The organism is Streptomyces sp. NPDC007346, from assembly GCF_040703535.1.
Taxonomy (GTDB): Bacteria; Actinomycetota; Actinomycetes; order Streptomycetales; family Streptomycetaceae; genus Streptomyces.
On record NZ_JBEYKR010000044.1, the window covers coordinates 1 to 46,189 of the forward strand.

37 protein-coding genes and 1 pseudogene are annotated in these 46,189 nt (G+C 71.2%); 14 read left to right on the plus strand and 24 right to left on the minus strand.

Annotated elements, in window-relative coordinates:
• Window positions 1–82 (plus strand): annotated as a pseudogene (locus AB0917_RS14220) (FAD-binding protein); the annotation flags it as partial.
• Between the two features lie 176 nt (window positions 83–258).
• Here AB0917_RS14220 and topA read toward each other — a convergent pair.
• From topA to AB0917_RS14255, 7 genes are all read right to left on the minus strand, one after another.
• Window positions 259–3,174, minus strand: a complete 2,916-nt coding sequence (gene topA / locus AB0917_RS14225) for a type I DNA topoisomerase (protein ID WP_366819803.1) — start codon at window positions 3,172–3,174, stop codon at window positions 259–261.
• A gap of 281 nt (window positions 3,175–3,455) precedes the next feature.
• Complete coding sequence (locus AB0917_RS14230; RefSeq protein WP_366819831.1) at window positions 3,456–3,653, minus strand: hypothetical protein; 198 nt, start codon at window positions 3,651–3,653, stop codon at window positions 3,456–3,458.
• A gap of 790 nt (window positions 3,654–4,443) precedes the next feature.
• A complete protein-coding gene (locus AB0917_RS14235) occupies window positions 4,444–5,988 on the minus strand; it encodes a class I SAM-dependent methyltransferase (protein WP_366819804.1) in 1,545 nt (514 codons plus the stop codon).
• Window positions 5,989–6,239: 251 nt separating this feature from the next.
• Window positions 6,240–6,884 (minus strand): small secreted protein, encoded by a 645-nt coding sequence (locus tag AB0917_RS14240; RefSeq protein ID WP_366819805.1) that lies wholly within the window; start codon window positions 6,882–6,884, stop codon window positions 6,240–6,242.
• 329 nt (window positions 6,885–7,213) lie between these two features.
• The gene (locus AB0917_RS14245) at window positions 7,214–9,670 is read right to left on the minus strand and encodes a sodium-translocating pyrophosphatase (protein WP_366819806.1); all 2,457 of its coding nucleotides are present in this window, start codon (window positions 9,668–9,670) and stop codon (window positions 7,214–7,216) included.
• A gap of 513 nt (window positions 9,671–10,183) precedes the next feature.
• Window positions 10,184–10,636 carry an ATP-binding protein gene (locus AB0917_RS14250; RefSeq protein ID WP_366819807.1) on the minus strand — a complete coding sequence of 151 codons (453 nt, stop codon included), beginning with the start codon at window positions 10,634–10,636 and terminating at the stop codon, window positions 10,184–10,186.
• A 199-nt stretch (window positions 10,637–10,835) separates the two neighbouring features.
• Window positions 10,836–11,189 (minus strand): STAS domain-containing protein, encoded by a 354-nt coding sequence (locus AB0917_RS14255; protein WP_003967428.1) that lies wholly within the window; start codon window positions 11,187–11,189, stop codon window positions 10,836–10,838.
• 79 nt (window positions 11,190–11,268) lie between these two features.
• Between AB0917_RS14255 and AB0917_RS14260 the strand changes: the two genes are divergently transcribed.
• A complete protein-coding gene (locus AB0917_RS14260; RefSeq protein ID WP_366819808.1) occupies window positions 11,269–13,797 on the plus strand; it encodes a DEAD/DEAH box helicase in 2,529 nt (842 codons plus the stop codon).
• Here the strand turns inward: AB0917_RS14260 and AB0917_RS14265 are convergent.
• The 7 genes from AB0917_RS14265 to ssd all read right to left on the minus strand — a co-directional run bounded on the left by AB0917_RS14265 (window position 13,700) and on the right by ssd (window position 19,088).
• Window positions 13,700–14,200: an Rv3654c family TadE-like protein gene (locus tag AB0917_RS14265; RefSeq protein ID WP_366819809.1), complete on the minus strand. Its 501-nt coding sequence runs from the start codon at window positions 14,198–14,200 to the stop codon at window positions 13,700–13,702. The genes AB0917_RS14260 and AB0917_RS14265 overlap by 98 nt on opposite strands.
• Window positions 14,197–14,640 (minus strand): TadE family type IV pilus minor pilin, encoded by a 444-nt coding sequence (locus tag AB0917_RS14270; RefSeq protein ID WP_366819810.1) that lies wholly within the window; start codon window positions 14,638–14,640, stop codon window positions 14,197–14,199. Before AB0917_RS14270 ends, AB0917_RS14265 begins: the two co-directional genes overlap by 4 nt.
• Entirely contained in the window at window positions 14,627–14,830 is a 204-nt protein-coding gene (locus AB0917_RS14275) for a DUF4244 domain-containing protein (RefSeq protein ID WP_366819832.1), read from the minus strand. The genes AB0917_RS14270 and AB0917_RS14275 overlap by 14 nt, the downstream gene beginning before the upstream one ends.
• A 145-nt stretch (window positions 14,831–14,975) precedes the next feature.
• Window positions 14,976–15,896, minus strand: coding sequence for a type II secretion system F family protein (locus AB0917_RS14280; RefSeq protein WP_366819811.1), 921 nt, complete (start codon window positions 15,894–15,896; stop codon window positions 14,976–14,978).
• Complete coding sequence (locus tag AB0917_RS14285) at window positions 15,893–16,732, minus strand: type II secretion system F family protein (protein WP_366819833.1); 840 nt, start codon at window positions 16,730–16,732, stop codon at window positions 15,893–15,895. The genes AB0917_RS14280 and AB0917_RS14285 overlap by 4 nt, the downstream gene beginning before the upstream one ends.
• 71 nt (window positions 16,733–16,803) lie before the next feature.
• Window positions 16,804–17,952, minus strand: coding sequence for a TadA family conjugal transfer-associated ATPase (locus tag AB0917_RS14290; protein ID WP_366819812.1), 1,149 nt, complete (start codon window positions 17,950–17,952; stop codon window positions 16,804–16,806).
• Window positions 17,949–19,088 (minus strand): septum site-determining protein Ssd, encoded by a 1,140-nt coding sequence (gene ssd / locus AB0917_RS14295; protein ID WP_366819813.1) that lies wholly within the window; start codon window positions 19,086–19,088, stop codon window positions 17,949–17,951. Before ssd ends, AB0917_RS14290 begins: the two co-directional genes overlap by 4 nt.
• 513 nt (window positions 19,089–19,601) lie before the next feature.
• Here ssd and AB0917_RS14300 point away from each other — a divergent pair.
• Complete coding sequence (locus AB0917_RS14300; RefSeq protein ID WP_366819814.1) at window positions 19,602–20,447, plus strand: HAD-IB family hydrolase; 846 nt, start codon at window positions 19,602–19,604, stop codon at window positions 20,445–20,447.
• Window positions 20,448–21,059: 612 nt separating this feature from the next.
• Here the strand turns inward: AB0917_RS14300 and AB0917_RS14305 are convergent.
• A complete protein-coding gene (locus tag AB0917_RS14305) occupies window positions 21,060–21,884 on the minus strand; it encodes an oxidoreductase (RefSeq protein WP_366819815.1) in 825 nt (274 codons plus the stop codon).
• A 102-nt stretch (window positions 21,885–21,986) separates the two neighbouring features.
• On the opposite strand from AB0917_RS14305, the gene AB0917_RS14310 reads away from it, so the two are divergent.
• The gene (locus tag AB0917_RS14310; RefSeq protein ID WP_366819816.1) at window positions 21,987–22,982 is read left to right on the plus strand and encodes an ATP-binding protein; all 996 of its coding nucleotides are present in this window, start codon (window positions 21,987–21,989) and stop codon (window positions 22,980–22,982) included.
• A 162-nt stretch (window positions 22,983–23,144) separates the two neighbouring features.
• On the opposite strand, the gene AB0917_RS14315 is transcribed toward AB0917_RS14310, so the two are convergent.
• On the minus strand, window positions 23,145–24,479 hold the full coding sequence (locus AB0917_RS14315; RefSeq protein WP_366819817.1) for a hypothetical protein: 1,335 nt from the start codon (window positions 24,477–24,479) through the stop codon (window positions 23,145–23,147).
• A gap of 286 nt (window positions 24,480–24,765) precedes the next feature.
• On the opposite strand from AB0917_RS14315, the gene AB0917_RS14320 reads away from it, so the two are divergent.
• The 6 genes from AB0917_RS14320 to AB0917_RS14345 all read left to right on the plus strand — a co-directional run bounded on the left by AB0917_RS14320 (window position 24,766) and on the right by AB0917_RS14345 (window position 33,061).
• Entirely contained in the window at window positions 24,766–27,264 is a 2,499-nt protein-coding gene (locus AB0917_RS14320) for a SulP family inorganic anion transporter (RefSeq protein ID WP_366819818.1), read from the plus strand.
• 239 nt (window positions 27,265–27,503) lie between these two features.
• The gene (gene acs, locus AB0917_RS14325; RefSeq protein WP_366819819.1) at window positions 27,504–29,501 is read left to right on the plus strand and encodes an acetate--CoA ligase; all 1,998 of its coding nucleotides are present in this window, start codon (window positions 27,504–27,506) and stop codon (window positions 29,499–29,501) included.
• Between the two features lie 277 nt (window positions 29,502–29,778).
• The gene (gene nhaA, locus AB0917_RS14330) at window positions 29,779–31,197 is read left to right on the plus strand and encodes a Na+/H+ antiporter NhaA (RefSeq protein ID WP_366819820.1); all 1,419 of its coding nucleotides are present in this window, start codon (window positions 29,779–29,781) and stop codon (window positions 31,195–31,197) included.
• Between the two features lie 40 nt (window positions 31,198–31,237).
• A complete protein-coding gene (locus tag AB0917_RS14335; RefSeq protein ID WP_366819821.1) occupies window positions 31,238–31,771 on the plus strand; it encodes a phage holin family protein in 534 nt (177 codons plus the stop codon).
• Window positions 31,768–32,742 carry an alpha/beta hydrolase gene (locus AB0917_RS14340; protein ID WP_366819822.1) on the plus strand — a complete coding sequence of 325 codons (975 nt, stop codon included), beginning with the start codon at window positions 31,768–31,770 and terminating at the stop codon, window positions 32,740–32,742. Before AB0917_RS14335 ends, AB0917_RS14340 begins: the two co-directional genes overlap by 4 nt.
• A 115-nt stretch (window positions 32,743–32,857) precedes the next feature.
• Window positions 32,858–33,061, plus strand: coding sequence for a hypothetical protein (locus AB0917_RS14345; protein ID WP_078907905.1), 204 nt, complete (start codon window positions 32,858–32,860; stop codon window positions 33,059–33,061).
• A 95-nt stretch (window positions 33,062–33,156) separates the two neighbouring features.
• Here the strand turns inward: AB0917_RS14345 and AB0917_RS14350 are convergent, their stop codons facing one another.
• The 3 genes from AB0917_RS14350 to nth all read right to left on the minus strand — a co-directional run bounded on the left by AB0917_RS14350 (window position 33,157) and on the right by nth (window position 36,241).
• Window positions 33,157–34,362, minus strand: a complete 1,206-nt coding sequence (locus AB0917_RS14350) for a MarP family serine protease (protein WP_366819823.1) — start codon at window positions 34,360–34,362, stop codon at window positions 33,157–33,159.
• Window positions 34,363–34,453: 91 nt separating this feature from the next.
• Window positions 34,454–35,116 carry a CoA pyrophosphatase gene (locus AB0917_RS14355; protein ID WP_366819835.1) on the minus strand — a complete coding sequence of 221 codons (663 nt, stop codon included), beginning with the start codon at window positions 35,114–35,116 and terminating at the stop codon, window positions 34,454–34,456.
• 351 nt (window positions 35,117–35,467) lie between these two features.
• A complete protein-coding gene (gene nth / locus AB0917_RS14360) occupies window positions 35,468–36,241 on the minus strand; it encodes an endonuclease III (protein ID WP_366819836.1) in 774 nt (257 codons plus the stop codon).
• 489 nt (window positions 36,242–36,730) lie between these two features.
• Between nth and AB0917_RS14365 the strand changes: the two genes are divergently transcribed.
• Window positions 36,731–37,405: a Crp/Fnr family transcriptional regulator gene (locus AB0917_RS14365; protein ID WP_003967450.1), complete on the plus strand. Its 675-nt coding sequence runs from the start codon at window positions 36,731–36,733 to the stop codon at window positions 37,403–37,405.
• Between the two features lie 171 nt (window positions 37,406–37,576).
• Here AB0917_RS14365 and AB0917_RS14370 read toward each other — a convergent pair whose 3' ends face one another.
• The 4 genes from AB0917_RS14370 to AB0917_RS14385 form a co-directional block, all read right to left on the minus strand.
• A complete protein-coding gene (locus tag AB0917_RS14370) occupies window positions 37,577–38,407 on the minus strand; it encodes an MBL fold metallo-hydrolase (RefSeq protein ID WP_366819824.1) in 831 nt (276 codons plus the stop codon).
• Complete coding sequence (locus AB0917_RS14375) at window positions 38,404–39,408, minus strand: NUDIX hydrolase (protein ID WP_366819825.1); 1,005 nt, start codon at window positions 39,406–39,408, stop codon at window positions 38,404–38,406. The genes AB0917_RS14370 and AB0917_RS14375 overlap by 4 nt, the downstream gene beginning before the upstream one ends.
• Window positions 39,409–39,573: 165 nt before the next feature.
• On the minus strand, window positions 39,574–40,044 hold the full coding sequence (locus AB0917_RS14380) for a RidA family protein (protein WP_366819826.1): 471 nt from the start codon (window positions 40,042–40,044) through the stop codon (window positions 39,574–39,576).
• Window positions 40,044–40,202, minus strand: coding sequence for a DUF4177 domain-containing protein (locus AB0917_RS14385; RefSeq protein ID WP_017947820.1), 159 nt, complete (start codon window positions 40,200–40,202; stop codon window positions 40,044–40,046). The genes AB0917_RS14380 and AB0917_RS14385 overlap by 1 nt, the downstream gene beginning before the upstream one ends.
• 72 nt (window positions 40,203–40,274) lie before the next feature.
• On the opposite strand from AB0917_RS14385, the gene AB0917_RS14390 reads away from it, so the two are divergent.
• Together AB0917_RS14390 and AB0917_RS14395 are read left to right on the plus strand one after the other, a co-directional pair.
• A complete protein-coding gene (locus tag AB0917_RS14390; protein ID WP_366819827.1) occupies window positions 40,275–41,249 on the plus strand; it encodes an ArsA-related P-loop ATPase in 975 nt (324 codons plus the stop codon).
• Complete coding sequence (locus AB0917_RS14395; protein ID WP_366819828.1) at window positions 41,246–42,817, plus strand: ArsA family ATPase; 1,572 nt, start codon at window positions 41,246–41,248, stop codon at window positions 42,815–42,817. Before AB0917_RS14390 ends, AB0917_RS14395 begins: the two co-directional genes overlap by 4 nt.
• Before the next feature lie 45 nt (window positions 42,818–42,862).
• On the opposite strand, the gene AB0917_RS14400 is transcribed toward AB0917_RS14395, so the two are convergent.
• Complete coding sequence (locus tag AB0917_RS14400; protein WP_176727463.1) at window positions 42,863–43,213, minus strand: WhiB family transcriptional regulator; 351 nt, start codon at window positions 43,211–43,213, stop codon at window positions 42,863–42,865.
• 651 nt (window positions 43,214–43,864) lie between these two features.
• On the opposite strand from AB0917_RS14400, the gene AB0917_RS14405 reads away from it, so the two are divergent.
• Window positions 43,865–46,120: a transglycosylase domain-containing protein gene (locus AB0917_RS14405; RefSeq protein WP_366819829.1), complete on the plus strand. Its 2,256-nt coding sequence runs from the start codon at window positions 43,865–43,867 to the stop codon at window positions 46,118–46,120.
• The last annotated feature ends 69 nt before the right edge of the window (window positions 46,121–46,189 follow it).

Below are 46,189 nucleotides of genomic sequence, written 5' to 3' on the forward strand. Positions count from 1 at the left end.
CGACGCAGGCTTCGTGCCCAACGACATGCAGGTCGGCCAGACCGGCAAGATCGTTGCGCCGCAGCTGTACATCGCCGTCGGTACCCGGCGCCTGGATCGGGTGCCGGGCCGCAACAGTGCGTGTCGCGAGGCGGTCAGTCTCCGAGGAGGCTCGGTCGCGAGGCGGTCGGTGCCACTCCTCCGATCCTCCGGAGAAGCTCGCTCGTCAAGCGGTCGCTGCCACTCCTCCGAGGTAGCTCGACCGTCAAGCGGCCGGTGTCACTCCTCCGAGGACGATGCGGAAGCAGAAGAAGAGGAGGCGGAGGCAGAGGCGGTCTTCTTCGCCGTCGCCGTCTTCTTCGCGGCCGTCTTGGTGGCCGTCGCCTTCTTAGCGGTCGTCGTCTTCTTCGCCGCGGTCTTCTTGGCCGCCGTGGTCTTGGTGGCCGTCGTCTTCTTCGCGGCCGTCTTCTTGGCCGTCGCCTTCTTCGCCGGGGCCTTCTTCGCCGTCTTCTTCTTGGCGGGTCCCTTGGCACGCTTCTCGGCGAGCAGCTCGTAGCCGCGCTCCGGTGTGATGTCCTCGACGCTGTCGTCGGTCCGCAGCGTCGCGTTGGTCTCGCCGTCGGTGACGTACGCGCCGAAGCGGCCGTCCTTCACCACGACCGGCGCACCGCTGACCGGGTCGGTGCCCAGCTCCTTCAGCGGCGGCTTGGCCGCGGCCCGGCCGCGCTGCTTGGGCTGGGCGTAGATCGCGAGGGCCTCTTCGAGGGTGATGTCGAAGAGCTGCTCCTCGGAGGTCAGCGACCGGGAGTCGGTGCCCTTCTTCAGGTACGGGCCGTAGCGGCCGTTCTGCGCGGTGATCTCGACACCCTCGGCGTCCTCACCGACGACGCGCGGCAGCGACATCAGCTTGAGGGCGTCGGCGAGCGTCACCGTGTCCAGGGACATGGACTTGAAGAGGGAGGCGGTCCGCGGCTTCACCGCGTTCTTGCCGGTCTTCGGCGTCCCCTCGGGCAGCACCTCGGTGACGTACGGGCCGTAACGCCCGTCCTTGGCGATGATCTGGTTGCCGGTCACCGGGTCGGCGCCCAGCTCGAAGTCGCCGCTGGGCTTGGCCAGCAGCTCCTCGGCGAGCTCGACGGTCAGCTCGTCGGGCGCCAGGTCCTCGGGCACGTCGGCGCGCTGGTGGCCCTCGGCGTCCTTCTCGCCCCGCTCGATGTACGGGCCGTAGCGGCCGACGCGGAGCTTGATGTCGTTGCCGACCGGGAAGGAGGAGATCTCCCGGGCATCGATCGCGCCGAGGTCGGTGACCAGTTCCTTCAGGCCGCCGAGGTGGTCGCCGTCGCCGTTGCCCGCGTCGGAGGCCGCACCGGCACCGGAGGTGTCGTCGCCGGGGCGCGCGCCGAAGTAGAAGCGCTTGAGCCACGGCACGGACTGGGCCTCGCCCCGCGCGATGCGGTCGAGGTCGTCCTCCATGCGGGCGGTGAAGTCGTAGTCGACGAGCCGGCCGAAGTGCTTCTCCAGCAGGTTGACCACGGCGAAGGAGAGGAAGGACGGGACGAGTGCCGTGCCCTTCTTGAAGACGTAGCCGCGGTCCAGGATGGTCCCGATGATCGACGCGTACGTCGACGGGCGACCGATCTCGCGCTCTTCGAGCTCCTTGACCAGCGAGGCCTCGGTGTAGCGGGCCGGAGGCTTGGTGGCGTGCCCGTCGACCGTGATCTCGTCGGCGCTCAGCGCGTCGCCCTCGGCGACCTGCGGCAGCCGCCGCTCACGGTCGTCCAGCTCCGCGTTCGGGTCGTCGGCGCCTTCGACGTACGCCTTCATGAAGCCGTGGAAGGTGATCGTCTTGCCGGAGGCGGAGAACTCGGCGTCCCGGCCGTCGCTCGCCCGGCCGCCGATCTTGACGGTGACGGAGTTGCCGGTCGCGTCCTTCATCTGGGAGGCGACGGTCCGCTTCCAGATCAGCTCGTAGAGCCGGAACTGGTCACCGGTGAGCCCGGTCTCGGCGGGGGTGCGGAAGCGGTCGCCGGAGGGGCGGATCGCCTCGTGGGCCTCCTGCGCGTTCTTGACCTTCCCGGCGTACGTACGCGGCTTCTCGGGGAGGTAGTTCGCCCCGTACAACTGCGTGACCTGGGCTCGGGCCGCGGAGACCGCGGTGCCCGAGAGGGTCGTGGAGTCGGTACGCATATAGGTGATGAAGCCGTTCTCGTACAGCTTCTGCGCCACCTGCATGGTCGCCTTCGCCCCGAAGCCCAGCTTGCGGCTCGCCTCCTGCTGGAGGGTCGTCGTACGGAAGGGGGCGTACGGGGAGCGACGGTACGGCTTCGACTCGACGGACCGGACCGCGAAGGAGGAGTCGGCGAGCGCGGCGGCCAGGGCGCGGGCGTTCGCCTCGTCCAGGTGCAGGGTCTGGGCGGAGCCGGCCTTGAGCTGCCCGTCGGGGCCGAAGTCGCGGCCCTGGGCGATGCGGCGGCCGTCGACCGCGCTGAGGCGGGCTGTCAGGGTCGAGGGGTCGGAGGCGTCACCGGTGCGGCCGGTGGCGAACTTTCCGGTCAGGTCCCAGTACTCGGCGGAGCGGAAGGCGATGCGCTCGCGCTCCCGCTCGACGACGAGACGGGTGGCGACGGACTGGACGCGGCCCGCCGAGAGCTTCGGCATGACCTTCTTCCACAGGACCGGCGAGACCTCGTAGCCGTAGAGGCGGTCGAGGATACGACGGGTCTCCTGGGCGTCGACCATGCGCTGGTTGAGCTCGCGCGGGTTGGCGACGGCGGCCCGGATCGCGTCCTTGGTGATCTCGTGGAAGACCATCCGGTGGACCGGGACCTTGGGCTTGAGGACTTCCCGCAGGTGCCACGCGATGGCTTCGCCCTCGCGGTCCTCATCGGTGGCGAGGAAGAGTTCGTCGGACTCGGCCAGCAGCTGCTTGAGCTTCCTGACCTGGGCCTTCTTGTCGGCGTTGACGACGTAGATGGGCTGGAAGTCGTGTTCGACGTCCACCCCGAGGCGGCGTACCTCGCCGGTGTACTCGTCCGGGACCTCGGCCGCGCCGTTCGGGAGGTCGCGGATGTGCCCCACGCTCGCCTCGACGACGTATCCGGGGCCGAGATAGCCCTTGATCGTCTTCGCCTTGGCAGGCGACTCGACGATGACGAGTCGGCGGCCGCCCTGTGCGGTCTCGCTGGTCGGGGACAACTTCGCTCTTCTCTCCGGTCGACACTCAGTGGGCATCCGGGCAGCGTCCAAACGCTTCCCGCGGTGCTGTCGCTGCGGAGTGTGACGGTACAACCCGCCCCCGTGTCAAACGGCAAAAGCCCGCAACGGCCACTCGAACGGTAACCCGACTTCCGCCATTCCTGCCGCCCGGACCGTCGGGTCCACGCCGTGCGAAGCCTGGGCCTGCGGCTTTTCCGGGGTGGTCGCGGGGGCCGCCCGGCGACCCCTCGACCCGGGCGCGGCCCCGGCGGGGGCGGGGATCAGACGAGCGTGAAGCACCACACGCCGAGGGCCAGGAAAACTACGCCGAAAAGTGTCGTGAGTGCGGTGGAGGCGACGGGGCTCACACCGTGCAGCACCGGCGCGCGGTGCAGAGCGCGCGCCCCGGTCCAGATGAGGAGGGCGGCGCCGAACAGCGCGAAGGCCGCACCGGCGAAGACTGCTGCGACGCTCTCCATGTCGTACCCCTCGACCCTGTCGTACCGCTCGGTCATGGGGAGGCTGCCACCCCGGGGCATCGTGGACGCGAACCCCGGGTGAACAGCACGCACCCACCGGGAGTACCGGCGCCGTCACACGACGTCAGGGGCCGCTTGGCTGCGGCTGCCCCTCCCGAAACGGCGAAGGTCGCTACGAGGAGGGTTGCTACGGCGAGGGGCCACGGCGTGGCGTGCCACAGCGAGGCGTGCCACGGCGAGGCGTGCCACGGCGAGGGGCGCGTACTCGGCACCGGCCGGCTTGCCTGATCCGCATGGCCGGTCGAGCCGCCGCCTGCGGCACGGTGGCTCCGGCCCTCAGGAGCAGTACGGATCCGGCCACGTCGGAGACCAAGAACACGTCATGGACGCGGAGCCCGAGCGCCCCGGCGCCGACCGAACGCCGAGCACCCGGTGGTGGCCGCGAGGAGCACCGTCCCGAGCCCCGGCAGAACACCGATCGGAATCCGCGGACCGGACGGGAGGGGGACGACGGTGAGCGTGAAGGCGCTGGTGAGAGGGCCGTCGACGGCATGGGGCAGGGGCCGGACGATCCGGAGCGGAGTCCGGTGGCGGGGGCCGAGGAGGACCGCTCCCAAGGCGCGGGGCCTGGGTTCGTCGGAGATCGCCGTCGTGCCGCCGTAAGCGCGGGCGGCGCAGGGGACGAACGCCGGGCTGCCCGGGAGGGAGAAGTGGCCGTCGGCCACCTGGAGCTGCCGGCCGGGTGGCCCCCGGCAAGGCCTCGTCCAGCTCGACCCGGATCATGCCGCCCTCACCCGAGGCCCTCCCCACGAACGGCCCCCGGGACCGGCCCCGGCACCGGCTCCAGGAAGCCCTCCTCGACCAGCAGCCGGATCGCCTGCGGAGTGCGGTCGCGCAGGAGCACCGGGTCCTCGGACATCAGCTGGGCGATGGCGTCCAGGATCCGCCCGGCGGGCAGCGAACCGTCGCACACCCCGGCGAACCCGGCGCCCACCGCGTCCACCTTGGTCGCCCGCATCATCCCGCGGTGCTGGCGCAGCACCACGTGCTCGGGATCCTCCGCCCCGGGCAGACCCACCTGCTCCTGCACGACCTCGGCGGCGAGGGTGAAGTGCCCGGCGAGCAGCGCGGCGTCGTCCTGGTCGCGCAGATAGTCCTGGCGGGCGAAATGGTCCTCGACGGCCCGGCCCAGCGGCTGCCGCACGGCGTGCGGCCACTCCTCGACGACGATCGACGGGTTGCCCGCGGCCGCGGCGGCGGACCGGCGCAGCGTGATCCAGCCGAAGCCTACGGAGGTGGTCCCGCGCGCCTCGAACTCGTCGAGCCACGCCTCGTACCGCTCGGCGTACGCCTCCGGGTCGCTGCGGTGGTCACCGCTGTCGCGCAGCCAGAGCTCGGCGTACTGCGTGACGTCCTGGACCTCGCGCTGCACGATCCAGGCGTCGCACCCGGCGGGCACCCAGGAGCGCAGCCGGTCCTGCCACTCCTCGCCCTCCACGTGCTGCCAGTTGGCGAGGAACTGGGCGTATCCCCCCTCGTTCAGATGGTCCCCCGCCTGCTGGACCAGGGTGCGGCAGAGGTCGTCGCCGCCCATGCCGCCGTCCCGGTAGGTGAGGCGGGCGCCGGGCGAGATGACGAAGGGCGGGTTGGAGACGATCAGGTCGAAGGTCTCCGTACCGACCGGCTCGAAGAGGGAGCCCTCGCGGAGGTCGGCGGGGGCCGCGCCGGACAGGGCGAGGGTGAGCCGGGTGAACTCCAGGGCACGGGGGTTGAGGTCCGTCGCGGTGACGCGGGTGGCGTGCTGGGCGGCGTGCAGCGCCTGGATGCCGGAGCCCGTACCGAGGTCGAGGGCCGAGGCGACCGGCGTACGCACGGTGATGCCGGCGAGGGTGGTGGAGGCCCCGCCGACGCCGAGGACGACGCCCTCCTCGTGCGAGCCGATCCCGCCCGCGCCGCCCACCGCGCAGCCGAGGTCGGAGACGATGAACCAGTCCTCGCCGTCCGGCCCGCCGTACGGCCGAACGTCGACGGTGGCGCGGATCAGGCCGTCCTCCACGCTCACCCAGCCGTCCTGGACGCACTCCTCCAGCGGCAGGGCGGCGCGGGCCTGCTCCTGGGGGACGGGGCGCTGGAGCAGGAAGAGCCGCACCAGCGTGTCGAGCGGCGACACGCCTCGGGTGGCGCGCAGGGCGGGGACCGTCTCGCTGCGGGCGAGCGCGGCATAGGCGGCTGCGCCGAGCCGGTCGAGGAGGCCGTCGGCGGTGAAGGCGGCGGCGAGCAGCGCCTCGCGGAGGCCGGCGGTGTGGTCGGGTGCGGGAAGGCTGGTATTGCTCACCCGACCATTGTGTCCGGTCCCACTGACAACGGCAGCGGCCCGGACGCCCACCGGGTGTCCGGGCCGCTGCACCGAGGCCGTTCGCGCGGGCCTCGGACCTCCGGGCCCGAAACCGTCCTCACGGCCCTCAGGCCTCCTCGGGCCCAAAGCCGTTCGCGCAGGCCTGAGGCCTCGGAACCGTTCGCGCGGCCCTGAGTTCCCCGGCCCCGAGGCCGTTCCCTCAGGCCTCCGGGCCGGCCGGAAGCCGTGAACTACGCCTTCTTCTCCTCCTCCGAGGCCGAAGCCGAGGGAGTCGACCCGGCCCCCGCGCCCGGCGCCTCGGACCCCTCGGGGCTGGCGGGCCCGGTCGAGGCCGTCGACTTCTGGCAGCCCTTCTGCTTGGACATCGCGGCGCCGATCTCGTCGGATTCCAGCTTCTTCAGCGCCTGGTCACCGTTCTGGCTGATCTTGCTCAGCTCGTCGGCGATGCCCTTGAGGCCGTCGGCGAACTTCGCCTGGTCCTTGATGTCGAGCGCGTCGACCTTGGTCTTCAGACCCGCGTACGCCGTGGAGGCGGCGTTGAGTTCCTTCACGGCCTCCTTCTGCGTGGTCTCACCGTCGTCGACCGGCGGCGGACCGGCCGAGTCCACGGTCGCGCCCAGCGACTTGTACGCCTGGGAGATCTGCTGGAAGGCGGCCGAGTCGGCCTTCTGGACGTCGGCGGGCGTGCTGTTGTCAGCGGTCTGCTGCTGGATGGAGGCGTTGGCGTCGGTGATCTTCTGCAGCTGGGGCTGGAACTCGTCGCAGACCTTCTTGGCCCAGTCGTTCACCTTGTCGTCGCGGTCGTCGCTGCAACCCGACAGCGTCAGTACGAGTACCGCACCGCCGGACAGAGCGGCTGCAAGCTTCTTGTTCACCGGATGGATCCCTTCCAAGGCTCTCGGCCCCGGAACTTACACGCCAAGAGGGCTCCATCCGGGTGTCGGGCATCCGGTGTACGCCCTTTTGAAGCCATTTGCACCAAGGGAAATGAGGGAGATGCCACTCGGCCGGAGATTCCGACACTCGTGCGGTCACTCATCAGAAGGACGGAAGGAGCGTCGGGTTCCGCGCACCCCGTCCCCCACGCAGGAGCGCGGGCGGACGCCACGTCAACACGTACTGTCCGCCCGCGCCATGACTGGACGTCACCCGGAACCGGGGCCTCCCCCTCCGCTCGTACCTCTCACGAGGCCGCTCGTACCTCTCACGAGGCCGCCGCAGCGTCCGGCGCCGGAGCCGGAGCCGAAGGGCCGCCGCTGCCCTGAGCGCCACTGTCGTCGTCGCCCACGGCGATACCGCGCCGCTTGGACACGTAGACCGCGCCGACGATGACCACGATGGCGAGGACGGCCACCAGCGCCCGTACCCAGGGGTTCGCGTCCGCTCCATAGCTGAACTGCACCACCGCCGGGGCGATGAGCAGTGCCACCAGGTTCATCACCTTCAGGAGCGGGTTGATCGCCGGGCCCGCCGTGTCCTTGAACGGGTCGCCGACCGTGTCACCGATCACGGTCGCCGCGTGCGCGTCGCTGCCCTTGCCGCCGTGGTGCCCGTCCTCGACGAGCTTCTTGGCGTTGTCCCAGGCACCGCCGGAGTTGGCGAGGAAGACGGCCATCAGGGTGCCGGTGGCGATGGCGCCCGCCAGGTACGAGCCGAGCGCACCGACACCGAGGCTGAAGCCGACCGCGATCGGCGCCAGGACCGCCAGGAGGCCGGGCGTGGCCAGCTCACGCAGGGCGTCCTTGGTGCAGATGTCGACGACGCGGCCGTACTCCGGCTTCTCCGTGTAGTTCATGATCCCCGGGTGCTCGCGGAACTGCCGCCGCACCTCGTGGACGACCGCTCCGGCCGACCGGGAGACCGCGTTGATGGCGAGCCCGGAGAAGAGGAAGACGACCGCCGCACCGAGGATCAGGCCGACGAGGTTGTTGGGCTGCGAGATGTCCAGGCTCAGCCCCATCTCGCCCGCCCCCGCGCCCACGTCGGCGACCGCCGTGGCGATGGCGTCGCGGTAGGAGCCGAAGAGCGCGGCCGCCGCCAGGACGGCGGTGGCGATGGCGATGCCTTTGGTGATGGCCTTGGTCGTGTTGCCGACGGCGTCCAGGTCGGTGAGCACCTGGGCCCCGGCGCCGGTCACGTCCCCGGACATCTCGGCGATGCCCTGGGCGTTGTCGGAGACCGGCCCGAAGGTGTCCATGGCGACGATGACCCCCACCGTGGTGAGCAGCCCGGTCCCGGCGAGCGCCACCGCGAAGAGCGCCAGCATGATCGACGTACCGCCCAGCAGGAACGCCCCGTAGACGCCCAGGCCGATCAGCAGGGCGGTGTAGACGGCCGACTCCAGGCCGATGGAGATGCCGGCCAGCACCACGGTCGCCGGACCGGTCAGCGAGGACTTCCCGATGTCCTGGACGGGGCGGCGCCCGGTCTCGGTGAAGTAGCCGGTGAGCTGCTGGATCAGCGCGGCCAGGACGATGCCGATGGCCACCGCGACCAGGGCGAAGACCCGCGGGTCGCCGCCGTGCGTGGTGATCGCCTCGTCGGTGACGCCGGTCAGCTCGGCGTACGAGGACGGCAGATAGGCGAAGGCGGCCACGGCCACCAGGACGAGCGAGACCACCGCGGAGATGAAGAAGCCCCGGTTGATGGCGGTCATACCGCTGCGGTCGGCGCGCCGGGGGGCGACGGCGAAGATCCCGATCATCGCGGTGACGACACCGATCGCCGGGACCATCAGGGGAAAGGCCAGGCCCGAGTCGCCGAAGGCCGCCATGCCGAGGATGAGGGCGGCGACGAGCGTCACGGCGTACGACTCGAAGAGGTCGGCGGCCATGCCCGCGCAGTCACCGACGTTGTCGCCCACGTTGTCGGCGATGGTGGCGGCGTTGCGCGGATCGTCCTCCGGAATACCCTGCTCCACCTTGCCGACGAGGTCGGCGCCCACGTCGGCGGCCTTGGTGAAGATGCCGCCGCCGACCCTCATGAACATGGCGATCAGCGCCGCCCCGAGGCCGAACCCCTCCAGCACCTTGGGCGCGTCGGCCGCGTAGACGAGTACGACACAGGAGGCGCCGAGCAGCCCGAGCCCCACCGTGATCATTCCGACCACACCACCGGTACGGAAGGCGATTTTCATCGCCCGGTGCGAGACGGTGGTGAGATCCTTTTCCGGTTCGCCTCCTCCCGGAGTCGCCTCACGCGCGGCGGCCGCCACGCGCACATTGCTCCGTACGGCGAGTCGCATACCGATATATCCGGTCGCCGCCGAGAAAAGCGCACCGACCAGGAAGAAGAGCGAACGCCCCGCGCGCTGCGACCAGTTGTCGGCCGGCAACACCAGCAACAAAAAGAACACGATCACGGCGAACACGCCGACCGTTCGCAGCTGCCGGGCCAGATAGGCGTTGGCGCCCTCCTGAACCGCGGCGGCGATCTCCTTCATGCGCTCGGTGCCCTCGCCGGCCGCCAGCACCTGGCGCACCAGCAGCCGGGCGACGATGAGCGCGGCGACGGCGACGACCGCCACGACGATGACGATCAGCCGGTTGTCGTCGGTGAGGACCGCCGCGAGGGAGACGGGCCCGTCGGAAAGTGCGGATTCCCGCGTCGGCGCAACTGGTGCGACCGGTGCGGCCATTGGGGTGGTGAGGAACTCCGCCATACGTCCTCCTTGACGCTCAGCGCTCAAGTCGTGGACGGATTGTAGGAAGCGGAACCGGATCGAAACAGTGGTCCGGAAGAGAATTAATGGCACTTCCTCAACGCCGAAAGATCGACGGAAGGATTTCCCCGAATGCGGTAATGGGGCAGGCGCATTACCGCAGACACATCACCGCTGGCGTATTACTGCTGGCGCATTACATAGATGCACCACACAGAAGAAGCCGCACAAGGCCTCATGAGAAAGGCCCTGCTCAGCAGGGCCTCAGGAAAGCGTCACGGCCAGACACTGGCATGCCGCCGCACAAGAAAAGCACAGGCCTGCGCCCCACGGCACAGACGCACCCCGCCCAACGCGGCACAGGTTCACGACACAAGCCTCCACCGCCCAACGGGGCAGAGGTCTCGCGGCAGGGACCCACACCGTCCTACGGGCACAGGCTCACAGCCCCACGACCCCACGGCACAGGCCCATGCCGCCCCACGCCGTCCGCGCCCTACGGGGCGGTCCGCCTCAGGGCAGCACCACGGCGAGGGCCGTCGGCCAGCTCATACGGATGGTGCCGCCGGCCGCACCGGAACGGACCTCCACATCGTCGACGAGACCGCTGATGACCGCGAGACCCATCTCATCCTCCACGCCCTCGCTCTCAGGCTCGTCCGGACTTCCGGGCGCACCGCTGCGCGGTCCGGGCGTGTCGGGGTCGCTCCCGGGCTCGGGAACGGCGTCACCGACCTCGATGGAGAACGCCTTCTCCTCCTCGATCAGCACCACACTGACGGGCGCGGTGATGCCGTGGCTGCGGTGCAGCCCCACGGCACGGCTGCACGCCTCGCCGACGGCGAGCCTGACCTCGTCGAGCACCGCCTCGTCGACGCCGGCCCGGCGCGCCACGGCGGCCGCCACCAGGCGGGCCGTCCTGACATGTTCAGGCTGGGCACTGAAGCGGAGTTCAACGGTGGCCATGCGATCCCCCTGGAACGTTCGGGCGTACGCGTCAGAGGTCCCGGGCCCGGAGCCCGGCACCTCTGCTCTCCTCCTCCGGAAACCGACAAAGCCGACAGCCGACCCGAAGGCCGACCGCCTGCCCGTCGCGGCCCGATCACTGCCGCTGCCGGCCCGTTCACTGCCTGCCGACCGGCCCGCGGGCCGGTCGAAACCGACCTCAGTCGGTGGCGGCGACAGCCTCGTCGACCGTGGTGTGAATCGGGAACACCTTGGTCAGGCCTGTGATCCGGAAGATCTTGAGAATGCGCTCCTGGTTGCAGACCAGGCGCAACGAGCCCTCATGGGCCCGGACACGCTTCAAGCCGCCCACGAGCACGCCGAGGCCGGTGGAGTCGAGGAAGTCGACACCTTCCATGTCGACAACCAGGTGGTAGCTGCCGTCATTCACCAACTCGACCAACTGCTCGCGCAGCTTGGGCGCGGTATACACATCAATCTCGCCACCGACCTCGACGACCGTACGGTCGCCACCAGGCCCGGACACATTGCGAGTCGACAGGGACAGGTCCACGGATCCTCCAGCACCTTGCTATCGAGCGGTCGCCCCTCGGTCTCCCCGACGGAGGCCAGGGGACGGATCGCCAGCCGCGATGGCATTCAATCACTTACCAGCAGCCATGCACGACGCCTTGGGACCATTGTCCGTCACGCCAGTGACACACTCGGTGCCGATGGCCAAGAATCACCGTCCCGGACGACCAGCCGAGAGTGGGGGCACTCGCCCCCTTCCCGCCATGATCCTCGACCGGCTCGCCACAGGGGCGGGCCGGGCCGCGCGCATCACTCATACGGAGCACTTGCCCCCTAGATCGGGAACCCATGCCTTCTGGCCGGATCGCATCCGGCCAGAAGTGATCTCGGCGATCGCAGAAGCCGGAATCGACCTTCCGTGGGCCCACCAGGCGGCCGCCGCCGAACACGCGCTGGACGGTGAATCGGTCGTGATCGCCACGGGTACGGCGTCCGGCAAGTCGCTCGCCTACCTGGCCCCTGTCCTCAGCACCCTGCTGGAGGGATCCGAGGCCCCCAACGGCCGGGGGGCGACCACCCTGTACCTCGCCCCGACCAAGGCCCTGGCCGCCGACCAGCGGCGCTCGGTGAAGGCCCTGGCGGCTCCCCTCGGCAACGCCGTCCGGCCCGCGGTCTACGACGGCGACACCCCGGTCGAGGAACGCGAATGGGTGCGGCAGTACGCGAACTACGTTCTGACCAACCCCGACATGCTGCACCGCGGGATCCTGCCGTCCCACCCCCGCTGGTCCTCCTTCCTGCGCGCGCTGCGCTTCGTCGTGATCGACGAGTGCCATACGTACCGGGGCGTCTTCGGCTCCCACGTCGCCCAGGTGCTGCGCCGTCTGCGCCGCCTCTGCGCCCGCTACGGGGCCGACCCGGTCTTCCTGCTCGCCTCCGCCACCGCGGCGGACCCCTCGGTCGCCGCCGGGCGTCTGACGGGCCTGCCGGTCAAGGAGGTGTCCGACGACGCCTCCCCGCGCGGCGAGCTGGTCTTCGCCCTCTGGGAGCCCCCGCTGACCGACCTGCACGGCGAGAAGGGCGCCCCCGTACGCCGTACCGCGACGGCCGAGACCGCCGACCTGCTCACCGACCTGACCGTCCAGGGCGTCCGCTCGGTCGCCTTCGTACGCTCCCGGCGTGGCGCCGAACTGATCTCGGTCATCGCCAAGGAACGCCTCGCGGAGGTGGACCGCTCCCTGCCCGAGCGGGTCGCCGCCTACCGCGGCGGCTACCTCCCCGAGGAGCGCCGTGCCCTGGAGCGGGCCCTGCACTCCGGTGAGCTCCTCGGACTGGCTGCCACCACGGCCCTCGAACTCGGCATCGACGTCTCCGGTCTCGACGCCGTCGTCATCTGCGGCTACCCGGGCACCCGGGCCTCCCTCTGGCAGCAGGCGGGCCGCGCCGGCCGGGCGGGGCAGGGCGCCCTGGCCGTCCTGGTGGCCCGGGACGACCCTCTGGACACCTACCTGGTGCACCACCCCGAGGCGCTGTTCCGGCAGCCCGTGGAGTCGACCGTGCTGGACCCGGACAACCCCTACGTCCTGGCCCCCCACCTGTGCGCCGCAGCCGCCGAGCTGCCCCTCACCGAATCCGACATCGCGCTCTTCGGACCCGCCGTGCCCGAGCTGCTGCCGCAGCTGGAGGCCGCGAAGCTGCTGCGCCGACGGGCATCGGGCTGGCACTGGACCCGCCGAGAGCGGGCCGCCGACCTCGCCGACATCCGGGGCGGGGGCGGACGCCCCGTCCAGATCGTCGAGGAGAGCACCGGCCGCCTGTTGGGCACGGTCGACGCGGCCGCCGCCCACACCGCCGTCCACGAGGGCGCCGTCCACCTCCACCAGGGCCGCACCCACCTGGTCCGGAGACTGGACCTGGAGGACTCCGTCGCCCTGGTCGAGCGGGCCGACCCCCCGTACTCGACCGTCGCCCGCGACACCACGGCCATCTCCGTCCTGGAGACCGACACCGAGATCCCCTGGGGCCGGGGGCGGCTCTGTTACGGCTCCGTCGAGGTCACCAACCAGGTCGTCTCCTTCCTCCGCCGCAAACTGATCACCGGCGAGGTCCTGGGCGAGACCAAGCTCGACCTGCCTCCCCGCACCCTGCGCACCCGCGCCGTCTGGTGGACGGTCACCGAGGACCAGCTCGACGCCGCCCGGATCAACCCGGAGATCCTCGGCGGCGCCCTCCACGCGGCCGAGCACGCGTCGATCGGCCTCCTCCCGCTCTTCGCCACCTGCGACCGCTGGGACATCGGCGGCGTCTCGATACCGCTCCACCCGGACACCCTGCTGCCGACGGTCTTCGTGTACGACGGCCACCCGGGCGGCGCTGGATTCGCCGAGCGGGCCTTCCACACCGCCCGTACGTGGCTGACCGCGACCCGCGAAGCCATCGCCTCCTGCGAGTGCGAGGCGGGCTGCCCCTCCTGCATCCAGTCCCCCAAGTGCGGCAACGGCAACGAGCCCCTGCACAAACGCGGCGCCGTACACCTCCTCACCGAACTCCTCAGGGCAGCGCCCCCGGAGGCGGAGAGCCCGGGTCCCCCGGGCCGGGCGGCGGAGCAGGAGGCGGAGCGGGGAGCGGAGGACCGGCCCGGGACCTGACCTCGGGTTCGTAGAGACCGAAGCTCGACCTGGCGGTCACATCGGCGATCTCCCCCTGGACCGCACAGCGGACGAGCACGGCGTCCTGCGCCACCGCCACGCGCCGAGCCGCCTCGCATGCGGCCGCCACCCCTTCCAACGCGCGATCGGCTGCCGCGACGGCCGCCAGGTCCGCGGCACCGCCCGCCCGGTGGCGGGCGGCCACGGCCTGCCCCAGCGCGAGAACGGAGGCGAACACCCCGCACAGGGCGACCACCGTGACGGCCACCCACACCGTCGCCACCCCCCGGTCACGCTCCGGGCCCCGGCCGGGTCGCCGCCCGCGCCACGGCCCCGGACACCAGCCCCCGCCCCGACCCCGGTCCCGGCCCCGACCTCGGCCCCGGAGTGCCGCTCCCCTCACGGCCCGGCACCCCCCTCCGTAAGCCCCACCGAGTCCTCCGCCAGGGCAGCGGCGTCGGCTCTCAACGTCAGGGCGAGCGCGGCCGGCCCCGGAGTCGGCACCTCCACCGTGACGCGCCACAGCTCCCCGGCCCTCCCCACCGTGATCCGGGCCCCACGGGGCGCGGCGTCGCGCGCGGCCGCCAGCACCGCCGCTTCCGGCTCCGAACGGGCCACGGCCCGTGCCCCCGCCCGTGCCGCGTCCACGCACCGGATCTGGGACGAGGCCGCCACCAGCGCCCAGAGCAGCGCCATGGTGAAGGCCACCAGCACCGGGATGACCACGGCCGCCTCCGCCGTCACCGCCCCCCGGTCCCGGAGCCGGCACGGGCTCCGGTTTCCGGCCTCGGTTCCGATCTCGGTCTCGACCCCGGTCCCGGTCCCGGTCTCAGAACTTCGCATTGAGCGCGCCCTCGATCATGGACTGCATCGCCGACATCACCGGCCCGCTGTTGACCACCTTGTAGAGCACCGCAGCGAAGGCGCACGCGGCGATGGTGCCCACCGCGTACTCGGAGGTGGTCATCCCGCGATCGGACGACCGGCACAGCCGGCCCGACCACCGCGCGAGCGCGCCAACCCCTCGCCCCACGCGCCCCGCTCGTTCGGTTCGTTCGGTTCGTTCGGTTCGTTCGGTTCGTTCTTCGGACTTCTTGTTCATTTCGTCCCCCGATGGGCATCGATCGGTTTCGAGCAGGCGCTCGAATGGAACGCCTGTTTGTGCATGCCGGACCGGGCTACTCCGTCACCAGGAGTCCGCCGGCCAGGCCGATGATCACCGGCGCCACCCCGACCGCCAGGAAGGCGGGCAGGAAGCAGAGCCCGACCGGCGCGGTGATCAGGACCCCGGCCCGCTGGGCACGCGCCACAGCCGCACCGGCCCGCTCGGCGCGCATCGCCTCGGCCACTCTGGAGACCGGTTCCGCCGCCGGCGCCCCGGTCGATCCGGCCCGGTGCAGGCAGCGAGCCAGCGGGCGGGCGCCCGGTATCTCCCCGAGCCGCCCCCACGCCTCGGCCGGCTCCCCGCCCAGGCGGATCTCGGCGGCGGCTCGGGCAAGCCGGTCGCCGACCGGGCCGCCGATGGAGTCGCCGACCGCCTCCGCCGCCTCGCGGGGCCCGGCACCGACGGCTACGCAGGCCGCCAGCAGATCGGCGGCCAGGGAGAGCTGCCCGGCGATCGCGGCCCGCTCCTCCCGGCTCTCGCCGGGGCCGGGCCGGGACCGGGAACCCAGCCACCGCCACGTCCCGTACGCCGCGGCCGAACCGACGGCACACCCCATCAGGCCACCGAGCAGGATCCATCCGGTCAGCCACGCGCCAGCCGAAGCGCCCCACCGCATGACCCAGGCACGAGCCCCGGCAGCGTTGTCGGCAGCGGTGCCGGGGCCGACAGCGGCACCGCTGCCCGTCCAGGCACTGCTGTTCGTCCGGGCACCGCCGTCCGGCCGGCCGCCCCTGCCCGGCCGTGCCCGGACGACAGCCGCCCGGAACCACCCGCCGGCCCCTACGACCGGGGCGCCTTCCAGCAGCAGTGCGCCCCGGCCACGCACCCCCCGTCTCCGGCGCCCCGCGACCACGGCGAGGGCCAGCTGCGCCACGGCGCCCGACAACGCTCCCAGCATCCCCAGGCGGTGGAGAACTTCTCCCGTCGTGTTCATGAGGTCTCCCCTCCGCGCACGATCCGGCAGGCCCAGAAGAGTCCGGCCGCCTCCAGGAAGCCCCCCACCGCCAGGCAGAACAGCCCTCCCGGCGTGTGCAGCAGCACCCGCAGCGGATCAGCTCCGAGCGCGGCGCCCAGCCCCAGACCCGCCACCGGCAACAGCGCCAGGACCACAACGGTCGACCAGGCTCCCGCCAACTGGGCCCGCAGCTCCTCCCGTCTGCGCCGATCGGCCCGTAACGCCGTCTCCAGGCGGACCAGACCGGCCGCGAGACCGGCTCCGCCATCCACAGCCACCCGCCAGCACGCGGCCATCCCGGACAGGCCTCCCAGCCCCGGCCCTACCGCAGCCTGCCGCAACGCCGCAGGCACATCGCCCCCGAAGCGCGCGGCCGCGAGCACCGCGGCCTCCGCGTCCCCGAGCCACGCACCGCCTCCCGGGCCACCCCCGGGCCGCCGTTCCCCGTCCGCCGCGCACTCCCGCAGCCCGGCCAACAGGGCCTGCCCCGGCTCCTGTCCGGCCCGCAGCTCCCCGACCACGGCACCGCACAACGCCGCCACCGAGTCCGCCGCCCGCTCCCTCTGCCGGCGCCGGGCACGACCGCGCAGCCACCTCCGCACCAACGGCACCGCCACAGCCCCGGCGATCAACGGCAGCACGGACGCCCCGAGCACGGCGAGCAGCACCGCCACCGGAACGCACCACCACTCGCGCCGCTCCACCACCAGCTCCTGGGCCTTGAGCAGCGGCGGCCACGATCGCCACGCCCGCCACGGGTCGGCGGGCCCGTCCACGAACAGGGCCCGCGCCCGCCGCGCCCCGGGCTCCCGCATCGCGACCAGCCACACCGCCGCGCCCGCGCAGAGGGCAGCCGTATGCACCACGTGCCCCGTGGCTCCCCCCGTCACAGCGCACCTCCGATCAGCGACTCCAGCCGCGCCCAGCCAGGCTCCGGGACGAACCCGTCGGCGCCCCAGCTCAGTGCGGGCACCGTGAACACCAGGCCGGCGACGTCCCGTTCCAGGACGTGCACGTCGGAGACCCGTCGGCGCCCGGCCCGGTCCCGTACGAGATGGACGACCACCGAGAGCGCGGCCGCCAACTGGCTGTGCAGAGCGGTCCGGTCCAGGCCGGCAGCGGTCCCCAGGGCCTCCAACCGGGCGGGCACGTGCTCGGCGGCATTCGCGTGGACGGTGCCGCAGCCCCCTTCATGACCGGTGTTCAGAGCGGCCAGCAATTCCGTCACCTCAACCCCTCTGACCTCTCCCACCACCAGCCGGTCGGGGCGCATCCGCAACGCCTGGCGCACCAGATCACGCAAGGTCACCCGGCCCGCCCCCTCCTGGTTGGCGGGGCGGGACTCCAGGCGCACCACATGGGGGTGATCGGGGCGCAGCTCGGCGGAGTCCTCGGCGAGCACGATCCGTTCGCCCGCGCCGACGGCGCCCAGGAGGCTGGCAAGGAGGGTCGTCTTGCCTGCCCCGGTGCCCCCGCTGATCAGGTAGGAGAGACGTGCCTCCACCATGGCCCGCAGAATCCGGTCGCCACCCGGCGGCACGGTCCCGGCCTCCACCAGCTCCGCCAGGGAGAAGGCGCGCGGGCGCACCACCCGCAGGGAGAGGCAGGTCGAGCCGGCGGAGACCGGTGGCAGCACGGCGTGCATCCGCGTCCCGTCCGGCAGCCGCGCGTCCACCCACGGCCGGGCGTCGTCCAGCCGCCTGCCCGCGACGGCGGCGAGCCGCTGGGCCAGTCGCCGTACGGCCGCGGCGTCCGGGAAGGTGATCCCCGTCAGCTGGAGCCCGCCGCCTCGGTCCACCCACACCCGGTCGGGCGCGGACACCAGCACGTCGGTCACTTCGGGGTCCGCGAGCAGCGGCTCCAGCACACCCGTACCGACGAGTTCACCGCGCAGCTCGGCCGCTGCCCCGAGCACCTCCGCATCGCCCAGCAGCCTCCCCTGGGCCCGAAGCGCGGCTGCCACTCCGGCAGGTGTGGGCGCGTCACCGCTGCGCGCCAGCCGTTGGCGTACGGCGTCGAGCAGTGCATCGGTCATGGCGCGCCTCCCCCGGCCGGAGCCGCGGCGGAACCGGGCTCGCCCGCCGCTGCCGCCACCTGCTCCCAGAACTCCCCACAGAAGCGGGCGAGCGGGCCACGGGCATTGCCGCCGGGCGGTGTTCCGTCGTCCTGGGCGTCCAGGAGGCCGGGCTCCAGGGGCAGTTCCCCCGCGAGCGGCAGGCCGATGGCTCGGGCGACCCAGTGCTCGTCCAGGCCTGCCGCATACGGCCCCCGGGCCACCACCCGTACGTCGTCCAGGACCATGCGGACCGTGGACGCCACGCGCTTCGCCGCCGCGACCGCCCGCAGCTCCCCCGGCACCACCAGCAGGCCGAGGTCGAGTTGGGCCAGGGCTTCGGCGACGCCCTCGTCCACCCGGCGCGGCAGATCCACGACCACCACCCCGCCGAGCCGGCGAGCGGCGGCCAGGACGGCCTGCACGGCCTGCGGCGCGATGGCCACCTCGTCGTCACGGCCCCAGCTCAGCATCCGCAGTCCGTGGAGCGCGGGCAGCGAGTCCTCCAGGGCCCCGCCCCCGAGGCGACCCTTCGAATGGGCGAAATCCGGCCACCGCATACCCTCGGCGCGTTCTCCGCCGAGCAGGACGTCGATGCCCCCGCCCAGGGGGTCCGCGTCGATCAGCATCGTCCGTCGGCCGGACCTCGCCGCGCTGACGGCGAGTGCGCAGGCCAGCGTCGACGCGCCGGAGCCGCCCCGTCCGCCGAGCACCCCGACGGTGAGCGCCGGCTTGCCGACGCCTTCGGCCGCATTGGCGATCTGGTCGACGAGCCAGCCCTCGGCATCGGGCAGCCTCAGCACGTATTCGGCCCCGATCTCGACCGCCCGCCGCCAGACGTCCGGGTCGTCCTGGTCCCGTCCGACGAGCATCACCCCCCGTCTGCGGGCCGCGCCGCGACACCGCGCGGCCGCGTCGTCGCCCACCAGGACCATCGGGGCCTGCTCCCAGCCGCCACGCCGCCCCGGCGGTCCGTGATGAACCTCCGGCTCCGCTCCGGCCGCCGCGCAGAGCCGCAGCAGATCATCGAGCAACTCCATGTCCTCCGTCACGATCAGCGGTCCGCCGCGTCGCCCTTCGGCGACCGTCAGCCCTTCTCGCGTGAGAGATCCAGCCACGATCTCCGCCCCCTTCCCACTGTCCCTTCAGTGCGGTTCGCGGCGATCTCGGTGCGTTTCCGAGATGCGCGATTCCGGTACCCGCGGACTTCGCCGGAGGAATCAACGTGCAGCACCACGGAAAAACATGTGGATCTTGCTCGAAAACTGTGGACAACTTCGGCGTTGTGAATATCTCCGTCACCCGAACCAGCGACTTCCGGAGCGCAGCCTCGCTGCTACACACTGTGACGAGACGGAGTTCGCATCGGCGCCTCGCGCAGGGCGGGCCCAGCGGGTTCCGGAAGGGAGAGACGTGCGAAGGCACTGGGCCCGGACGCCAGAAATACATCCGGACATGCGACGACCCCCGCCGGGGGGGGAGAGCGGGGGTCGTCCCCACGGCCGACTCGGGGGGGGAGGAGTCGGACCGGGGTTAGCACGGTCGCGAACGATCCGTGACTTCCATGGTGTACCCGAGGCCCTTCTCAGGCAAACCCACGCGCCGGATTTTACGCCGAATGGCGGGCCTCTATGCTCAGCGTTGTGGAAAACTGCTTCTCGCCGCGCACAGCAGCCTTCTTTGACCTGGACAAGACGGTCATTGCGAAGTCTTCGACACTGACCTTCAGCAAGTCCTTCTACCAAGGCGGCCTGATCAACCGCCGCGCTGTGCTGCGCACCGCGTACGCACAGTTCGTGTTCCTGGCCGGGGGCGCCGATCACGACCAGATGGAGCGGATGCGTGAATACCTCTCCGCCCTCTGCAAGGGGTGGAACGTCCAGCAGGTCAAGGAGATCGTCGCCGAGACCCTGCACGACCTGATCGACCCGATCATCTACGACGAGGCGGCCACCCTCATCGAGGAGCACCACACGGCGGGCCGTGACGTGGTCATCGTCTCGACCTCCGGCGCGGAGGTCGTCGAACCGATCGGCGAGCTGCTGGGCGCCGACCGTGTCGTCGCCACGCGCATGGTCGTCGGCGACGACGGCTGCTTCACGGGCGAAGTCGAGTACTACGCCTACGGGCCGACCAAGGCCGAGGCCGTGAGGGCGCTCGCCGTCTCGGAGGGGTACGACCTTTCGCGCTGCTACGCCTACAGCGACTCGGCCACCGACGTGCCGATGCTGGAAGCCGTCGGCCACCCGCACGCGGTCAACCCCGACCGCGCGCTCCGACGCGAAGCGACCCTTCGCGAGTGGCCGATTCTCGTCTTCAATCGTCCGGTCCGGCTGAAGCAACGGCTCCCGAATTTCTCCATGCCGCCGCGCCCGGCGCTCGTGGCCGCTGCCGCGGTCGGCGCCGCAGCCGTCACCGCGGGACTCGTCTGGTACGCGAGCCGCCGACGTACCGCCGGCGCGGCGCTACCGCGCTGAGCCGACCTGAGGCCGAGGCCAACCCGAGGCCGAGGCCAGCCCGGGGCCAGGGCCGGGGCCGACCCGGAACCAAGGCCGAGGCCGGGGCCGGGAGGGCCGAAGCCGAGGGCAAGGGGCGCCCGATCAGCGGGCGCCACCGACCGATTCAACCGTGCCCGATTCGCCCTTGATTGAACCTAAAAGTAAAGAAGTGGGGCCAGGGCTTTCCCTTCCCCTCGTCCTGGAGTACAAAGGATTCAACGGCCCGCGAGACCAAGGACATCCGTGAGGATGACCTGTAACGCAGTGACGGCCCCACGGACCGCGCACGGAAGCCGAGCACCCACGCGACGTCGACCCGTCGATTACGGGCCAGCCGCACCAGGTGACGGGCGAAGTACCCGACCTGATGGGCAATTTACGAGGACGCTTGGTAACTGGGTGGACGTGCCAGCGGCGGTACCGCACTCCGGTACCGCCGCAACCCTTTCCCCGACCGCCTCCCGCCCGCTCGGGGCACTCCCGCCGGTCAGGACCGCTTCCGCCCGCCAGGGCCGCCCTCAGCCGCCGGGGCCACCGAGGCCACCGAGGCCACCGAGGCCAAAGCGTCGGCCGCCCGCCTCCGAGGGACGCCTACGCCGCCCCGCGTTGCAGGGCCTCACAGACCGCCGTCGACTCACGCACTCCGAGTTCGACCGAGCGCCCACAGTGCGCGATCCACGCGGCCACGCCTTCCGGGGTCCCCTCCGTATAGCCCTGGAACGCCGCGACGTACGCCGCCCGCCCCTGTTCCGCATGGCCCACCTCGGCCGGGCAGATGGACTTCGGGTCCAGCCCGCTGCCGATCAGCACGATGCGCTCGGCGGTCCGCGCCACCAGGCCGTTGTGCGAGGCGAAGGGGCGCAGCGCCAGCAGTTCGCCATGGACCACCGCGGCCGTCACGAGGGCGGGGGCAGTGGTCCCCGCGATGATCAGCTGCGAGAGCCCTTCGAGCCGTCCGGCCACCTCGCCGGCAGAGGGGAGCGGCGCCTCGATCAGCGGCTCGTCGACGGATTCACCGGCCAGCCGCGGGCGCCCGACCGCGTCATCGGGCGCGGCCCCACCGGCCGCCACCAGGTGCAGCCGCGCCAGCACCCGCAGAGGCGACTGCCGCCAGATGGAGAGCAGTTGCCCGGCTTCCGCGGTGAGCCTCAGCGCCGCCCCGACCGTGCGCGCCTCGTCCTCACCGCTGAAGTCGGTGCGCCGGCGCACCTCCTCCAGGTTCCAGTCGGCACCGGCGAGCGCCGCCGAACCCCGGGAGCCCCGCAGCGCGGCTTCGGCCGTGACCTCGTTGCTGCGGCGGCGCATGACGCGGTGACCGTAGACCCGGTCGACGGCCTTGCGTACGGAGTCCACGGCGTCGGGCACTCCGGGCAGGGCACCGAGCGTGGCGAGCGGGTCTGAGGCAGTCGTACTCATAAGTAGCGAGGCTACGCGCCCCCTACACCCGGACCACCCCCAAGTGGCCATCTTCACGGACATCAACAGCGTAGTGCGATCGACCCACTACCCTAGGTGAACATGAAGATCGCTTTCGTCGGGAAGGGCGGCAGCGGTAAGACCACGCTGTCCTCGCTCTTCATCCGCCACCTAGCCGCCAATGAAGCCCACGTCATCGCCATCGACGCCGACATCAACCAGCACCTGGGGGCCGCCCTCGGCCTCGACGAGGCGGAGGCGGCCGCGCTGCCCGCCATGGGTGCCCACCTCCCCCTCATCAAGGACCACCTGCGCGGCACCAACCCCCGGATCGCCTCCGCCGAGACGATGATCAAGACGACTCCGCCCGGCGAGGGATCACGGCTGCTGCGGGTGGGCGAGGACAACCCGATCTTCGACGCCTGCGCGCGTACGGTCCGGCTCGACGACGGTGACATCCGGCTGATGGCCACCGGCCCCTTCACCGAGTCCGACCTCGGGGTGGCCTGCTACCACTCCAAGGTCGGAGCCGTGGAGCTCTGCCTCAACCACCTGATCGACGGGCCGGACGAGTACGTCGTGGTGGACATGACGGCGGGGTCGGACTCCTTCGCCTCGGGGATGTTCACCCGGTTCGACATGACGTTCCTGGTCGCGGAGCCGACCCGCAAGGGCGTGTCGGTGTACCGCCAGTACAAGGAGTACGCACGGGACTTCGGCGTCGCGCTGAAGGTCGTCGGGAACAAGGTGCAGGGCCCGGACGACCTGGACTTCCTGCGCGCGGAGGTCGGCGACGACCTGCTGATCGGGGTGGGCCACTCCGACTGGGTGCGGTCCATGGAGAAGGGGCGGCCGTCCCGGTTCGAGCTGCTGGAGGCGGACAACCGGATGGCCCTGCAGGCCCTCCAGGACGCCGCCGAGGACTCGTACGGTCTGCGCGACTGGGAGCGCTACACCCGGCAGATGGTGCACTTCCACCTGAAGAACGCGGAGAGCTGGGGCAACGAGAAGACGGGCGCCGACCTGGCCGCCCAGGTCGACCCCGCCTTCGTACTCGGTGAGCGGTGCGCGGGAGCGGGCGTCCCGGCACACGCCTGACCCGCCGCGCCACCCGCCCACCAGCCGCCCGGCCACCCGGCCAACGACCACCAGTTACCGGTCAGCCGACCTGTCGGTCCACTGACCACCGGCCCCCATCGTCACCCGCCCCCTCCACCCGTCACCCCGGCGACGCACAGCCGGGGTGACGGGCAGCAGCCTCTAGCCCGCGTTCCGGGCCGCAGGCTCTCCGGCCTCCGGGCCGGCCGCCTTGTCCTTCTCCGCCTTCGGGGCAGCGGCGGCCTGGGCGCCGAGGTAGGTCTTCCACCCCTCCTTGGGTGCCTCGCCGACGCCGAGCGTGGCGAGCTTGGCCAGCGCCTGCGGGTCCTGCGCGTCCAGCCAGTCCGCGAGCTGCCGGAAGGACACGCAGCGGACCTCTTCCTTGGTGCACACCTTCGCGATGGTCTCCTCGATGGCGCGCATGTACGTGCCGCCGTTCCAGGACTCGAAGTGGTTGCCGATGATCAGCGGCGCCCGGTTGCCGTTGTACGAGCGGTCGAAGGCCTGGAGCAGGCCGTCGCGCATCTGGTTACCCCAGTACGCGTGCTGGGAGGGGTCGCCCTGAGTCTTCGTACCGGACTGGTTGACCATGAAGTTGTAGTCCATGGAGAGGGTCTCGAAGGCGCGGCCGGGCATCGGGACGAGCTGGAGCGGGATGTCCCAGACGCCGCCCTTCTTCTTGGGCCAGACCTGGTTGCCGACACCGCTGGAGTCGTAGCGGAAGCCCATGGTCCGGGCTGCGGCGACCATGTTCTTCTGCCCTTCGAGGCAGGGGGTGCGGGCGCCGACCAGCTCCTGGTCGTAGTCGAAGGGGAGCGGGGGCTCGCCCTTCAGCTCCGGAGCGTTGGTCTTCCAGTTCTTGACGAAAGCTTTCGCCTGGCTGATCTCGCTCTTCCACTCCTCGACGGACCAGGTGCCGACACCGCCGTCCGGGCCGCAGAAGTGGCCGTTGAAATGGGTGCCGATCTCGTTGCCTTCCTTCCAGGCGGCGCGCACCTCGGCGAGGGTGTTGCGAATGCCCTCGGTGTCGTTGAAGCCGATGTCGGAACGGCCCGCCGAGTGCTGCGGCGGAGCATAGAGGGATCGTTTCTCCTCAGGCAGCAAATACACACCGCTGAGGAAGTACGTCATCTTCGCGTTGTACTTCTTGGCGACGCCGCGGAAGTGCGAGAAGAGCTTCTGGCTGTCCTCTCCGGCACCGTCCCAGGAGAACACCACGAACTGCGGGGGCTTCTGACCCGGCGCCAGGCGCTTGGCGGCCGGCATCTTGGGCTGAGCACCGGTGAACGCGGTGGAGCCGTCCCCGATGAGCTTGACCGCGTTCTCCGGGGCGGCTTCCGGAGCGTTCTCCTTCGCGCCGTGGGCCCCCTTCTCCGCGCCCGCACCGGCCCCACCGGGCTCGGAGCCTCCGGAGACCGCACCGGAACAGCCGGCGAGTACGGCGACCAGCGCCGTGGTCATGGTGCCCAAGGCGATCCTCTTCGTGGCGGCCATCATCCGCCCACCCTCTTCCTTGCAGGTTATTTGCGTTGAATTCCGACACGGCGCGGCCAAACTCGCACGCGGTTCCACAGGCAGGAGGGCGACAGGCCGAATGAAAAGCTGCTTATTCACTTGAATGGGTGACGCGCTGACCTAAATGCCCCGAATGCGAGACGCTGAGCTTTACTCTCCATTACCATTCATTTACCTGGAGTTGAGAAATCTCGCCGCTATACGCCGTGCATCACGGCTGCGCCCCTTACGTCCTCGCGATCGCGCTGCCTCCGGAGGAGACGGGAACATGTCCGCCTGCGCCCCCATTCGCCATGACCGCACACCCCGCCGCCCGCGCATCCGCCGGAGTTCGGGGGTGAAGAACCCCCACCACCCACCACCGGCCGGCGGCCGTCGCCCGCGGATCGCGGGCGCGGATGTGTCCGCCTCCATCACCGTCTTCCTCATCGCCGTCCCGATGTCGCTCGGCCTCGCCCTCGCCGTGGGCGCCCCGCTGGAGGCCGGGCTGGTGGCCGCGGCCATCGGCGGCATCGTCGCCGGGCTGTTCGGCGGTACACCGCTCCAGGTCAGCGGCCCGTCCGCCGGGCTGACCGTCGTCACGGCCGAGCTGATCCAGGTCTACGGGTGGCGCACCACCTGCGCCATCACCGTCGGCGCCGGACTGCTCCAGATCCTCCTCGGCTCCCTGAGAGCCGCGCGCAACGCGCTCGCCGTCAGCCCCGCGATCGTGCACGGGACGCTCGCCGGTATCGGTGTGGCCATCGCGCTCGCCCAACTCCACATCATGCTGGGCGGGTCGCCCCAGAGCTCCGTCGTGGCCAACGCCCTGGCCCTGCCGGAGCAGCTGGCCGGGATCGGCCCGGCGGCCCCGCTCATCGGGGCGCTGACGATCACCGTCCTGCTGCTGTGGCCACGGCTGCCGGGCCGCGCCGGGCGGACGGTGCGGAGAGTCCCGGCCGCACTCGCCGCGGTGGTGGTCGCGACGGCGGTGGCGACGGTGGCGGCACCCGGTCTCGCCCGGGTGCACCTTCCGTCCTGGCGGTCGCACGCCCTGCCGGAGCTGCCTCACGGGCCCGTTCTCGCCCTGGCCACCGCGGTGTTCACCGTGATGCTGGTCGCCAGTCTGGAGTCGCTGCTCGCCGCGGTGGCCGTGGACAAGCTGGCCGCCGACCGCGCCGGGGAGCCGACGCCCGCGCGGGCCGCCCCCTCCGCCGCCGTCCCGCCCCGGCGGTCCGACCTGGACCGCGAGCTGCGGGGCCAGGGCGCCGCCAACACGCTCACCGGACTGCTGGGCGGGCTCCCGGTGGCCGGGGGCGTGGTGCGGGGTTCGGCCAATGTGCGGGCCGGGGCGACCGGGCGCGCCTCCACCGTGCTGCACGGGGTCTGGGTGCTCCTCGCGGCGGGCCTGCTGGTCGCCGTGTTCGAGTGGATCCCGCTGGCCGCGCTCGCCGCCCTGGTGATGGCGGTCGGGGTCCAGATGGTGAGCTTCGCGCACATCCGTAACGTCCATAAGCACCGGGAGTTCCCCGTCTACGCGGCCACGGTCGCCGGTGTCATCGGCTTCGGCGCGCTGGCAGGTGTCGCGCTCGGGGTGGCCGTGGCGGTGGTCGTGTCCCTGCACAGGCTGGGCCGCACGAAGGTCACCGTGTCCGAGCAGGACGGGTGCCATGTGGTGACCGTCCACGGCCAGTTGACCTTCCTGGCCGTTCCGCGGCTCACCCGGGCCCTCGGGCAGCTGCCGCCGGGGGTCCAGGCGACCGTCGAGCTGGACGGGTTCTTCATGGACCACGCCGCCTACGAGGCCATCCAGACCTGGCACGGCACGCAACTCGCCCAGGGCGGCCGGATCGACTTCACCGGCCGGTCCGGCAGCCGCATCGCCGAGCCCGCCGCCGCGGCCCACTCCTGCTGCCGCCCCTGGACTCCATGGCGCAACCACCACTGCCACGACCGCGCCACACAGCCGGCGCACCCCACAGCCATCGCCGACACCCCCACGGGCATCCTCACCGGCGCACCCACCGACAGCCGCTCCACCGCCTCCCCCACCGCGGGGGCCAGCAGGAAAGGCGGTGGCCACCGGCTGCTGAGCGGCCTGAGTTCCTTCCAGCGGAACACGGCGCCGCTGGTCCGCGACGAGCTGGCCCGGCTCGCCTCCGAGGGGCAGCGCCCCTCACAGCTCTTCATCACCTGCGCCGACTCCCGCCTGGTCACCAGCATGATCACCTCCAGCGGGCCGGGCGACCTCTTCACCGTGCGCAACGTCGGCAATCTCGTTCCCCCGCCCGGCACCGTCTCGGCCGGGAGCGGTGACGACTCGGTGGCCGCGGCGATCGAGTACGCGGTGGACGTGCTGCGGGTCGAGTCCATCACCGTCTGCGGGCACTCCGGCTGCGGCGCCATGCAGGCGCTGCTCAAGGGCGAGCCGGAGACCGGTCCGAAGAAGCCGCGAACCCCCCTCTGGCGCTGGCTGCGCCACGGCCTGCCGAGCCTGGAGCGGATGGCCTCGCGCCGCCACTCCTGGGCACGGATCTCCGGTCGGCTGCCCGCCGACGAGGTCGAGCAGCTGTGTCTCACCAACGTGGTCCAGCAGTTGGAGCACCTGCGGGCGCACGAGGCGGTGGCCCGGCGGCTCGCCGAGGGGACGCTGCAGCTGCACGGCATGTACTTCCACGTCGGCGAGGCACAGGCGTATCTGCTGACCGAGGGGTCCAGCTCCGGGACGGGCCCCGACGAGGTCTTCGACCGGGTCGGCACGGGAGAGCTGGAGCGCACCGCCGTCTGAACCGGAGGGCCCCCAGGGCCGTGAGACCTGATGACCCCACTCCGCGCCGCACGACAGGAAAAGCAGCAAAAGCGGCAAAGTGCGACAGGGCGACAGGGCGACTTCGCGCCACACGTCGTGACGACGCGTCGTAAAGCCGTCCTGACCAGCGGAGCGGGATCATGCTTCCATACACGAAGACACAGGTCTAAACCAATTCCCGGCAGACACTTGTCACCTGGCCCCGCGCCTGATGAGCTATGCCCCGGGACACAACGGACACCCTGGGACTGGGAGAAGTCGTGAGCAACGAGAGCCTGGCCAACCTGCTTCGGGAAGAGCGGAAGTTCGCTCCGCCTGCCGAGCTGGCCGCCAACGCCAACGTCACCGCAGAGGCGTACGAGCAGGCCGAGGCGGACCGGCTGGGCTTCTGGGCCGAGCAGGCCCGCCGCCTGACGTGGGCCACCGAGCCGACCGAGACCCTCGACTGGAGCAACCCGCCCTTCGCGAAGTGGTTCGCGGACGGCAAGCTGAACGTCGCGTACAACTGCGTGGACCGGCACGTCGAGGCGGGCAACGGCGACCGCGTCGCCATCCACTTCGAGGGCGAGCCCGGCGACAGCCGCGCCATCACCTACGCGGAGCTGAAGGAAGAGGTCTCCCGCGCCGCCAACGCGCTGACCGAGCTCGGCGTCAGCAAGGGTGACCGGGTCGCCGTCTACCTGCCGATGATCCCCGAGGCCGCCGTCGCGATGCTGGCCTGCGCCCGCATCGGCGCGGCGCACTCGGTGGTCTTCGGCGGCTTCTCCGCCGACGCCATCGCCACCCGTATCCAGGACGCGGACGCCAAGGTCGTCATCACCGCCGACGGCGGCTACCGCCGCGGCAAGCCCTCCGCGCTCAAGCCCGCGGTCGACGACGCCGTCTCCCGTATCAAGAGCGTCGAGCACGTCCTCGTGGTCCGCCGCACCGGTCAGGACACCGCGTGGACCGAGGGCCGCGACGTCTGGTGGCACGAGATCACCGCCCGTCAGTCCGCCGAGCACACCCCCGAGGCCTTCGAGGCGGAGCAGCCGCTCTTCATCCTCTACACCTCGGGCACCACGGGTAAGCCGAAGGGCATCCTGCACACCTCGGGCGGCTACCTCACCCAGGCGGCGTACACGCACCACGCGGTCTTCGACCTCAAGCCCGAGACCGACGTCTACTGGTGCACCGCCGACATCGGCTGGGTGACCGGCCACTCGTACATCGTCTACGGGCCGCTGGCCAACGGCGCGACCCAGGTCATGTACGAGGGCACGCCCGACACCCCGCACCAGGGCCGCTTCTGGGAAATCGTGCAGAAGTACGGCGTCACGATCCTCTACACGGCGCCGACCGCGATCCGTACGTTCATGAAGTGGGGGGACGACATCCCCACCAAGTTCGACCTGTCGTCCCTGCGCGTCCTCGGTTCGGTCGGTGAGCCGATCAACCCCGAGGCGTGGATGTGGTACCGCAAGCACATCGGCGCCGACACGTGTCCGATCGTGGACACCTGGTGGCAGACCGAGACCGGCGCGATGATGATCTCGCCGCTGCCGGGCGTCACCGAGACCAAGCCGGGATCCGCCCAGCGCGCCCTGCCGGGCATCGCCGCGACCGTCGTCGACGACGAGGCCAACGAGGTGCCGGACGGCGGGGGCGGCTACCTCGTCCTCACCGAGCCGTGGCCCTCCATGCTCCGCACCATCTGGGGCGACGACCAGCGGTTCCTCGACACCTACTGGTCGCGCTTCGAGGGCAAGTACTTCGCGGGCGACGGCGCCAAGAAGGACGAGGACGGCGACATCTGGCTGCTCGGCCGGGTCGACGACGTCATGCTCGTGTCGGGCCACAACATCTCGACCACCGAGGTCGAATCCGCCCTCGTCTCCCACCCGTCGGTCGCCGAGGCGGCCGTGGTCGGAGCCAACGACGAGACGACCGGCCAGGCCATCGTCGCGTTCGTGATCCTGCGCGGCAGTGCGACCACCTCCGACGAGCTGGTCGCGGAGCTGCGCAACCACGTCGGGACGACGCTCGGCCCGATCGCCAAGCCCAAGCGGGTGCTGCCGGTCGCCGAGCTGCCCAAGACCCGGTCGGGCAAGATCATGCGCCGCCTGCTGCGCGATGTCGCCGAGAACCGCGAGCTGGGCGACGTCACCACCCTCACCGACTCCTCGGTGATGGACCTGATCACCACCCAGCTGCCGTCCTCGTCCTCCGAGGACTGAGCGAACCGAGGACTGAGATGGCCGAGGACTGAGCGAACCGAGGCCCGAGAAGGCCGAGGAATCAGAAGAACCTTCTTGTACGGCTCCGATGGGCATCCGGCACCGCGCCGGATGCCCATCGGTGCTCCCGTACAGTGACAGGCGTGCCGTCGGCGACGTCGTAGCGGCACGACACCGCCGTAGTGGCGAAAAAAATCTTCACAGGGGCGCCGGGAAGTCTGGTCGGCACGGTCATCAGCCATGGCATCATGCCGTTCCCCACCCGGAGGTTCCCCTCGTGGCCCCGCCCACCCCTGCTCCGCCCTCCCCCACGCCACCGCCCCGGCGCACCCTGCTCGGCAGGCTCTCGCTCCCCGAGCGCGCCTATGTGGCGGAGGCGCTCCGCACCGAGACCGTCGGCGGCCTGATCCTGCTGGCCGCCGCCGTCACCGCCCTGATCTGGGCGAACACCTTCGACGGCTCGTACGCGGACGTCAGCGGCTTCCACCTGGGCCCCGCCTCGCTCGGCCTGGACCTCTCCGTGGCGCACTGGGCGGCGGACGGGCTCCTGGCGGTCTTCTTCTTCGTCGTCGGCGCCGAGCTCAAACGAGAACTGGTCGCGGGCCAGCTCCGCGATCCCCGGGCGGCCGCCCTCCCGATCGTGGCGGCCCTGTGCGGCATGGCCGTGCCCGCGCTCGTCTACACGCTCACCAATGTCCTGGGCGGCGGTTCTCTGGCCGGCTGGGCCGTGCCCACCGCCACCGACATCGCCTTCGCGCTCGCCGTCCTCGCCGTGATCGGCACCTCGCTACCCTCCGCGCTACGGGCCTTCCTGCTCACCCTGGCCGTCGTCGACGACCTCTTCGCGATCCTGATCATCGCGGTCTTCTTCACCTCGGACCTGAACTTCCTGGCCCTCGGCGGGGCCGTCCTCGGCCTGGCGCTCTTCCACCTCCTCCTGCGCCTCGACGTCCGGGGCTGGTACGTCTACGTACCGCTCGCCCTGGTCATCTGGGCCCTGATGTACAACAGCGGCATCCACGCCACCATCGCCGGTGTCGCCATGGGGCTGATGCTGCGCTGCACCCGGCGCGAGGGCGAGGAGCACTCCCCCGGCGAGCACATCGAGCACCTGGTCCGTCCGCTCTCGGCGGGCGTCGCCGTTCCGCTGTTCGCGCTCTTCGCCGCCGGGGTCTCCCTCAAGGGCGAGGCGCTGGCGGGCGTCTTCACCCGGCCCGAGACCCTCGGTGTGGTCCTCGGCCTCGTCGTGGGCAAGACCGTCGGGATCTTCGGCGGTACCTACCTGGCCGCCCGCTTCACCAAGGCGGAGCTGAACAAGGACCTGGCCTGGGCGGACGTCTTCGCGGTCGCCTCGCTCGCCGGTATCGGATTCACCGTCTCGCTGCTCATCGGCGAGCTGTCCTTCGCCGACGACGCGGGCATGGTCAACGAGATCAAGGCCGCCGTACTGCTCGGCTCCCTGATCGCGGCCGTACTCGCCTGTGTCCTGCTCAGACTCCGGGTGCGCGGATACCGCGAGCTGTACGAGGCCGAGGAGCGGGACGAGGACGCCTCCGGGGTGCCCGACGTCCATGAACAGGACGATCCGGGGTACCACCTGCGGATGGCCGCGATCCTCGACGAGAAGGCGGCCGAACATCGCCGTCGCGCCGAACAGGCGGGGGCAGCGCGCAACAAGCCGGACAGTCCGGCATGATCTGACATCGGATGTGTCGAAGACGGAGAGGGAGTCAGGGATGAGCGACCCCGGCAACTACGTGGCCAGCGCGGACCGCAGCATCGGGCAGCTGGTCGCCTCGGCGACGGCCGAGATGTCCGCGCTGGTGCACGACGAGATCGCCCTGGCGAAGGCGGAGGTACGCCAGGACGTCAAGCGCGGGGTGATCGGCAGCGTCGCGTTCATCGTGGCAGGCGTGCTGCTCCTGTTCACGATGCCGATGCTGAGCTTCGCGGCCGCGTACGGCATTCACAACCTGGGCCTCGGCCTGGCCTGGTCGTTCCTGATCGTGGCGGGTGGATTCGTCCTTCTGGCGGCACTGCTCGGACTCGTCGGCTGGCTGAAGTTCAAGAAGGTCAAGCCGCCGGAGAAGTCCATCGCCTCCGCCAAGCAGAGTGCGGCCATCCTGCAGAACGCGAAGCCGCACCCGCGCCCGGCCGTCGAGGCCGACGCGATCCTCAAGCGCTCCGGCTCCAGCCTCGCGGCGGGTACGGGTGTCGAGAGCCTCCCCGGTGAGGAGAAGGCCGCCTCTGTGACACGCTCGTCCACATGACGGTTCCCGATTCCAGCGCATTCGGCCCGGCGGGCTCGGCGAGCCCGGCCGGTGCCGGAGGCCCCGTACGGCTCGACGGCCCCTGGACCCACCGCGACGTGGCGGCCAACGGGGCACGGTTCCACATCGCCGAGATGGGCGAGGGGCCGCTGGTCCTCCTGCTGCACGGGTTCCCGCAGTTCTGGTGGACCTGGCGCCACCAGTTGCCCGCGCTCGCGGACGCGGGCTTCCGGGCCGTCGCGATGGACCTGCGCGGGGTGGGCGGCAGCGACCGGACGCCGCGCGGTTACGACCCCGCCAACCTGGCGCTCGACGTCACCGGGGTGATCCGCTCCCTCGGCGAGCCGGACGCGGCCCTGGTCGGCCATGACCTGGGCGGCTACCTCGCCTGGACGGCCGCCGTGATGCGGCCCAAGCTGGTGCGCCGGCTCGCCGTCTCGTCGATGCCCCACCCGCGCCGCTGGCGCTCCTCGATGCTGTCCGACTTCGCGCAGTCACGGGCGGGCTCGTACATCTGGGGCTTCCAGCGCCCCTGGCTGCCGGAGCGTCAGCTCGTCGCGGACGACGCGGCCCTGGTGGGGCGGCTGGTCCAGGAGTGGGCCGGGCCCCGGGCCCCGGAGTTCCCCGACGAGGAGACCCTGGACGTCTACCGGGCCGCCATGCGCATCCCCTCGACGGCGCACTGCTCGATCGAGCCGTACCGCTGGATGGTCCGCTCGATGGCTCGTCCGGACGGGATCCAGTTCAACCGGCGGATGAAGCGCCCCGTACGGGTGCCCACTCTGCACCTGCACGGATCACTCGATCCGGCGGTCCGCACCCGGAGTTCGGCGGGGTCCGGCGAGTACGTCGAGGCGCCCTACCGGTGGCGACTTTTCGACGGTGTCGGTCACTTCCCCCACGAGGAGGATCCGATCGCCTTCTCCACCGAACTCATCAACTGGCTCAAGGATCCTGAGCCCGACCGGTAGCCGCGCGGCCACCAGGGGCACGGCCGTCCGGGGAACAGCCACTTGCCTGCCGCATAAGCCAATTGGCTGACTCGCGCACGATTACCGACCTTGGGTCACGGGCAGACGTCGGGGTATGGGCTGGACGCACGACTTCACTGGCGAAGCACGCAACCGCCGCTCCACCGCGACAGCAGGTGCGAGCACTCATGAGGGGGGCGGCCCCCTGGGCCGGGTGCACGATGTGCAGGACCTTCATCATCACCGGCTCGGGATTCCGCGCATCCTCCGCCGTCGGGCCCGCTGGGTCTCGGCGCGGCTGCGCCACCCCCGTAGCTGATCTCTTCTGACAACCCACCTCCGCCGGTCCGCGTGCGCTGACCGGCGGGGGTCTTCATCCGTTGCGGGACCCGTTACGGGACCGGGGCGGGGTCGTCAGAGGGCGCAGCCCTGGCTGTCGACCTGCTGGTCGGCCGTGCGGCCGATCTCGATGTCCTCGCGGATCTCGTCGGCCGTCAGCGCGTACCCGGTGTCCGGGTCGTCGAGCGACTTGGCGAACACCACTCCGTACACCTTTCCGTCCGGAGTGAGCAGCGGGCCGCCCGAGTTGCCCTGGCGCACGGTCGCGTAGAGGGAGTAGACGTCGCGGAGGACGGTGCCCCGCTGGTAGATGTCGGGGCCGTTGGCGTCGATACGGGCGCGGACCCGGGCCGAGCGCACGTCGTAGGCGCCGTTCTCCGGGAAGCCCGCGACGATCGCGCTGTCGCCGCTCGCCGCGTCGTCGTCCGTGCCGGTGAACTCCAGCGGTGTGGCCTTGAGGTCGGGGACGTCCAGGACCGCGATGTCGCGCTGCCAGTCGTAGAGGACCACCTTGGCGTCGTACAGCCGGCCTTCGCCGCCGATCTGGACGGTCGGCTCGTCGACGCCGCCGACGACGTGGGCGTTGGTCATGACCCGGCGGTCGGAGAAGACGAAGCCGGTGCCTTCGAGGACCTTGCCGCAGCTCGGGGCCGTACCCACGACCTTGACGATCGACTTCTTCGCGCGGGCGGCGACCGGGCTGCCCACCAGCGCCGGGTCCGGGGGCTTGACCTCGGTGATCGGCTCGTTGGCGAAGGGGCTGAAGACCTGCGGGAAGCCGTTCTGCGCGAGGACGGAGGAGAAGTCCCGGAACCAGGGCGGCGCCTGCTGGGGCATCACCCGGGAGATCCCGAGGAGCACCGAGGAGTTGCGGACCTCCTTGCCGAGGGTCGGCAGCGAGGTGCGGGCCAGCGGCAGCGCGATCAGCCAGGCGACCAGCAGCATGGCCACCACGTTGACCAGGGCGCCGCCGGTCGCGTCCAGCGCGCGGGCGGGCGACCACGTGATGTATCTGCGGAGCTTGTTGCCCAGGTGGGTGGTGAAGGCCTGGCCGATCGAGGCGCAGACGATGACGACGACGACCGCGCCGATGGCCGTCGCGGTGGAGACCTCCGCCCCCTCCGTCACCCGGTCCCAGATGATCGGCAGCAGGTAGACGGCGACGAGACCGCCGCCGAGGAAGCCGATCACCGACAGGACGCCGACGACGAAACCCTGTCGGTAGCCGATGACCGCGAACCATACGGCGGCGAGCAGCAGCAGGATGTCCAGCACGTTCACCGTCAATAGCCTCGCAGTTTCGTCACCTGGCCCGTCGGGGGTGACGGGGTCCGGGCCGGGCCCGGTACAGCGCAGCAGGACAGCCAGCGTGTCATGCGCGCCAGTCGAGCGGCACCTGTCTGGCCCGGTCCCACGGGCGTTCCCAGCCCGCGTAGTGCAGAATCCGGTCGATCACTCCGGCGGTGAATCCCCAGACCAGAGCTGATTCGACCAGGAAGGCCGGGCCGCTGTGACCGCTCGGGTGGACGGCCGTGGCCCGGTTGGCCGGGTCCGTGAGATCCGCCACGGGAACGGTGAAGACCCGGGCCGTCTCGGCCGGATCGACCACCCCGACCGGGCTGGGCGCACGCCACCAGCCGAGGACGGGCGTCACGACGAAGCTGCTGACGGGGATGTACAGCCGGGGCAGCACGCCGAAGAGCTGGACACCCCGGGGGTCGAGGCCCGTCTCCTCCTCGGCCTCGCGCAACGCGGCCCGCAGCGGTCCGGTGGTGGCCTGGTCGCCGTCCTCGGGGTCGAGCGAGCCGCCGGGGAAGGACGGCTGCCCGGCGTGGGAGCGCAGGGTGCCGGAGCGCTCCATCAGCAGCAGCTCGGGGCCGCGCGCGCCTTCACCGAAGAGGACCAGGACGGCGGACTGCCTGCCCGCTCCGCTCTCGGGCGGCAGGAAGCGGCTGAGCTGCTGCGGGCGGACGCTGCGGGCGGCCTGGGCCACGGGGTCGAGCCAGGCGGGCAGGCCCGCGGTGGTCACGTCGATCGCGGCAGGAGCAGCAGGAGCAGCTGGAGCGGCTGGGGCATGGGTGCTGGTTGCTGCTGCGTGGGCGCCGGTGCCTGCTGAGCGGGCGCCGGCTGCCCGGGTGCCGGACGTATGGACGTCGGACGCAGGGACGTCGGACGCCTGCGGCTCGGCTGCGCGCGGCTCGGCTGCGCGGCTGACGGTCGTGTGGCTGTCCGGACGGCTGTCCGCGTGCGTGTCCGTAGGCGTGTGCGTGTGCATGTGCGGCATCGGCGCCCCCCTTGTTCCCGTTGTTTCACAACGCCTGTCGTCGGCCATTTCGTTCCGCGCCATTCCGTCGTCTCTCGGGAGGGTGCTCGGTGCGGCCTTCCCTCATGCGGCTCCCAGGGCGGGAGCGGGCTTGCCCGGGAAGTCGGGGGGCGGGCTGAGCCGCTGGCCCGGGTAGCCGCCCATCTCGTACTTCAGCAGCTTCCTGGCCTTCTCCGGGTCGGTCTCCCCCTCACCGTACGAAGGACAGAGCGGGGCGATGGGGCAGGCGCCGCAGGCCGGCTTACGGGCGTGGCAGATCCGGCGGCCGTGGAAGATCACCCGGTGCGAGAGCATCGTCCACTCGCTCCTGGGGAAGATGTCGGCGATCACCGCCTCGACCTTCACAGGGTCCTCCTCGTCCGTCCACTTCCAGCGCCGGACCAGGCGGCCGAAGTGCGTGTCCACGGTGATGCCGGGGACCCCGAAGGCATTGCCCAGGACGACGTTGGCGGTCTTGCGGCCGACACCGGGCAGCTTGACCAGGTCCTCCAGGCGGCCGGGGACCTCGCCGCTGAAGTCGTCCCTCAGGGCGGCGGAGAGGCCGAGGAGGGACTTGGTCTTGGCCCGGAAGAAGCCGGTCGGCCGGATCAGCTCCTCCATCTCCTCCGGAACGGCCGCCGCCATGTCCTCGGGCGTCGGGTAGGCGGCGAAGAGCGCGGGAGTGGTCTGGTTGACCCTCAGGTCGGTGGTCTGGGCGGAGAGGACCGTGGCGACGAGCAGCTCGAACGGGTTGCGGAAGTCCAGCTCGGGGTGGGCATACGGATAGACCTCGGCGAGCTCCCGGTTGATCCGGCGGGCCCGGCGGACCAGCGCGAGGTGCGACTCGGCCTTGGGGATCTTCGGCGTCCCGGGCGCCTTGGGCGCCTTCGCTGTCCCGGGCGCCTTGGCCGCTTTGGTCGTCCCGGGCGCCTTCGCTGTCCCGGGCGCCTTCGCGGTCGAGGTCTCGGGCGACGTTCCGGACTCTGACGATGTCACTGCGGACCTCCTGGCCGACTTCCGGACCGGCTTCCCCGGTCCTTCCAAGGAGCCATTTGCGGCACTCTCGGGGCGAAGCGAAGAGTGTTCGCCCATAGCGGAATCACGCTTCCCCGACACCCCATCAGCCCCCTCGGCCCGTGCTACTCCCCGGCATTCTGGACACCCGGCCAGCCTAGAGCCAGCCACTGACAACCGCCCCGGTCACCGCGTATCCACCCCCGATCGGCCCCCTGCCGTAGGGACCGGCCCGCCCGTGCGTCAAACTGGTTTGTGATTGATCGCACTGTTTTACCGTCCGGCATGATGGGGACCACGGTTCCCTGAACAGGCCGACAAGGAGAGAAACTCGTGGACGACGTTCTGCGGCGCGCCCCGCTTTTCGCGGCGCTCGATGACGAGCAGGCCGCGGAGCTCCGCGCCTCGATGAGTGAGGTGACCCTCGCGCGCGGCGACGCGCTCTTCCACGAGGGCGACCAGGGTGACCGCCTGTACGTGGTCACCGAGGGCAAGGTGAAGCTCCACCGCACCTCGCCCGACGGGCGCGAGAACATGCTGGCCGTGCTCGGCCCCGGCGAGCTGATCGGCGAGCTGTCGCTCTTCGACCCCGGCCCGCGTACGGCGACCGCCTCCGCGCTGACCGAGGTCAAGCTCCTCGGCCTCGGCCACGGCGACCTGCAGCCCTGGCTCAACGCCCGGCCCGAGGTCGCCACCGCGCTGCTGCGCGCGGTCGCCCGGCGCCTGCGCAAGACCAACGACCAGATGTCCGACCTGGTCTTCTCCGATGTGCCGGGCCGTGTCGCCCGTGCCCTCCTGGACCTGTCGCGCCGCTTCGGCGTCCAGTCGGAGGAAGGCATCCACGTCGTTCACGACCTCACCCAGGAGGAGCTGGCCCAGCTGGTCGGCGCCTCCCGCGAGACGGTCAACAAGGCCCTCGCGGACTTCGCCGGCCGTGGCTGGCTGCGCCTGGAGGCCCGCGCGGTCATCCTGCTGGACGTGGAGCGCCTCGCCAAGCGTTCGCGCTGACCCTCCTGGTGATGTGAGCTGACGCGAAGGGCCCCGTGCCGACCTGACGTACTCCGGTCGGCACGGGGCCCTTCCGTTCACGCGGCCCCCTATACGTTCACGCGTCTCTCTGTACGTTCACGCGGGCCACTGTCCGTACGCGCGGGCCACTGTCCGTACCCGCGGGCTCCTTCAGATGAGCCCGTGCTCGGTGAGGTACTCCAGCTGGGCCCGTACCGACAGCTCGGCGGCCGGCCACAGGGAGCGGTCCACGTCGGCGTAGACCCGGGCCACCACGTCCGACGGCGTCCGGTGCCCCGCCTCCACCGCCGTCTCGACCTGGGCCAGCCGGTGCGCGCGGTGGGCCAGGTAGAACTCCACGGCCCCCTGCGCGTCCTCCAGGACCGGCCCGTGGCCCGGCAGCACCGTGTGCACGCCGTCGTCGACCGTCAGCGAGCGCAGCCGCCGCAGCGAGTCCAGGTAGTCGCCGAGCCGCCCGTCCGGGTGCGCGACGACCGTCGTCCCGCGGCCGAGGATCGTGTCGCCCGTCAGCACCGCCCGGTCGGCGGGCAGATGGAACGAGAGCGAGTCGGCGGTGTGGCCCGGCGTCGGGACCACGCGCAGCTCCAAGCCGCCGGTGGTGATCACATCGCCCGCCCCGAGACCCTCGTCCCCGAGCCGCAGCGCCGGATCCAGGGCCCGTACCTTCGTCCGCGTCAGCTCGGCGAACCGCCCCGCGCCCTCCGCGTGATCGGGATGGCCGTGCGTGAGCAAAGTAAGGGCCACGCGACGCCCGGACCGCTCCACCGCGTCGATCACGGCCCTCAGGTGTACGTCGTCGAGCGGCCCCGGATCGATGACGACCGCGAGATCGGAGCCGGGCTCGGCGACGATCCAGGTGTTCGTGCCGTCGAGCGTCATCGCGGACGGGTTCGGCGCCAGGACGTTGACCGTACGGGCGGTCGCGGGCCCGGAGGCCACGATCCCGCGCGGCTGTCCCGGGAGGGCGGCTGCGTCGCTCACGCCGCACCACCGCTCTCGCCCGCCGTGGCCACGTGCTTGGTGAACTCGTCGTGCCCCGGCCAGCTCAGCACCAGCTCATCCCCCTCCAGACGGGCCTGCGCGAGTACGGGAGTCATGTCCTGGCCGTCCGCTGCCCCGAGCGCCTCGGCGGCCGTCCTGAAGGGCGTCAGGGCCCGCAGCGTCGACACGGTGGGCGGCATCATCAGCAGCTCGCCCAGGTCGTAGCGGCGGGTCGCCTCCGCCGGGGCGATCCACACCGTACGGTCCGCCTCCGTGGAGACGGCCCGGGTGCGCTGCCCCTCGGGGAGTGCGGCGACGAAGAACCAGGTGTCGTACCGCCTCGGTTCGAACTCCGGGGTGATCCAGCGGGCCCAGGCGCCCAGCAGGTCCGAGCGGAGCAGCAGCCCACGCCGGTCCAGGAACTCCGCGAAGGACAGATCGCGGGCGACCAGCGCCTCCCGGTCGGCCTCCCAGTCCGCCCCGGTCGTGTCGCCGACCACCGTCCCGGCGGTCGGACCGGCGAGCAGGACCCCCGCCTCCTCGAACGTCTCGCGCACCGCCGCGCAGACGATGGCCTGCGCCTCGGCGACCGTCGCCACGCCGAGCCGGTCGGCCCACTGCTCCAGTGGAGGCCCGGCCCACCCGATCAGCCGGTCGTCGTCGCGCGGATCGACCCCGCCACCCGGATAGGCGTACGCGCCTCCGGCGAACGCCATGGAGGTCCGCCGGCGCAACATGTGCACGACAGGACCGCCCGTACCGCCCTGCTCCTCGGCGCCGGTCCGCCCTTCCGTGCCGGCCTGCCCTTCCCTGCCAGCCTGCCCTTCCGTTCCGGTCCGCCCCTTCGCACCGGCCGTCGCTCCCGTGCCGCTCGTCGCTCCCGGATCGCGGAGCAGCATCACGGTGGCGGCCCGCCGGGGCGTCACGGCCGTCAGCTCACCGGCTGCGAGCGCCCGGATCCGGTCGGGCCATTCCGGGGGGTACCACTGACCTTGGGACATGGCCGGAGGCTATCCGGAACCGCGCCGATGTTCGAGAGGCTTCGTGATCGGCACAGCGTCCCGACACGCCCCGTACACACACCTGCCCCCATGCACACGATCCCGCCCGGTCGCAGGACCGGACGGGATCGGGAGGGACATCGGAAAAGGCCGGGCGGCTCCGGCTCAGGCGTCGACGAGCTCCACCTGGACCTCGACCTCGACCGGGGCGTCCAGCGGCAGCACGACCACGCCCACGGCGCTGCGTGCGTGCACGCCCTTGTCGCCCAGGACCGCGCCCAGCAGCTCGCTCGCACCGTTGACCACGGCGGGCTGGCCGGTGAAGTCGGACGCCGAGGCGACGAAGCCCACGACCTTCACCACGCGCTTGATCCGGTCCAGGTCACCGGCGACCGACTTCACGGCGGCCAGGGCGTTGAGCGCGCAGGTCTTCGCGAGCTCCTTGGCCTCGTCCGGCGTCACCTCGGCGCCGACCTTGCCGGTGACGGCGAGCTTGCCGTCCACCATCGGGAGCTGGCCCGAGGTGTACACGTACACCCCGGACTGCACGGCCGGCTGGTACGAGGCCAGCGGCGGCACGACGGGGGGCAGGGTCAGGCCCAGCTCGGCGAGCCGGGACTCCACGGCGCCCGCCACTAGCTCTTCTCCCGCTTCAGGTAGGCCACGAGCTGTTCGGGGTTGTTCGGGCCGGGAACGACCTGGACCAGCTCCCAGCCGTCCTCGCCCCAGGTGTCCAGAATCTGCTTGGTCGCGTGCACGAGTAGGGGCACGGTCGCGTATTCCCACTTGGTCATGGGCCTGACTGTAACGCCTGCCACCGACGGTCCCGTGCGTAGCCCGGGACCGGACTGGTTAGGCTCGAATACGTGAGCAGGTTCCAGGTCGTCAGCGGCAAGGGCGGTACCGGTAAGACCACGGTCGCCGCCGCCCTCGCGCTCGCCCTCGCGACCGAGGGCAGGCGCACCCTCCTCGTCGAGGTCGAGGGCAGACAGGGCATCGCCCAGCTCTTCGATTCCGACGCGCTCCCCTATGAGGAGCGGAAGATCGCCGTGGCGCCGGGCGGCGGCGAGGTGCACGCGCTGGCGATCGACGCCGAGCAGGCGCTCCTCGACTACCTCCAGATGTTCTACAAGCTCGGTGGCGCGGGCCGGGCGCTCAAGAAGCTCGGCGCGATCGACTTCGCCACCACCATCGCGCCCGGGGTCCGGGACGTCCTGCTGACCGGCAAGGCGTGCGAGGCCGTACGCCGCAAGGACAGGCAGGGCCGGTTCGTCTACGACTACGTGATCATGGACGCCCCGCCCACCGGCCGCATCACGCGCTTCCTGAACGTCAACGACGAGGTCGCGGGGCTGGCCAGGATCGGCCCGATACACAACCAGGCCCAGGCCGTGATGCGGGTCCTGAAGTCCCCGCAGACCGCGGTCCACCTGGTGACCCTCCTGGAGGAGATGCCGGTCCAGGAGACCGCCGACGGCATCGCCGAACTGCGCGCCGCCGACCTCCCCGTGGGCCGCGTCATCGTGAACATGGTGCGCCCGCACCTGGTCGACGAAGAGACCCTGCGCACCGCCGCGACCGGCCGCCGCAAGGAGATCGCCAAGACACTGACCCGCGCCGGAGTGACCGGCTCCGCCGCCCTCGTACGGCCCCTGATCGAGCAGGCCGCCGAACACGCCCAGCGCGTCGGCCTGGAGCGCGAGCAGCGCGCCGTACTGGCCGGCCTCGGCCTGCCGACCGCCGAGCTCCCGCTGGTCGGTGACGGGGTGGACCTCGCCGCGCTGCACGACCTGGCCACGGAGCTCCGTAAGCAGGGCGTAGGGGAAGGGGCGGATTCATGACACGGGCCACGGCGGGGACCACGACGGGGGCTCCGGGACCGCACGCAGAGGGACCGGGCGCAGAGGGACCGGGCGCGGATCAGGACGCGGAGGAGCCTCGCGGGCTGGACACCGACGCCCTGCTCGACGACCCGGCCATCCGGATCATCGTGTGCTGCGGCTCCGGCGGCGTCGGCAAGACCACGACGGCCGCCGCTCTGGGCGTACGGGCGGCCGAGCGCGGCCGGAAGGTCGTCGTCCTCACCATCGACCCGGCCCGCCGGCTCGCGCAGTCCATGGGCATCGACCAGCTGGACAACGTCCCGCGCCGGGTCGGCGGCATCGCGGGCGAGGGCGAACTGCACGCCATGATGCTCGACATGAAGCGGACCTTCGACGAGACCGTGGAGGCGCACGCGGACGCTGATAGGGCCCGCGCGATCCTGGAGAACCCGTTCTACCAGTCCCTGTCGGCCGGGTTCGCCGGTACGCAGGAGTACATGGCGATGGAGAAGCTCGGGCAGCTGCGGGCGCGCGACGAGTGGGACCTGATCATCGTCGACACCCCGCCCTCGCGCTCCGCGCTGGACTTCCTGGACGCGCCGAAGCGGCTCGGCTCGTTCCTGGACGGGAAGTTCATCCGGCTGCTGATGGCGCCCGCGAAGGTGGGCGGCCGGGCCGGGATGAAGTTCCTCAATGTCGGCATGTCGATGATGACCGGGACGCTGGGCAAGCTGCTCGGCGGCCAGTTCCTGCGGGACGTACAGACGTTCGTCGCCGCGATGGACACCATGTTCGGCGGCTTCCGCAGCCGCGCGGATGCCACGTACAAGCTGCTCCAGGCCCCCGGCACGGCCTTCCTCGTGGTCGCGACGCCGGAGCGGGACGCGCTGCGCGAAGCGGCGTACTTCGTGGAGCGGCTGGCGGCGGAGGACATGCCGCTGGCCGGTCTCGTCCTCAACCGGGCGCACGGCAGCGAGGCCTCCCGGCTCTCCGCCGAGCAGGCGCTTGCCGCCGCAGAAAATCTTGACGACGCCCGCATTGTGGATCAGACGGCCGGGAAGGCTGGCCTTGGTGACCCGGAGGCCCCCGACCCTGCGGTCACCGCCCCCGATGCCACCGCGCCGCCGCTCTCCCCCGAGCCTGAGCACCAGCCCGAGCCCGAGCCCGACACCCAGCAACACCAGCAGCACGAGCAGACCCCGCACGAGAACGCCGAGGTACACGACGCCCCCGAGGTGGACGACCGCCATCACGATCACGAGGACACGCACCAGCACGACCACGAGCCGCACGCGAAGAGCGCAACGGGCGGCACGACGGGCGGCAGCTCCGACACCACCGTCGCTGCTGAATCCCCTGTGGACGTCGACGAACTGACGGCCGGTCTGCTGCGTCTGCACGCCGAGCGCATGCAGGTCGTCGCGCGCGAACAGCACACCCGCGACCGCTTCACCGAACTGCACCCCGAGGTCCTGGTGACCGCGGTGGCCGCGCTGCCCGGCGATGTGCACGACCTGGACGGCCTGCGGGCCATCGGCGACCGCCTGGCGTCCGGTTCCGCCCCGGCTCCGGCCGGAGCGGCGTAGACCTCCCGCGGCGCCCTGTCCGGGCGCCCCGAACGTTTCCGCGCCCTACCCGACGGCGGCGTACGTCTCGTGCAGTTCGTCGTCCTCCAGCCCGATCACCGCGGGCAGCATGCCGGTGGACCGCTCGTACTCACTGCGTGCGGTCTCCAGCAGGCGGCGCCAGGACGTGACGGTGGGCCGGCGGCGCAGCAGTGCGCGGCGCTCCCGCTCCGTCATTCCGCCCCACACGCCGAACTCGACGCGATTGTCCAACGCGTCGGCCAGGCACTCGGTCCGCACCGGGCATCCGGTGCACACCGCCTTGGCCCTGTTCTGCGCTGCCCCTTGTACGAACAGTTCATCCGGATCGGTAGTGCGGCAGGCTGCCTGCGCACTCCAGTCGGTTACCCAGCCCATGCCGGCGCCGTCCTCTCCCGAATCGAGGCTCCCCCACGGCGGTAGCGGCATATTCACCGCTGCCAGTTGAGGACGTTACGGAAGGTGGGGACAGCACAACACCCCCTTCGGGCCCAATCTTGAATGGTCCGAACGGACTATGCGTATGCGGCAGATCACCCAGGGGAGTGAGGGGAAGACATGCGCGACTAACTCCGCGAAAACGGGACAGTACACCCGAATGGCAACGGACGTTCAGTGACACACGGGCGATTTCGGGAGCGCCACGATGTGCGATTCACCTGTGCGTCGGCCGGGAGAAGAATGTCCAGAAGAGGCGCATGAGGTTGCAGGGGGGTTGATACGGAACCGGACTGCTGTGACAGTTGAGAGCAGCTTAGGCCAAGGCCTGTACGCCTGTCCGGCGAATGAGGCGAATGAGAACGCGGGCGCCTCGCGTTGCCGTGCCGTCCTTGGCGCCGAGTCGTCGAGCAGGCCAGCGCCGAGTCCTCGAGCGGACCCGTGCCGAGTCGTCGCGCAGACCCGTGCCGGGTCCCGGCAGACCCGCGCCCGCACCGGCCCCCGCGCCCGGATGTCACGGTCTGGTACTCGAACGCTCCGAGAGGCCCCCGTTCCTACAGAACGCTCATCACTACGGATTAGGCTGCCCTCATGCCAAAGAAGCGCTCGGGCGGGGGTCTCACCACGACCCAGCAGGCCGCCAAGTTCCTCGGTGTCGCCGCACTCTCCGGAGCAGTCCTGGCAGGCATCGCGCTGCCCGCAGCCGGAGCGTTGGGGCTCGCCGCCAAGGGGACGGTCGAAGGGTTCGACGAGATCCCCTCCAACCTCAAGACGCCGCCGCTCAGCCAGCGGACCACGATCCTGGACCGCGACGGCGGACCGATCGCGACGGTCTACTCGCGCGACCGCACCGTGGTCCCGCTCAAGGACATCTCCCCGTACATGCAGGACGCGATCATCGCGATCGAGGACTCCCGCTTCTACGAGCACGGGGCGGTCGACCTCAAGGGCATCCTGCGCGCGATGAACCGCAACGTGCAGTCGGGCGGGACCGCGCAGGGCGCGTCGACCCTCACCCAGCAGTACGTGAAGAACGTCTTCGTCGAGGAGGCGGGCGACGACCAGGAGAAGGTCGCGCAGGCCACCGAGCAGACACTCGGCCGCAAGGTCCGCGAGCTGAAGTACGCGATCCAGGTCGAGGAGGAGCTCGGCAAGAAGAAGATCCTGGAGAACTACCTCAACATCACCTTCTTCGGCCAGCAGGCGTACGGCGTCGAGGCGGCGTCCCAGCGGTACTTCTCCAAGCGCGCCAAGGACCTGAAGGTGGAGGAGGCCGCGCTGCTCGCCGGCATCGTCCAGTCGCCGACCCGCTACGACCCGGTCAACGACACGGAAGAGGCCACCAAGCGCCGTAACACCGTGCTCACCCGGATGGCCGCCACCAAGGCCATCACGCAGGCCGAGGCCGACAAGGCCATGGAGACCCCGATCAAGCTGAAGGTCAGCAAGCCGAAGAACGGCTGCATCACGGCCGTCAGCGGGTCCGGGTTCTTCTGCGACTACGTACGCAAGACGATCCTGACCGACCCGGCGTTCGGCAAGACCGACGAGGAGCGCTCCAAGCTCTGGAACCTCGGCGGGCTCACCATCAGGACCACCCTCGACCCGCGCGCCCAGCAGGCCGCCAACCAGGCCGCGACCGCGAAGGTCAACAAGGACGACAAGTTCGCGGCCTCCGTGGTGCAGGTGCAGCCGGGCAGCGGCAAGATCCTCTCGATGGGCCAGTCCCGCCCGTACGGCCTGGACCAGACGCAGAACGAGACCGTGCTCAACCTCGCCGTCAGCAACAAGATGGGCGGCAGCACGTACGGCTTCCAGGTCGGCTCGACGTTCAAGCCGTTCACCGCGGCGGCGGCGCTGGAGAAGGGCATCACCCCGGCGACGTCGTTCTCGACGGACTGGAAGATGACCATGAAGGAGCAGGACTTCCGCAACTGCACCGGCTCCCCGGCGGGCTACGCGGACTGGCCCCTGCAGAACGAGCTGGAGTCCGAGAAGGGCTCCTGGGACATGACCAGCGCGCTCGGCAAGTCCATCAACACCTACTTCGCGCTGCTGGAGCAGAAGGCCGGCCTCTGCGAGACCGTGGAGATGGCGAAGAAGCTCGGTTACGAGCGCGGTGACGGCAAGAAGATCGGGGAGTACCCCTCGATCACCCTCGGTGGCGAGGTGAGCACCCCGCTCTCCATGGCCGGCGCGTACGCCGCGTTCGCCAACCGGGGCACGTACTGCACGCCCATCGCCATCGAGTCGATCACCGACCCGAACGGCAAGAAGCTCAAGGTCCCGAAGTCGAAGTGCTCGCGGGCGATGAGCGAGAAGACCGCGGACACCATTAACCAGATGCTCAAGGGCGTCGTCGAGGACGGCACCGGTACGCAGGCCGGTCTGAGCGACCGGGACAACGCGGGCAAGACCGGTACGACGAACGACCGCAAGGACGCGTGGTTCGTCGGGTACACGCCGAACCTCTCCACCGCGGTGTGGGTCGGGGACGACATCGGCGACAAGAGCTCGATGTTCAACGTGACCATCGGCGGCCAGTACTACGACAAGGTCTGCGGTGGCTGCCTCCCCGGCCCGATCTGGCGGATCGCCATGACCGGCGCGCTCGAGGCCTCCGAGACTCCTCAGTTCAACCCCGTCTCCGTCCCCCGGGCGAAGGTCAAGGAGGACAAGGACAAGGAGAAGGAGGACGGCGACCGCGACGGCGACAGCGACGAGGGCCGCGAGGACAGCAAGCCCGGCCGCAACCGGCCCGGCGGCATCCAGCTCCCGCCCGGCGTGATCGGCGGCCCCGGCGGCGGCGACCAGGACCAGCGGGGCGGCGGCAGGTCCGGCCCCTGACGCGTAGGCGCACGCGTGAAGGGTGGGGGGGCCCCGGCGGCGGGGGCGGGGGGGCCCCCCCCGGGAGGG

Bases quoted from the DNA above. Each gene is read 5' to 3' on its own strand.
- AB0917_RS14230 (WP_366819831.1), bottom strand. From the start codon at position 3,653: ATGGAGAGCGTCGCAGCAGTCTTCGCCGGTGCGGCCTTCGCGCTGTTC.
- AB0917_RS14245 (WP_366819806.1), bottom strand. From the start codon at position 9,670: ATGGCGGAGTTCCTCACCACCCCAATGGCCGCACCGGTCGCACCAGTT.
- AB0917_RS14250 (WP_366819807.1), bottom strand. From the start codon at position 10,636: ATGGCCACCGTTGAACTCCGCTTCAGTGCCCAGCCTGAACATGTCAGG.
- AB0917_RS14260 (WP_366819808.1), top strand. From the start codon at position 11,269: ATGGCATTCAATCACTTACCAGCAGCCATGCACGACGCCTTGGGACCA.
- AB0917_RS14270 (WP_366819810.1), bottom strand. From the start codon at position 14,640: ATGCGAAGTTCTGAGACCGGGACCGGGACCGGGGTCGAGACCGAGATC.
- AB0917_RS14280 (WP_366819811.1), bottom strand. From the start codon at position 15,896: ATGAACACGACGGGAGAAGTTCTCCACCGCCTGGGGATGCTGGGAGCG.
- AB0917_RS14285 (WP_366819833.1), bottom strand. From the start codon at position 16,732: ATGCGGGAGCCCGGGGCGCGGCGGGCGCGGGCCCTGTTCGTGGACGGG.
- AB0917_RS14290 (WP_366819812.1), bottom strand. From the start codon at position 17,952: ATGACCGATGCACTGCTCGACGCCGTACGCCAACGGCTGGCGCGCAGC.
- AB0917_RS14300 (WP_366819814.1), top strand. From the start codon at position 19,602: ATGCTCAGCGTTGTGGAAAACTGCTTCTCGCCGCGCACAGCAGCCTTC.
- AB0917_RS14305 (WP_366819815.1), bottom strand. From the start codon at position 21,884: ATGAGTACGACTGCCTCAGACCCGCTCGCCACGCTCGGTGCCCTGCCC.
- AB0917_RS14310 (WP_366819816.1), top strand. From the start codon at position 21,987: ATGAAGATCGCTTTCGTCGGGAAGGGCGGCAGCGGTAAGACCACGCTG.
- AB0917_RS14315 (WP_366819817.1), bottom strand. From the start codon at position 24,479: ATGATGGCCGCCACGAAGAGGATCGCCTTGGGCACCATGACCACGGCG.
- AB0917_RS14320 (WP_366819818.1), top strand. From the start codon at position 24,766: ATGTCCGCCTGCGCCCCCATTCGCCATGACCGCACACCCCGCCGCCCG.
- acs (WP_366819819.1), top strand. From the start codon at position 27,504: ATGCCCCGGGACACAACGGACACCCTGGGACTGGGAGAAGTCGTGAGC.
- AB0917_RS14335 (WP_366819821.1), top strand. From the start codon at position 31,238: ATGAGCGACCCCGGCAACTACGTGGCCAGCGCGGACCGCAGCATCGGG.
- AB0917_RS14340 (WP_366819822.1), top strand. From the start codon at position 31,768: ATGACGGTTCCCGATTCCAGCGCATTCGGCCCGGCGGGCTCGGCGAGC.
- AB0917_RS14345 (WP_078907905.1), top strand. From the start codon at position 32,858: ATGGGCTGGACGCACGACTTCACTGGCGAAGCACGCAACCGCCGCTCC.
- AB0917_RS14375 (WP_366819825.1), bottom strand. From the start codon at position 39,408: ATGTCCCAAGGTCAGTGGTACCCCCCGGAATGGCCCGACCGGATCCGG.
- AB0917_RS14385 (WP_017947820.1), bottom strand. From the start codon at position 40,202: ATGACCAAGTGGGAATACGCGACCGTGCCCCTACTCGTGCACGCGACC.
- AB0917_RS14395 (WP_366819828.1), top strand. From the start codon at position 41,246: ATGACACGGGCCACGGCGGGGACCACGACGGGGGCTCCGGGACCGCAC.
- AB0917_RS14400 (WP_176727463.1), bottom strand. From the start codon at position 43,213: ATGGGCTGGGTAACCGACTGGAGTGCGCAGGCAGCCTGCCGCACTACC.
- AB0917_RS14405 (WP_366819829.1), top strand. From the start codon at position 43,865: ATGCCAAAGAAGCGCTCGGGCGGGGGTCTCACCACGACCCAGCAGGCC.